Annotated in this window: 46 protein-coding genes and 1 pseudogene; 22 read left to right on the top strand and 25 right to left on the bottom strand. The window is 69.4% G+C overall.

Annotation, left to right across the window (positions count from 1 at the left end; translation table 11 throughout):
• The 3 genes and pseudogenes from CFP71_RS18700 to dnaB form a co-directional block, all read left to right on the top strand.
• Window positions 1-324 (top strand): annotated as a pseudogene (locus tag CFP71_RS18700) (hypothetical protein); the annotation flags it as partial.
• A gap of 97 nt (window positions 325-421) precedes the next feature.
• Complete coding sequence (locus CFP71_RS18695; protein ID WP_093935150.1) at window positions 422-1219, top strand: ESX secretion-associated protein EspG; 798 nt, start codon at window positions 422-424, stop codon at window positions 1217-1219.
• A 476-nt stretch (window positions 1220-1695) separates the two neighbouring features.
• Window positions 1696-3105 (top strand): replicative DNA helicase, encoded by a 1410-nt coding sequence (gene dnaB / locus CFP71_RS18690; protein WP_093935149.1) that lies wholly within the window; start codon window positions 1696-1698, stop codon window positions 3103-3105.
• Window positions 3106-3123: 18 nt separating this feature from the next.
• Here dnaB and CFP71_RS18685 read toward each other — a convergent pair whose 3' ends face one another.
• Window positions 3124-3957: an enoyl-CoA hydratase/isomerase family protein gene (locus CFP71_RS18685; protein WP_093935148.1), complete on the bottom strand. Its 834-nt coding sequence runs from the start codon at window positions 3955-3957 to the stop codon at window positions 3124-3126.
• A gap of 122 nt (window positions 3958-4079) precedes the next feature.
• Between CFP71_RS18685 and CFP71_RS18680 the strand changes: the two genes are divergently transcribed.
• Window positions 4080-4466: a winged helix-turn-helix transcriptional regulator gene (locus tag CFP71_RS18680; RefSeq protein ID WP_093935147.1), complete on the top strand. Its 387-nt coding sequence runs from the start codon at window positions 4080-4082 to the stop codon at window positions 4464-4466.
• A 7-nt stretch (window positions 4467-4473) separates the two neighbouring features.
• Here CFP71_RS18680 and CFP71_RS18675 read toward each other — a convergent pair whose 3' ends face one another.
• From CFP71_RS18675 to CFP71_RS45345, 5 genes are read right to left on the bottom strand one after another with little or no spacing between them, the layout of a single operon-like run.
• A complete protein-coding gene (locus tag CFP71_RS18675; RefSeq protein WP_093935146.1) occupies window positions 4474-4824 on the bottom strand; it encodes a hypothetical protein in 351 nt (116 codons plus the stop codon).
• A gap of 14 nt (window positions 4825-4838) precedes the next feature.
• Entirely contained in the window at window positions 4839-5339 is a 501-nt protein-coding gene (locus tag CFP71_RS18670; protein ID WP_167406176.1) for a TetR/AcrR family transcriptional regulator, read from the bottom strand.
• 49 nt (window positions 5340-5388) lie between these two features.
• On the bottom strand, window positions 5389-6174 hold the full coding sequence (locus CFP71_RS18665; RefSeq protein WP_093935144.1) for an alpha/beta fold hydrolase: 786 nt from the start codon (window positions 6172-6174) through the stop codon (window positions 5389-5391).
• Window positions 6175-6176: 2 nt separating this feature from the next.
• A complete protein-coding gene (locus CFP71_RS18660) occupies window positions 6177-6773 on the bottom strand; it encodes a TetR/AcrR family transcriptional regulator (protein ID WP_093935143.1) in 597 nt (198 codons plus the stop codon).
• Window positions 6774-6819: 46 nt separating this feature from the next.
• Entirely contained in the window at window positions 6820-6954 is a 135-nt protein-coding gene (locus CFP71_RS45345; protein ID WP_279629229.1) for a hypothetical protein, read from the bottom strand.
• A 78-nt stretch (window positions 6955-7032) separates the two neighbouring features.
• Between CFP71_RS45345 and CFP71_RS18650 the strand changes: the two genes are divergently transcribed.
• Window positions 7033-7467, top strand: coding sequence for a TetR/AcrR family transcriptional regulator (locus CFP71_RS18650; RefSeq protein WP_093935142.1), 435 nt, complete (start codon window positions 7033-7035; stop codon window positions 7465-7467).
• 6 nt (window positions 7468-7473) lie between these two features.
• Here CFP71_RS18650 and CFP71_RS18645 read toward each other — a convergent pair whose 3' ends face one another.
• The gene (locus CFP71_RS18645) at window positions 7474-8583 is read right to left on the bottom strand and encodes an FAD-dependent oxidoreductase (protein WP_093935141.1); all 1110 of its coding nucleotides are present in this window, start codon (window positions 8581-8583) and stop codon (window positions 7474-7476) included.
• 70 nt (window positions 8584-8653) lie between these two features.
• Here CFP71_RS18645 and CFP71_RS18640 point away from each other — a divergent pair, with 70 nt between their 5' ends.
• Both CFP71_RS18640 and CFP71_RS18635 read left to right on the top strand, forming a co-directional pair.
• Window positions 8654-9334 (top strand): TetR/AcrR family transcriptional regulator, encoded by a 681-nt coding sequence (locus tag CFP71_RS18640; protein ID WP_093935140.1) that lies wholly within the window; start codon window positions 8654-8656, stop codon window positions 9332-9334.
• A 66-nt stretch (window positions 9335-9400) separates the two neighbouring features.
• Entirely contained in the window at window positions 9401-10588 is a 1188-nt protein-coding gene (locus CFP71_RS18635; RefSeq protein WP_093935139.1) for a serine hydrolase domain-containing protein, read from the top strand.
• 2 nt (window positions 10589-10590) lie between these two features.
• Here the strand turns inward: CFP71_RS18635 and CFP71_RS18630 are convergent, their stop codons facing one another.
• Entirely contained in the window at window positions 10591-11550 is a 960-nt protein-coding gene (locus tag CFP71_RS18630; protein WP_093935138.1) for a helix-turn-helix transcriptional regulator, read from the bottom strand.
• 85 nt (window positions 11551-11635) lie between these two features.
• Between CFP71_RS18630 and CFP71_RS18625 the strand changes: the two genes are divergently transcribed.
• Window positions 11636-12007: a VOC family protein gene (locus CFP71_RS18625; RefSeq protein WP_093935137.1), complete on the top strand. Its 372-nt coding sequence runs from the start codon at window positions 11636-11638 to the stop codon at window positions 12005-12007.
• Here the strand turns inward: CFP71_RS18625 and CFP71_RS18620 are convergent.
• On the bottom strand, window positions 11983-12444 hold the full coding sequence (locus CFP71_RS18620) for a MarR family winged helix-turn-helix transcriptional regulator (protein ID WP_093935136.1): 462 nt from the start codon (window positions 12442-12444) through the stop codon (window positions 11983-11985). The genes CFP71_RS18625 and CFP71_RS18620 overlap by 25 nt on opposite strands.
• 63 nt (window positions 12445-12507) lie before the next feature.
• Here CFP71_RS18620 and CFP71_RS18615 point away from each other — a divergent pair, with 63 nt between their 5' ends.
• Window positions 12508-12858, top strand: coding sequence for a hypothetical protein (locus CFP71_RS18615; protein ID WP_093935135.1), 351 nt, complete (start codon window positions 12508-12510; stop codon window positions 12856-12858).
• Between the two features lie 60 nt (window positions 12859-12918).
• Window positions 12919-13689, top strand: coding sequence for a dioxygenase family protein (locus CFP71_RS18610; RefSeq protein WP_093935134.1), 771 nt, complete (start codon window positions 12919-12921; stop codon window positions 13687-13689).
• Here CFP71_RS18610 and CFP71_RS18605 read toward each other — a convergent pair.
• Window positions 13686-14852 (bottom strand): MFS transporter, encoded by a 1167-nt coding sequence (locus CFP71_RS18605; RefSeq protein WP_093935133.1) that lies wholly within the window; start codon window positions 14850-14852, stop codon window positions 13686-13688. The two genes, CFP71_RS18610 and CFP71_RS18605, sit on opposite strands and share 4 nt — an antisense overlap.
• Window positions 14853-14942: 90 nt before the next feature.
• On the opposite strand from CFP71_RS18605, the gene CFP71_RS18600 reads away from it, so the two are divergent.
• A complete protein-coding gene (locus CFP71_RS18600) occupies window positions 14943-16136 on the top strand; it encodes an ROK family transcriptional regulator (RefSeq protein WP_208635984.1) in 1194 nt (397 codons plus the stop codon).
• A 176-nt stretch (window positions 16137-16312) separates the two neighbouring features.
• On the opposite strand, the gene CFP71_RS18595 is transcribed toward CFP71_RS18600, so the two are convergent.
• Both CFP71_RS18595 and CFP71_RS18590 read right to left on the bottom strand, forming a co-directional pair.
• Window positions 16313-19531 carry a beta strand repeat-containing protein gene (locus CFP71_RS18595; protein WP_167406175.1) on the bottom strand — a complete coding sequence of 1073 codons (3219 nt, stop codon included), beginning with the start codon at window positions 19529-19531 and terminating at the stop codon, window positions 16313-16315.
• Window positions 19532-19724: 193 nt separating this feature from the next.
• On the bottom strand, window positions 19725-20738 hold the full coding sequence (locus tag CFP71_RS18590; protein WP_093935131.1) for a hypothetical protein: 1014 nt from the start codon (window positions 20736-20738) through the stop codon (window positions 19725-19727).
• Window positions 20739-21015: 277 nt separating this feature from the next.
• Between CFP71_RS18590 and CFP71_RS18585 the strand changes: the two genes are divergently transcribed.
• Genes CFP71_RS18585 through CFP71_RS18575 form a run of 3 tightly spaced genes read left to right on the top strand, consistent with a single transcriptional unit; the run spans window position 21016 to window position 24037 of the window.
• A complete protein-coding gene (locus CFP71_RS18585) occupies window positions 21016-22218 on the top strand; it encodes an AI-2E family transporter (protein ID WP_093935154.1) in 1203 nt (400 codons plus the stop codon).
• Window positions 22215-23381, top strand: coding sequence for a MacS family sensor histidine kinase (gene macS, locus CFP71_RS18580; RefSeq protein ID WP_093935130.1), 1167 nt, complete (start codon window positions 22215-22217; stop codon window positions 23379-23381). The genes CFP71_RS18585 and macS overlap by 4 nt, the downstream gene beginning before the upstream one ends.
• Entirely contained in the window at window positions 23378-24037 is a 660-nt protein-coding gene (locus CFP71_RS18575; RefSeq protein ID WP_093935129.1) for a response regulator, read from the top strand. Before macS ends, CFP71_RS18575 begins: the two co-directional genes overlap by 4 nt.
• A 1-nt stretch (window position 24038) precedes the next feature.
• Here CFP71_RS18575 and CFP71_RS18570 read toward each other — a convergent pair whose 3' ends face one another.
• Entirely contained in the window at window positions 24039-24965 is a 927-nt protein-coding gene (locus tag CFP71_RS18570; protein ID WP_093935128.1) for a hypothetical protein, read from the bottom strand.
• Window positions 24966-25154: 189 nt separating this feature from the next.
• Between CFP71_RS18570 and CFP71_RS18565 the strand changes: the two genes are divergently transcribed.
• Window positions 25155-25817 carry a DUF1707 SHOCT-like domain-containing protein gene (locus tag CFP71_RS18565; protein WP_093935127.1) on the top strand — a complete coding sequence of 221 codons (663 nt, stop codon included), beginning with the start codon at window positions 25155-25157 and terminating at the stop codon, window positions 25815-25817.
• 8 nt (window positions 25818-25825) lie between these two features.
• Here the strand turns inward: CFP71_RS18565 and CFP71_RS18560 are convergent, their stop codons facing one another.
• The 8 genes from CFP71_RS18560 to CFP71_RS18525 form a co-directional block, all read right to left on the bottom strand.
• A complete protein-coding gene (locus CFP71_RS18560; protein ID WP_093935126.1) occupies window positions 25826-27244 on the bottom strand; it encodes an MFS transporter in 1419 nt (472 codons plus the stop codon).
• Between the two features lie 66 nt (window positions 27245-27310).
• Window positions 27311-27877 carry a cadmium resistance transporter gene (locus tag CFP71_RS18555; RefSeq protein WP_167406177.1) on the bottom strand — a complete coding sequence of 189 codons (567 nt, stop codon included), beginning with the start codon at window positions 27875-27877 and terminating at the stop codon, window positions 27311-27313.
• Window positions 27878-27901: 24 nt separating this feature from the next.
• Window positions 27902-29536, bottom strand: a complete 1635-nt coding sequence (gene ptsP, locus CFP71_RS18550) for a phosphoenolpyruvate--protein phosphotransferase (RefSeq protein WP_093935124.1) — start codon at window positions 29534-29536, stop codon at window positions 27902-27904.
• A gap of 68 nt (window positions 29537-29604) precedes the next feature.
• Window positions 29605-30465 (bottom strand): ribokinase, encoded by an 861-nt coding sequence (locus CFP71_RS18545; RefSeq protein ID WP_093935153.1) that lies wholly within the window; start codon window positions 30463-30465, stop codon window positions 29605-29607.
• A gap of 323 nt (window positions 30466-30788) precedes the next feature.
• On the bottom strand, window positions 30789-31943 hold the full coding sequence (locus CFP71_RS18540; RefSeq protein ID WP_143267112.1) for a DUF6346 domain-containing protein: 1155 nt from the start codon (window positions 31941-31943) through the stop codon (window positions 30789-30791).
• Window positions 31944-31957: 14 nt separating this feature from the next.
• Window positions 31958-32971, bottom strand: coding sequence for a hypothetical protein (locus tag CFP71_RS18535; RefSeq protein WP_093935122.1), 1014 nt, complete (start codon window positions 32969-32971; stop codon window positions 31958-31960).
• A complete protein-coding gene (locus tag CFP71_RS18530) occupies window positions 32964-33302 on the bottom strand; it encodes a hypothetical protein (RefSeq protein ID WP_093935121.1) in 339 nt (112 codons plus the stop codon). The genes CFP71_RS18535 and CFP71_RS18530 overlap by 8 nt, the downstream gene beginning before the upstream one ends.
• A 24-nt stretch (window positions 33303-33326) precedes the next feature.
• On the bottom strand, window positions 33327-33884 hold the full coding sequence (locus tag CFP71_RS18525) for a YbaB/EbfC family nucleoid-associated protein (protein WP_093935120.1): 558 nt from the start codon (window positions 33882-33884) through the stop codon (window positions 33327-33329).
• Window positions 33885-34074: 190 nt separating this feature from the next.
• Here CFP71_RS18525 and CFP71_RS18520 point away from each other — a divergent pair, with 190 nt between their 5' ends.
• On the top strand, window positions 34075-34467 hold the full coding sequence (locus tag CFP71_RS18520; RefSeq protein ID WP_093935152.1) for a hypothetical protein: 393 nt from the start codon (window positions 34075-34077) through the stop codon (window positions 34465-34467).
• Between the two features lie 17 nt (window positions 34468-34484).
• A complete protein-coding gene (locus tag CFP71_RS18515) occupies window positions 34485-35204 on the top strand; it encodes a TetR/AcrR family transcriptional regulator (RefSeq protein WP_093935119.1) in 720 nt (239 codons plus the stop codon).
• On the opposite strand, the gene CFP71_RS18510 is transcribed toward CFP71_RS18515, so the two are convergent.
• The 3 genes from CFP71_RS18510 to CFP71_RS18500 all read right to left on the bottom strand — a co-directional run bounded on the left by CFP71_RS18510 (window position 35201) and on the right by CFP71_RS18500 (window position 40196).
• Window positions 35201-35938 (bottom strand): 3-oxoacyl-ACP reductase family protein, encoded by a 738-nt coding sequence (locus CFP71_RS18510; protein WP_093935118.1) that lies wholly within the window; start codon window positions 35936-35938, stop codon window positions 35201-35203. The two genes, CFP71_RS18515 and CFP71_RS18510, sit on opposite strands and share 4 nt — an antisense overlap.
• 89 nt (window positions 35939-36027) lie before the next feature.
• Complete coding sequence (leuS, locus tag CFP71_RS18505; protein ID WP_093935117.1) at window positions 36028-38874, bottom strand: leucine--tRNA ligase; 2847 nt, start codon at window positions 38872-38874, stop codon at window positions 36028-36030.
• Window positions 38875-39044: 170 nt separating this feature from the next.
• On the bottom strand, window positions 39045-40196 hold the full coding sequence (locus CFP71_RS18500; RefSeq protein WP_093935116.1) for an esterase-like activity of phytase family protein: 1152 nt from the start codon (window positions 40194-40196) through the stop codon (window positions 39045-39047).
• Between the two features lie 65 nt (window positions 40197-40261).
• Here CFP71_RS18500 and CFP71_RS18495 point away from each other — a divergent pair, with 65 nt between their 5' ends.
• The gene (locus tag CFP71_RS18495) at window positions 40262-40684 is read left to right on the top strand and encodes an SdpI family protein (RefSeq protein WP_093935115.1); all 423 of its coding nucleotides are present in this window, start codon (window positions 40262-40264) and stop codon (window positions 40682-40684) included.
• Here CFP71_RS18495 and CFP71_RS18490 read toward each other — a convergent pair.
• A complete protein-coding gene (locus tag CFP71_RS18490; protein WP_167406174.1) occupies window positions 40681-41262 on the bottom strand; it encodes a YqgE/AlgH family protein in 582 nt (193 codons plus the stop codon). The genes CFP71_RS18495 and CFP71_RS18490 overlap by 4 nt on opposite strands.
• Window positions 41263-41471: 209 nt before the next feature.
• Here CFP71_RS18490 and CFP71_RS18485 point away from each other — a divergent pair, with 209 nt between their 5' ends.
• The 4 genes from CFP71_RS18485 to CFP71_RS18470 all read left to right on the top strand — a co-directional run.
• Complete coding sequence (locus CFP71_RS18485; RefSeq protein WP_093935114.1) at window positions 41472-42761, top strand: MFS transporter; 1290 nt, start codon at window positions 41472-41474, stop codon at window positions 42759-42761.
• A gap of 55 nt (window positions 42762-42816) precedes the next feature.
• Window positions 42817-43431 (top strand): YbaB/EbfC family nucleoid-associated protein, encoded by a 615-nt coding sequence (locus CFP71_RS18480; RefSeq protein WP_244199727.1) that lies wholly within the window; start codon window positions 42817-42819, stop codon window positions 43429-43431.
• Window positions 43431-43760, top strand: a complete 330-nt coding sequence (locus CFP71_RS18475; RefSeq protein ID WP_093935112.1) for a WXG100 family type VII secretion target — start codon at window positions 43431-43433, stop codon at window positions 43758-43760. Before CFP71_RS18480 ends, CFP71_RS18475 begins: the two co-directional genes overlap by 1 nt.
• 10 nt (window positions 43761-43770) lie before the next feature.
• Window positions 43771-45438: WXG100 family type VII secretion target (locus tag CFP71_RS18470; protein ID WP_425266624.1), on the top strand; the 1668-nt coding region annotated here is incomplete at its 3' end.

Below are 45438 nucleotides of genomic sequence, written 5' to 3'. Positions count from 1 at the left end.
GCGGGCGGCTTCGGCCCGGACGGCGGCTTCGGTCCCGGTGGCGGCGGGTTCGGCCCCGGCGGCGGCAGCGGCGCGGCCCTGCCCGGCAACGCGGGGGCGATGGGCGGCGCCGGCATGGGCGGCGGTGGCGCGGGTGGTTCCGGCGCCGGAGCCGGTCGCGGCGCGGGCGGAATGATGGGTGGCATGGGCGGTATGGGAGCCGGTGGCGCCAAGGGGAAGGGCGGCGAGGACGAGGAGCGCAGCTCCAAATTCCTGGTCGGCGACGACCCCAACGAGATCTTCGGAACCGACGAACTCACCGCACCGCCGGTGATCGGGGAGTAATACGAACAACCAGGCCGGGCGCGTGCCAAGATTGGGGCCGCGCCCGGCTTGTCTCGTTCCGGGCTGGACGAACATGAACGACTAGGGGGCAGTTCCGGTGCTGGACAAGCAGGTCACGATCACGACCGGCACCCTCATCACGCTGATCCGCCGCCGTGGCGGCGAGCCGCACACGATCCTGTCGGAGACGCCGACCTGGTACGACGAGGGCGCGCAGCGGGCCGAGGACGAGCGGACCAACGAAGAGCTGGCGAGCCAGGGGCTCTTCGGCGCGCGGGGCCTGCACCCCGGGTTCAAGGCGACACTCGAAGCGATCGCCAGGCCGTCGCTGGAGTACTACGGCTGGGTCGACGGCGGTTTCGAAGGCAAGGCGCTGAGCTTCACCCTGCTCGCGGGGAGCGCGGGTGGCGAGGGCTTCGTCCTCGCCCGCCACAGCGAGCACGACGGCGTCGCGCTCGCCTCGGTGCGGCCCGAAGAACTGCTCACCGAGTTCCTCGACCAGATCCCGAAGCTCGCGCCGGGGCGTGGCCGTCCGGTCGCCGTCCCGAAGAGTCAGGTCGAAGCCCCGCGCTCGTCGTCGACAGCGCAGGACGAGGGTTTCGAGGTGCTTCGCAGCGGTCGCCAGAGCGCCGGGAGCCAGGAGGCGGACGAGCTTCGCCGCATTCTCGCGTTACGCCGTTTGGGTAGCGGCAGCCTGTATGTCGCCGCTCGCGGCCGGAGCGGCGCGCGGCAGCGGATCGAACGCCCGGTGAACTACATCGATACGACCGAGGGCCGGTGGCTGACCGAAGAGATACCGGGGAGTGGCGAGCCGAGGATCGCCTTCACGCCCGCCGACCAGCAGGTTCTCGGAGAACGACTACGGAGCGCACAGGGCAGGTTGTTCGCGTCCTGAATTCCGTGCCGTTCAGTCCACCGGGTCATCCCTCTACTCTGCGTGGCATTCATCCACAGGGCACCCCTGTGCGCCCTCGTGCGACACGCCGAACGACGTGTTTCGCCCGACACGCCGGATAGACTTGAATGAAGTTCTCCACAGTGTCTCCACAGGCCTTGAGCAGCACTTTTGTCAGACCATCCCACCGTTGCCCACAAGTTGTACACAGGCTACGGGTCACCTGTGAAGGGATGCCCGTAGTCATCCCCAGGTTATCCACAGGGCGGTCCCCAGGCGAAATTGCGCTGGTCCTTTCGGGGGGCCTACCGTGCCCGTCGGGCCGGTACGCACCGTGGTGGTCGTCCGGTCCCGAGGTGGACGCAGGGGAGCGCCGGGAGCCAGGGGAGGGCAGCCGGCGAGCGCAGGCGGAGTGACCGGGGAAAATCTGGCATAATCGAACGCGTGTTCGATGTCTTGAGGAGGTGGCAGCAGCGGTGGCGCTGACCGACGACCGCAATCCGATGTACTCGGAGTCCGACCCGGGTCCCAGCGACCCCGGTCCGCGTGGCGGCGAATACGACCGCCAGCCTCCGCAGGACATCGCCGCCGAGCAGTCCGTGCTCGGCGGCATGCTGCTGTCGAAGGACGCCGTCGCCGACGTCATCGAAGCCCTCGGACCCGACGATTTCTACCGCCCCGCGCACCAGGCGATCTACGACGTCGTGCTCGATCTCTACGGGCGCGGCGAGCCCGCCGACCCGATCACCGTCTCCGCCGAACTGGAACGCCGAGGCGAACTCGGCCGCGTCGGTGGCGCCCCGTACCTGCACACCCTGATCGCGACGGTGCCGACGGCGGCGAACGCCGGGTACTACGCGGAGATCGTCTCCGAGAAGGCGGTGCTGCGGCGCCTGGTCGAGGCGGGCACGCGGATCGTGCAGTACGGCTACGGCGCGGCCGCGGCCGACGGCGCGAACATCGACGAGGTCGTCGACCGCGCGCAGGCCGCGATCTACGACGTCACCGAGCGGCGCACCAGCGAGGACTACGTCGCGCTGGAAGAGCTGCTCCAGCCGACCATGGACGAGATCGACGCGATCGCGTCGCGCGGCGGGCAGTCGCAGGGCATCCCGACCGGGTTCGCCGACTTCGACGATCTGACCAACGGTCTGCACCCCGGCCAGATGATCATCGTCGCCGCGCGGCCCGGGGTAGGGAAATCGACCCTAGGACTGGATTTCGCGCGTTCGGCGTCCATCAAACACGGTCTGACCAGCGTGATCTTCTCGCTGGAAATGAGCAGGACCGAGATCGTCATGCGCATGCTCTCGGCCGAAGCGCGGATCCGCCTGGCGGACATGCGCGGTGGAAAGATGTCCGACGACGACTGGACGCGGCTCGCGCGCCGAATGAGCGAGGTCTCCGAGGCGCCGCTGTTCGTCGACGATTCGCCGAACATGACGATGATGGAGATCCGCGCGAAGGCCCGGCGGCTGAAGCAGCGCAACGACCTCAAACTCGTCGTCCTCGACTACCTCCAGCTGATGACCTCGGGAAAGCGCGTCGAGTCCCGGCAGCAGGAAGTCTCGGAGTTCTCGCGGCAGATGAAGCTGCTGGCCAAGGAGATCGAGGTCCCGGTGATCGCGATCAGCCAGCTGAACCGTGGTCCCGAGCAGCGGACCGACAAACGCCCGATGCTTTCCGACCTCCGTGAGTCCGGCTCGCTGGAGCAGGACGCCGACCTCGTCATCCTGGTCAACCGGCCCGACGCCTGGGAGCGGGACGACCCGCGCGCCGGTGAGGCGGACCTGATCATCGCGAAGCACCGTGCCGGGCCGACGGCGACGATCACCGTCGCGCACCAGCTGCACTACAGCCGCTTCGTCGACCTCTCGCACGACTAGCCGGGGCTGGCGCGCTGATCAGCCTGCCAGCCTGCGGAGCAAGCCCTCCAGATCGCGTTCGCCGTCACGGGTCTGGGCGCCGTGGGCCAGACCGGCCCGGATCAGCCGTTCGGCCGCGGGCCGGACGAACTGGCCCGCCCAGGCGTCGTGTTCCCGCCGGTAGCCCTCGGCCAGATCGTCGGGGGCGATGGCGTGTTTAGCGGCGGCGATCACGCCGTCGGGCAGTGCGGCGATGTCGCGGGCCAGCCGGTCGACGACGTCGTCGAGCTCGTCGGCGGGCAGAGCCCGGTTGACCCAGCCGTAGCGTTCGGCCGTCTGCGCGTCGTACAGGTCGGCGCTGAGCACCGCTTCCAAAGCGCGATTGCGGCCGATCCGGCCGGCGAGGTACTGGGTGCCTCCGCCTCCGGGGACGATTCCCATGAGGGCCTCGATCTGGCCGATTCCGCCCGTGCCGATCGCCGCGAACGTCATGTCCGCGGCCGTGACGAATTCCGCCCCTCCGCCGCGGGCGAGGCCGGCGAGCTTGACGATCGTCACCTGAGGCTGGTGCCGCAACAGTTCCCCCAGCGCCTGGAAGACGTTGATCCCTTCGGGCACCTCGGCCGCGAGTCCGTCGAAGGCGTCCGGCGCGTCGACCAGGGACATGTCGACGTGGGCGATGAAGAACTCCGGGTCGGCGCTGTCGAACACGATCACCCGGGCCGAGTCGTCGTCCCGCAACGTGGTCAGCAGCCGCCGGAGGTCCGTCATGAGCGTGACGTCGAGGACGTTGACGGGTGGGTTGTCGAGGGTGACGCGGACGATGCCGGCCTCGCGGCTCACTCGCAGGGCCGTGTAGGCGTCGTGGTGCATTCAGCTCTCCGATCCGTACCTGGCAGGCATCTAGGTTCCTGATGTATACCTAGATTCCGGTGGGGATCGATCACCGTCAAGAACGCACTTTGGGCATCTCAAGGATCGCGGAGGATACCGGTATGGCCGCTTCTGGCACCGACGCCGATACCGGCACCGTGTACCGCGCCGACTGCCCGAGCCGTCCGATTCTCGACCAGATCGCCGACAAGTGGTCGATGATGACGATGGCCGTCCTCGAAAAGCCTCGCCGCTTCAACGACATCAAACGCCGCCTCGAAGGCGTGACCCAGCGGGTCCTGACCCAGACCCTGCGCCGGCTGGAACGCAACGGGATGATCGAGCGGCGGGTGCTGCCGACGTCCCCTGTCGGGGTGGAGTACTCCCTCACCCCGCTCGGCGAATCCCTTCGGGAGCCGTTCGGGCGGCTGTACGACTGGACGGTCGCCCACACCGACGAGATCCAGAAGTGCCAGCAAGGCTACGACCAGCGGACCCGCCCGAGCTGAAACCCTTTCACCGCAGTGCCTTCTCGACCAGCGCGACGGTCGCGCGCGGATCGTCGACCTGGAGGACCAGCCGGGTGTAGCGCTCGTCGGCGAGTTCGATCACGACGGCCTTCGACGGGTTCTTGACGTCCCAGAACACCTTTTCGCCGTCGAGATGGAACGTGCCCGCGGTGATCACCCCGGGCAGGTGGGCACCGGGCGCCCGGATTCCCTTGGGGTCGGCGGCGACGCCGGGGTCCGCGGTCGCGCCGCGGACGTTGGCCAGCGGGATGGTCAGGCTGCTCTTCAGGGCCCAGAGCTTGTCGAGACCTTCGATCACGACGACGAGGTCTTCGCCGTCGATGGTGACCAGTGCCATGTCTGTTTCCCTTTTCAGTCGAGCGGATCGAGGCGTTGGGTGAGCGCGGTGCCGACACCGTCGGGGTCGCCGCGCAGGAGGAGGCCCAGTGCGGCGGCCGTGAGCGCGGCGGCCAGGGCGGTGGGGATGCCGAGCGCGTCGGCGATCGCCTGGTCGACGGCGGCCAGCCCCGCGGCGACCTCGGCGGCCACCTCCTCGTCGGCCGGCGCCCGTTCGACAGCCGCGAGCAGCAGCAGTCCGAGGTCGGCCGACGTGACGAGCCGCAGCGCGGTCGTTGCGTCCGTCGCCGCGGCGAGCGCCTCGGCCAAGGGGCGGACGTCGTCGGCGAGGTGGCGGCGCAGGGCGACCAGGTAGAGGCCGCGCTTGCTGCCGAACGTCTTGTACAGGCTGTTGCGGTGCACACCGAGGTGGGTGACGAGATCGTCGACGGACACCCCGTCGTACGCGCGGCCGCCGAACAACCCGACGGCGGCGCGCACCACCTCGTCCTCGTCGAACGCCCTTCGCCTGCCCATGCCACGACGATAGACTTTTGAGGAACGATCAGTCAAGAACGAACGTTCCTTAAAAGCGGCCGAGGAAGTCGACGACGTCCCTGGCGAAGCGGCGGTCGGTCATCACGGTGTGGTGCCGCCGTCCTTCGTAGATCTCGAGTTCGCCGTGGCGCACTCCGCTCGCGACCCGTTCGGCGAGTTCCGGCGGGTAGAGGACGTCCCGCGAGCCCGCGATCACCAAGGTGGGGGCGGTGATCTCGCCAAGACGGTCTTCGATGTCGAAGGTGTCCTCGGCGCGCAGCATGGCCACCATTCCGCTCGGGTCCGCCGGGCGACCGCCGGTCAGCCCCAGCAAACCGGCCATCAAGACGCGTCCGAGCCGGGAATCCGCGACCGTGGGTGCCAGCGCCTTGGCCGCGGCGCGGTATCGCCCGGCGGCCAGCAGGTCCGCGTACTCGCGCTGGACGCGACGGCCGTCCGGTCCGAGACGGACGCCCGCGGCCCCGACCACCAGCCTTCGCACCAGGCGGGGATGGTCGGCGGCGAATTGCAGCGCCAGACACCCGGCCGTGGACAGGCCGAGCACGTCCACCGGGCGATCGAACCGGGCCCGCAGCTCCTCGGCGTGGTGAGCGGCGAGATCGGCCATGGTGACGCCGGGTTCGAGTCCGGGACGGCGGCCGACCGCCAGCACGGTGAAGCGCGCGGCCAGCGGCTTGAGCGAGCGCGCCTCCGCCCACCGGGCGGCCCCCGTGGGGTTGGCCGAGTCCGGCAGCACCGTGCGGAAGACCACGAGCGGCCTTCCCGTTCCGAACTCCAGGTAGGCGGCGCCGCCTGCCAGTACCCCTTCGCGCACGCTCACTCCTTGGTCAGCCCTGTGGCCACGATGTCGATGAGCCTGTCGAGCACGGCGGGGTAGCGCTGTTCGCCGAGGTCCTGGCGATGCATGGGCAGCAGCAGTACGGCCTGGAGCACCCCGAGCAGTTCGTCGTCGTCGACCTCGACGAGCTGCCCCTTGCCCCTGGCCGCTTCCAGGAACCCGGGCAGCGGCAGCAGCCGCTCCGCCCTGGCCATCTCCTCCGGGCCCATGCGCCGGGTCACCGCCCGCATCTCCTCGGGATGGGTGACGAGCCGCCGGTAGAGCGGGTTTTCGTCCAGCATCCGCACGGTGGCGCGCAGGAAACCGCCGAGGGCGGCGCGCGCGTTTTCGGCCTCGTCCAGCACCTCCGCCAAGCGTTCGTGCAGCTGCGGGGCCTGCCGCAGCATCAGCTCCAGATAGAGCGCTTCCTTGGAATCGAAGAAGGCGTAGAAGCTGCTTTTGGCGATTCCGGCGGGGTCGACGAGATCGTCCAGGGAGGTCTTGCGCAGACCTTGGACCGCGAACAGCCGACGTCCGGTGTCCAGGAGCAGCTCGGTGATCCGGGCGCGGTCCTCAGCGCTGAACGGGGTCGGCATCCTTGCTCCTGTGCACGTATGAACAGATTGGTTTTATGTTCATAGCTTACGCCACCGTTCGCTCGCGCAGGATCCGCCAGCACAGGTAGACGCAGACGCCCGCCGCGGGCGCCCCGCCCAGCAGCGTCGCGACGATGCCGAGCGGGACCACCGCTTCGGCCAGGTACAGCGGCACCAGCACCGCCGCGGCGATGGCGAACTTCGCCAGGAAAACCGCCGTGCACAGGTAATAACGCCGACGACGGGGGTCGACCCGGCGATGGTCTTCTACTTCTTCGGCACCAAACAGGGTCTGTTCGGCGCGGTGATCGAACTGTCCGAGGACGTCCCGCCCGCCATCGAGTCGCTGTTCGACGGCGAACTCGGCACCCTCGGCGAGCGCGTCGTCCGGACGCTGCTGGAGAACCTCGACAAGTCCGACCGCACGCCGCTGGTCATGCTGACCAGGTCGGCGCCCACCGACCCGAAGTCGGAAGCGCTGCTGCGCGAATTCATCGACCGGGAGATCACCGGGCGGATCGCGGCGCTGCTCGGCACGCCGGACGCCCTGCGGCGAGCGAGCATGGTCAACGTCCAGATCCTGGGGCTCGCGGTGGCCCGGTACATCGTGCGCGTCGAGCCGATCGCCTCGGCGTCCGTCGACGAACTGGTCGCCTCGTTCGGTCCGCTCGTGCAGCACTGCCTGACCGGGTGAACGAGCTCAGTCCGGCTGGAAGAACGCGAGCATCCGCCGAGCGGCGTTCGGCGACATCAGCATTTCTTGCACCCGCGCGGACATGCGGGCGGCGTCGCCGGTGCGCTCGAACATCTCGCGTTCGTATTCCTTGACGGCGGCGGGGAAGTCGTCCGGGTGCGCGGCCAGCGCCAGCCCGAGCCGGGCGCCGTCGAGCAGGGCCATGTTGGCACCCTCGCCCACCGGCGGCATCAGGTGCGCGGCGTCGCCGAGCAGGGTGACGTCCGGCGCCGGCGCCCAGGTAAGGCCGAGCGGCAGGGTGGTGAGCGACCGCGGCACGACCACGTCGTCGCAGGCCTCGATCAGCGCGATGAACCTCGCGTCCCAGCCCGGGAGCAGCTCGATCAGCCGCGCTTTGGCGGCGGCCGGGTCGTCGAACGGGATCCCGCTGGTCGCGAGCCAGTCCTCGCCGGTGTTGTAGAAGCTGAGGCCGATGCGGACGCGGCCGTCGCCGTTGCGCTGCGCCCCCAAGGACACCCCGTCGCCGAACACCCAGTAGTTGCCGCGGCCGACCATCGCCGCGAGACCGGGGTGCGTGCGGTCGATGTCGGGAATCCCGACCTCGACGATGTTCTGCCCGAGATGCGACGGACGGGCGTCGGTGAGCAGCGCGCGGACGCGGGAGTTCGCGCCGTCGGCGCCGACCAGCAGGCCGTACGCCGCACTGGTGCCATCGGCGAAGCGCACGACGCCGTTTTCCGCGGACTCGTAGGCGTGCCCCCAGCGCACCGTGTCGTCCGGGAGGGAGTCCAGCAGCAGGTCACGCAGGTCGGCGCGGTCGACTTCGGGCCGGGCGAGCGGGGCGTCGTCGGGAGTGTCCTCCTGCAACAGCAGCGTGCCGTCCGACTCGAGAAGCTTCATGTCCTGGCCCTCGCCGCGGGCGATCGCGAAAAACCCGTCGATCAGCCCGGCTTCGCGCAACGCCGGCTGACCGGAATGGATGTCGAGCATGCCGCCCTGGCCGCGCGCCTCGCGCGACGCTTCGCGCTCGTAGACGACTGACTCGATGCCGTTGACGTGCAGAACCCGGGCGAGAGCCAGGCCGCCGAGGCCCGCTCCGACGATGGCGATGGTCATGGTTCCCCTCCGGCGATACAGTGTATTGCTCAATACACTGTATCGCTCGATGCGTTGTATTGTCACCGGCATGTTGGTGTGGGAGAGGCCGGAGCCACCGAGCAGGCCGGCGCTGGCCCCGTTGAGCCGGGACCGGATCGTGCGGACGGCGATCGAGCTGGCCGACGCGGACGGCCTGGACGCGGTGTCGCTGCGCAAGATCGCGACCGCGCTGGACGTCGGCCCGATGCGGCTTTACGGCTACATCGACAGCAAGGAGGAGCTGCTCGACCTGATGGTCGACGCCGCCCACGCCGAGATCCGGCCCGCCGGGGAGGGCTGGCGGGAAACACTGCGATCCTTCGCCGAAGCCATGCGGCGCACCGTGCAGGAGCACGAATGGCTCGCCGAACTCCTGGGCGGCAGGCCGCGGCTCGGGCCGCAGACGATGGCGAGCGCGGAGGCCGTGATGGCCGAGCTGAACGACCTCGGCGTGGACGCGATCATGCCGGTGGTCGCCGCGGTCAACGCTTACACGATCGGCGCGGTGCGGCGGGAGATCGCCGAACGGCGGGCGGAGCGGGCCACCGGAATGGACGAGAAGCGCTGGCAGGCCGAATTCGGTCCTTATCTGACGCGGGCCTTCGCCTCCGGCAAGCTCCCGACACTGGCCACGGTGGTGCGCGACGCCGCCCACCTCGACGCCGACGAAACCTTCCGGATCGGGCTCGACTGCCTGCTCGACGGCATCGAGGCCCGCGTCTCACGCTGACGCGTGACCGTCCCATGTCAGCGGCGTGACTGCCTCGTGTCAGCGGGGTCCGCGAACGTAGTCGACATGAGGACATCACTGAGGGGTACCAAGAACATCGTCCGCCGGGTCGGCGCCGCGGCGCTGGCCGCCGCGCTGCTGACGGGCCTGACCGTGCCGACGGCGTCCGCCGCATCGGCCCGCCCGGACCTGCAGCGGACCATGCAAGAGTTCGTGGACGCCGGATTCGGCGGGATGCAGGTGCGCGTCCGTGACGAGCGGGGCGAATGGACCGGCAGCGCCGGTTCGCGCGAGCTGGGCGGCACCGCGAAACCGCCGACCAACGGTCACTTCCGCGTCGGCAGCACCACGAAGAACTTCACCGCGACCTTGGTGCTGCAGCTGGTGGCCGAGGGCAGGATCGGGCTCGACACCCCGGTGGCGGGGTTCCTTCCCCAGTTCGGGCTGGACTCGCGGATCACCGTTCGGATGCTGCTGCAGCACACGAGCGGGCTGTTCAACCACACCGGCCAGTACAACCCGGACGGGACGGTCACGCCGGGAATCCCGTGGGCCGGCAAGGAATGGGTGGACCTGCGTTTCCACACCTACCGGCCCGAGGAGCTGGTCCGGCTGGCGGTGTCGAAGTCCCCGGTCTTCGAACCGGGCGCGCGCTGGGACTACTCCAACACCAACTACGTGGTGGCCAGGCTGCTCGTCGAGAAACTCACCGGCCGCCCCTTCGCCGAGGAGCTGGACCGGCGGATCCTGCGACCGCTCAAGCTGCGTGACACGCTGTCGCCGGGCGCCTGGCCGGGGATGCCCCAGCCGTACGCCCACGCCTACTACCAGTACGACGACGGCGGTCAGCGGAAGACGATCGACGTCACCCACCAGAACCCGTCCTGGATCTCCAGCGCCGGGGACATGATCTCGACGACCAAGGATCTCCAGACGTACTTTTCCGCTCTGCAAAGCGGAAAGCTCCTCCCGGCCTGGCTGATGACCGAGATGCGCAAAACCCACCCCGGAAGCGCGAGCCTCTACGGCTTCTACGGTCTCGGACAGTTCTCGCAGGACTTGGGCCCCGGTTGCGGCATCGTGCTCAATCACAACGGCAGCAACAACGGCTATGGGGCGTTGATGTACAGCACGCCCGACGGCAGCAAGACGCTGACCGGGTCGATCACCGCGGGCGACCCCGAGAACGACCCGGTGCCGTCGTACCCGGCGGCTCTGGACAAGCTCGTCAAGAAGGTGTTCTGCGGCAAGTGAGCTCACCTTTCCCTGGCACGCTCCGCGAGCCGGTCCGCCAGCGCGCCGACCAGGTCGCGGAGCTCGGCGGGCCGCTCGATCACGAACGGCCGGTCGAGCGCGGCGAGCAGCGGCGGGATCCAGTCGAGCCGCTGGGCCCGGATCCGGGCACGCACCCCGTCGCCGTCCGCTTCCAGGACGGCCACGGACGGCGGGAAGACGGCGCGGACCTGGTCGGGCGTCGCCTGGATCCGCACGGAGACGTCGTGCCGGTGCGGCGTCTCGGCCAGCGCGGTCAGCACTCGTTCGGCCGGGTCGAAGCCGTCGGGCGGGTCGAAGGTCCCGGCCCGCGCCTCGGCCGAGGAGATCCGGTCGACGCGGAAGGTGCGCACCTCGCCGCTGGCCGAGTCGAAGCCGGTCAGGTACCACCGGCCGGAGTGCGCGACGACGCCATACGGATGGACGACGCGTTCGCTGGCACCGCCGTGTCCGGCCAGGTACGCGAGCTCGACCGGGTGGCGGCCCCGCGCCGCCTCCGCGACGGTGAGCAGCACCTCGGCTTCGGCCGAAAGGGCCTTCCTGGCCGGTGCGGTGAAGTCGGCGGTCTCCAGCAGCGCGTCCAGCCGTCGGCCGAGCGCTTCGGGCAGCACGCGGCGGACTTTCGCGACCGCGCTTTCGGCGGCCGCGACCGAAGTGGTGATCAGCCCGGCCCGCTGTCCCGCGACCAGGCCGAGCAAGACCGCCAGTGCCTCCTCGTCGGTGAGCATCAGCGGCGGCATCCGATAACCGGGGGCGAGGCGGTAGCCGCCGTACCGGCCACGCACCGAACGGACCGGGATGTCCAGGTCGAGGAGGTGCTCGGCGTAGCGGCGGACGGTGCGTTCGTCGACGTCGAGCCGCCGCGCGAGTTCGGCGACGGTGCGCGTGCCGCCGCTCTGGAGGATCTCCAGCAACGCGAGCACGCGGGAGATGGGCCGGGTCACAGCCCCGAGAATACCGGGCGGATCCTGCCCGGTATTGCTCCTAGCGTGGCCGGTGTTCCGCTTTCCGGCCTCGAAAGGACCAGCCATGCAGTTCGTTTCCGTCCGCGTGATCACCCACGACGTCGCCCGGCTCGCCGGGTTCTACGAGAAGGCGACCGGCCTCGACGCGCGGTGGCGGGCCGAGCAGTTCGCCGAGCTCGTCGGCCCGTCGTGCACCTTGGCGATCGGCAGCGCCGAGACGATGACCCTGTTCGGCGGCGCCGCCGCGGTGCCGGAGTCGAACCGGACCGCGATCCTCGAATTCCGGGTCGAGGACGTCGACAGGGAGTACGCGCGGCTGGCGGACCTGGCCGAGATCGTCCAGGAGCCGACCACGATGCCGTGGGGGAACCGGTCCCTGCTGTTCCGCGACCCCGACGGCAACCTGGTCAACTACTTCACGCCGAGCGCGCCGTAGTTCCGGACGAACGAGGTGAGCAGCCGGGCGAACTCGGCACGGTCCGCGTCCGGCCAGTCCGCCATCGCCTCGGCGAACACCGAACGGCGGAATTCGTGCATACGCGTCACCGCGGCGCGCCCGGTCTCGGTGAGCACGAGAACGGCCCGGCGGCCGTCGCGCTGATCGGCTTCGCGCCGGAGGAAACCGTCCTCGACCGCCCGCGCGACCAGACGGCTCGCGCGCGGCTGGTCGATGGTCAGCGCCGCCGCGAGGCTGGTGACGGTGCCGGGTTCGCCGTTCTCCTCGGCCGCTTCCACGGCGTCGAGGAGGCCCTGAACCGCCTGGTCCGGCATCGCTTCGGCGCGATCGCGGGCGAGTTTCGACAGCGACCGCCTCGCCTGACTCCGCCGGATGGCGATCATCGCGCGTTCCACGTCGGCCACGGCGTCCGTCATTGCCCATCCTCACCAGTTGCATGTACTTTTACATGTAGTTGCCGTCTACATGAAGGAGTATCCATGAAACCCATCGGCTTCTGGTTCGCCCACCTTCACCAGGCCCTCGAATCTTCCATGGAAAAGGTCTTCGCCGACGAGGGACTGACCCGTCGCCACTGGCAGGTGCTGAACACGATCGACATCGAGGACTTGTCACCCTTCGGGGACGTGCGGGCGGTCGCCACGGATCTGCGGACTCGCGGCTGGATCGACGAGGGCGGCCTGACCGAAGCCGGCCGGGAGGCACATCTCCGGCTGAAGACCAAGGTCGGCGAGTTCCGTTCCCGCGCGACCGAAGGCATCAGCGACGAGGAATACCGGACGACGGTCGGCGTACTGGAGCGGATGGCGGCGAACCTCGCGCGGGAATAACGCGGAACCCGGCGACGTCGTCTATCCTGGTAGTTGAAAGTTCAAACACTTGGAGCAGACATGACGCCGGTGCTCTACCTCAGCCACGGCGCGCCGCCGCTCGCCGACGACGCCACTTGGACCCGCCAGCTCGCCGGCTGGTCGGCGGACCTCGAAAAGCCGAAGGCGATCCTCGTCGTCTCCGCGCACTGGGAAGAGGCACCGCTGACCCTCGGCGCCACCACCACGGTGCCGCTGGTCTACGACTTCTGGGGCTTCCCCGAGCACTACTACCAGGTGAAATACGCCGCGCCCGGCGCTCCCCAGCTGGCGGACAAGGTGCGGAAACTCCTCCGCTCGCCGGAGACCCCGGTCCACGACGCGCCCGACCGCGGTCTCGACCACGGCGCGTACGTCCCGCTCGTGGAGATGTACCCGGACGCCGACGTCCCGGTGCTCCAGGTGTCCATGCCGTCGCTGGACCCGCGGGAGCTGTTCGACCTCGGCCGGAAGCTCGCGCCGCTGCGCGACGAGGGCGTGCTGATCATCGGCAGCGGCTTCTTCACGCACAACCTGAGCGCGCTGAGCCAGACCGACGGCACCGACGGGGCGCCGCCGTCGTGGTCGAGCGAATTCGACCACTGGGGTGCGGAAACCCTGCGCGACGGCGACCTCGACGCGTTGCTGGACTTCCAGCACAAGGCCCCCGCCGCGGCGCTCGCGCACCCCAGGATCGAACACTTCGCGCCGTTGTTCGTCTCGCTCGGCGCGAGCTCGTCGGAGGGGAAGGGCGAAACCGTCATCGACGGCTACTGGCACGGCCTCGCCAAGCGCTCCCTCCAGTTCGACTAACGGGAGCGAAGGACGCCGGCGCCCGCCACCAAGCCGAGCGCCAGCAGCGTGACCACCGCGAAGGACACCGTCAGCGACGTCAGGTCGGCGATCCCGCCGATCAGCGACGGCGCGACGAGCCCCGAGGAGTAGGTGATGGTCGCGACGCCCGCGATCGACTGGCTCGGCGTCGGCCCGCTGCGCCCGGCCGCCGCGAAGGCGAGCGGCACCACGACGGAGACGCCGAGCCCGATCAGCCCAAACCCGGCCATCGCCATCACCGGATGGGCGGCGAAGACGACCATCAGCCCGCCGGCCGTCGCGAAAGCGCCACCCGTGCGGACGGTCTTGACCGAACCGAAGCGCCGCACCAGCGCGTCACCGGAGAGGCGGGCGACCGCCATCGTGCAGGTGAACGCGGTGGTCGAAGCGGCCGCGATGCCCGGCGAAGTGCCGAGGACGTCGCGCAGGTAGACGGCGGACCAGTCGAGGCTCGCCCCCTCGGCGAAGACGGCGCAGAACGCGACGGCACCGATGATCACGGCCGACTTCGGCGGCAGCGCGAACCGCGGCGGCGGGTTCTCGTCGGGCGCGCTGCGGACGTCGAACACGCCCTGACAGATGAGCGCCCCGGCGATGGTGAGCACCGCGGACGCGATCGCGAAGTGGATACGGGCGTCCAACGCGGCATGCGCGGCGAGCGTGCCCGCCGCGGAGCCGACGAGCGCGCCGGTGGTCCACATCCCGTGCAGCCCCGACATGACCGACTTGCCCATCTTCGCCTCGACGTCGACGCCGAGGGCGTTCATCAGCACGTCCGAGGTGCCGGCCGCGGTGCCCATGACGAACAGCGCGAGGCACAGGGTGAAGAGGTTTCCCGCCAGGGACGGGAGGATCAGCGCCAGCGTCCAGTACGCCAGCAGCACCCGAAGCCCCAGCCTGCCGCCGAGCCGGTGCCCGATCCGCGCGGCGAGCGGCATGGTCAGCGAGGCACCGATGGCGGGGAAGGCGAGCGCGAGGCCGAGCTGGCCCGCACTGATCCCCGCGTGTTCCTGGATCCACGGGATCCGGGTGGCGAAACTGCCGGTCACCGCGCCGTGCACGGCGAAGACGGCGGCGATGGCGACCCGCGCCTGCCGCACCCGCCGCGTCGGCGCACCGACGGTTTCCACTGTGTTGGTCACTGGGCCCCCAAGGTCCATGAGACGACTCGACGACGACAGCGTAAACTATCAGGAAGGGAACCTGATAATTAATTCTGGGAGGATCCAACGGTGAGTGCCATCCGGATGCCGTCCGCCTCCCCGAGTACCGCGCGGGCCATCAACGACCGCCTTGCCCTCGACCTGCTCCAACGCGAGGGCTCGCTGACGGCCGCCCAGCTCAAGACGTTGACCGGGCTCTCCCGGCCGACCGTCGCCGACCTGGTCGAGCGGCTTCAGGACGCTGGGCTGATCGAGATCGTCGGCGAAGCGGGCGCGGAACGCCGCGGGCCGAACGCGAAGCTGTACGGCATCGTCGCCGACCGCGCGTACCTCGCCGGTCTCGACGTCCGCACCCACGGGATGGCCGTTTCGGTCGCGGACCTGCTCGGACAGACCCGGGCGGAGGCTTCGTTGCCGTTCGCGCTGGACGTCGACACCGACGTGGCCGTCGAGCGGGCGATCGCCCTGCTGGAGGCCACCACCGCCGAAGCGGGCGCGACCGCGCTGCACACGATCGCCGTCGGCGCTCCCGGCCTGGTCGACCCGGCGACCGGCGGTCTGCGACCGGCCGGCGGACTGCCCGCGTGGCACGGGAAACTCGTCGACGAACTCCGGCGGCGGCAGGGTGTCCCGGTACTGCTGGAGAACGAGGTCAACCTCGCGGCCGCCGCCGAACAGCGGCTCGGCGCCGCCCGCGGCCGCGACACTTTCGTCCTGCTGTGGCTCGGTTTCGGCGTCGGCGCGGCCGTCGTCCTCGACGGTTCGCTGCGGCGGGGCGCGTCGGGCGGCGCGGGCGAGATCGGGTTCCTGCCGATGCTGGGCCCCGGACGGCTCCCGACGGCGACCGACTGCGACGGCGGCTTCCACACCTTGGCGGGCAGTGCCGCGTTCTGCGAACTCGCCCGCGAGCACGGCATCCCCGCTTCGCCGGCCGACAACGCCGAAGCGGCCGCCGCGGCCGTCGGCTACGCGATCGACGCGGGCGCCGAGGAGTTCCTGAAGATCGTCGCGGAGCGGATCGCGATCGGCGCGGCCGCGGTCACCGCGGTGCTGGACCCGGGCTGCGTCGTGCTCGGCGGCGAGATCGGCCGCGCGGGTGGCGACGCGCTGGCGGCCCGGGTCAGCGGCAGGCTCGCGGAGATCTCACCGCTGCGGACCGAGGTGCGGGCGGGGACCGTCGGCGGGAGCGGGGTGCTGGAAGGCGCGGTGCTGACCGCGATGGGCGCGGCCCAGGACGCGCTGTTCACTCCCGGGTCCGACTGAGCGGCCGTGGGCTGAAGGGGACTTTCCCCGCTTCTGACGAGGCGAAGGGCGCTTTCGTCGCATCGCATGCGGGGAAAGCGCCCTTCAGCCCGTCCTTGGACAGGACACAAAGCGGGCCCGGGAGTGACTCCCGGGCCCGCTTCGGTTCATTCAGTGGCGCTAGCCGACTGGCAGGTTCACATGGTGTGGAACTTCTTGCCGGTCAGGGTGCCGATGAAACGCTGGAACATGCTCAGCGGCGACGAGTCGACGTTCGCCAGAGCCGGGACCTGCGCGGTCGGCATCGCCGGGGTGTTGTTCACGACCGGCAGCGTGCCCGCGGTGGGCAGCTGCACCGGCAGCGCGCCGGCGGTCGGGAGCGCACCCGCGGTGGGCAGAGCGCCCGCGGTCGGCAGGGCGCCGGCCGTGGGGAGCTGCACCGGCAGCTTGCCGACGGTGGGCAGGCCGTTCAGCGCCGGGAGGGCCGGCAGCTGCGCGACCTTGGGGGCGTCCGCACGAGCGGCGTCACCGGGCAGGGCCGGGGTCTTCGGCAGGGCCGGGACACCGGGCAGCGCCGGGGTGCCGGGCAGCTCGGGCAGGTCCGCCTTCGGCATCTGCGTCGGGAGAGCCGTCAGCCCCTTCAGGGCGGACAGACCGGCCTGCAGGCCACCCAGCTGGGGACCGTCGGCGCGGGCGCCACCGATCGCCGGGGTGGACGGCATGGCACCGGCACCGTTCAGCGCGGGGGCGCCGAAGGGCAGGGTGGGCAGCGCGTCGATCGGCATCTCCGAGCCCACCGTGTCGGTGAAGGCGCGGGTGTACTCCTCGTCGTTGATCTCGGTGTTGTCGGTCGAGTTCTCGTCCGCGATGGCCAGCACCGGGATCTCGAGCTCGTTCAGCGGAACCGAGAACACCAGCGGGTGGTGGAAGTTGAAGCCCGACAGGGCCTCTCCACTGCCGTCGGTGATGCTGTCGCCGCCGGCCTGGCCGTCGATCATGCTGTCCGCGTCGGTCTCGGAGACGCCGCCGGCCGCCGCGATGGCGTCGCCGAACACCTCCGGAACGGCCGCGACCGGGATGTCGAGGATGTTGCCCGAGAGCGATCCTTCGGTGCCCGAGGTCTCGACGTCGCCACCCGAGGTGGCGTCGACGGTGTCGGAGCCGACGGCGTCGGCGATACCGGCGGCCGCGACCGCGTCGTGCGTGACGGGCACGATCGGCAGCGCCTGCGCGCCGATGATGTTGCCCGAGACCGCGCCTTCGTCACCGGTGGTGGTGGCGTCGCCACCGGCCGCCGACATGACGTCGTTCACGCTGTTGCCCTTGGCGATGCCCGCCGCGGCGGCGCCGAGGCCGGTCACCGGGACGGTGCCGCCGACCGGCGTCTGGACGATGTTGCCCGCCAGGGCGCCTTCGTCACCGTTGGCGGTGGCGTCGCCGCCGGCCGCCGAGTCGGTCAGGTTCGAGCCCTCGCCCGAGGCGATTCCGCCGAGCACCGCGGCGAAGTTGTGCGCCTGGACCGGCAGGGAGACCGGGCCGTAGACCAGGTTGCCCGAGCCCGCGCCGTTGTCACCGGTCGCGTGGACGTCGCCGCCCGCGTTCGAGGTGGTGTCGCCGTCCGCGCCGCCGTGGCCCTGACCGATGAACGCGCCACCGATCCCGAAGGCCTGCACCGGCAGCGAAACCGGCACGGTGCCCAGGTTGGAGCTGAGGAAGCCGTTGTCGTCGGCGGTGTTCCCGCCGCCACCACCGGAGACGACCTTGGTCTCGTCGGCCGAGCCGGAGCCCTGACCGATGAACGAGCCGCCCACACCGAAGACCTCGGCCGGAACCGCGGCCGGGACCTGGACGATGTTGCCCGAGCCGGACGAGTCGTTGCCCGTGGTGCCGTCGTACCCGCCGGCGGTCACGGTCTTGGTCTCGGTCGCCTCGGCGACGGCCTGGCCGATGTGCGAGCCACCGACGCCGTAGACCTCGGGGGCCAGCGCGGCCTGGGTGTTGACGACGTTGCCCGCGAGGGTGGAGTCGTCACCCGTGGTGTGGCTGCCGTTGCCGGCGTTCGCGTCGACGGTGTTCTCGCACGAGGTGGAGGACACGTTGCCGATGTAGGTGCCCGCGATGCAGGTCACCTCGACCGGGGCCGCCACGGCCGGGTCGACGATGTTGCCGCCGCCCGCGGAGCCTTCGCCCTCGGAGCTGACGAAGCCACCGGCATCGACGACGCTGGAGTGGCTGGTGCCGCCGTCCTTGCCGGTGTTGGCCAGGCCGACCCAGCTGGCGGCCACGCCGCCGACGTTCGCGACGTCCGCGGTCTGCGGCACGATCGCGTTGCCCGCGACGGCCGAGTCCTCGCCGGAGGTCTGCACGTAGCTGGGGACGTTGCTCCAGCCGGGCGTGGTGTCGCCGGCCTGCGCGTCCGCCGCGGAGCTGCTGTTCGAGTTCGCGAGCGAGCCGTGCGCGGCCGCCGCGTTGTCGTTCACCTTCACCGGGAGGGCGATCGGCACCGCGCCGACGTTGCCGCCCAGCGCGCTGTCGTCACCGTCGGTCTCGACCCAGCCGCCGGAGGTGGCGTCGGTCTCGGCCTCGTAGCCGGAGCTGTTGGCGTTGCCGATGATCCAGGACGCGGCGTTGCCGGTGACCTGGACCGGGGTGGCGAACTGACCGGCCACCACGTTGCCGGAAAGGGCGGAGCCCTCGCCGTCGGTGGTGATGTTGCCGGTCTCGGTGGTGCTCTGGCTCGCGGAACCGCCGACCACGCGCCCGGTGCCACCGGCGAGCCCACCGGCGTTGCCGGCGATCTGCACGGGCAGCGCCCAGTCCAGGGACACGACGTTCCCGGCGAGGCTGGAGTCCTCACCGGTGGTCTCGATGTCCTGGTTGTGCGACCACGTCTGGTCGTGGCTGCCGCCCTCGACCTCGGCGTCGCCGATCACGCCGATGGCGTTGTCGACGATCTGGATCGGGACGACGACGTCGCCGACGACCTTGTTGCCCTTGAGGATGTCGTCCGTGGTGGTGAACCCACCACCGGTCAGCCCACCGCTGACCTGACGGGCCGAGTCCTTCGCGGCCAGCGGCGCGGGGACGGCGTTCTTGCCGGAGAGGCTGGGGAGCCCTCCGCCGATGCCGTCGGTGCTGCTGCCGGGCGAGGTGACGCCGTCGATCGCGTCGGAAACCGGCTTGGTGACGGCCTTGGTGCTGACCTCACCCTTGTAGCCGGGGATGTCGGCCTGGCCCAGCGGCGTGCCGACGGCGTTGTTGTCGATCTCGATGGGAACGGTGACGTTCGCGTCGAGCGGGGAGGCCGGGGTGTCCGGGTTGACCTGTTCGTCAGCGGAAGCGATGCCGGTGCCCAGCATCAACAGCCCACCCGTGACCAACGCGGTCTGGAGTCCGCGCTTTGCCCAGGATTGCATGGGGTTGTTCTCCTTCATTTCGGGTTCCCTTTCGGGTTTGAGGAGGTGCTCTCGAACGAGCACCAGAGGGGGGTGGAACTGGCTGCGGGCGCACAAAAGCGCACCGCCGTTTCGCGGGGATCAGGAGCGGACGCGAAAGCGACCCGGAATCGGGAGGCTCAGGGCGCGTCGGCTACCCCGCGGAGGGAGGTGTTCAGTCAGGAGTGACGCCGGGCTGCGAGCCCGGGGTGAGCGGCATGTACCGCGTGCCTGCCAGCGTGTAGCCGGTCAGGGAACGCTCGACGGCGGCGACGAGCCAGGCGGGAACGCCGTGGGTCAGGCCGTCGAGGTGACCACCGGGAGCGTTGCCGCTACCGGGGACAGTCGGGATGGACGGCGCGACGGGAAGCGGCGCCGGGGTGAGCGGACGCGGGAAGTCGCCGCGGTGTCCGTCACGGGAAGGAGAGTCCTGGTCCTGGTCGAACACGCCGTGCTGCTGCACGAGGGCCGGCATGGGAAGGACGGTCTCGGAAGAAGCGGGGAACTGCGTCGTCGCCAGTGCGGCGAAGTCGGTGACCTGGTCGCCGGCGCCGATGGTGTCCAGCGGGGACTTCGGGTCGACCGGAGCGCCGCCGACCGGAAGGTCCGGGACGAGGTCGCCGTGGCCGTGCTGGTCGAGGAGGTCCCAGACCTTGCCGCCGAAGTCGGGTGCCGGGGCGAAGGTCTCGTCCAGCACCTGGCGGGTGTCCTGCGGCTTGCGGACGATGTGCTCGACGGCGCCGAGTGTCCGCTTGACCGGGGTGACGACCGAGTTGTCGGCGAAGTCGGTGACAGCGTCGCTGACCCGGGTGGAGACCTCGTGCTCGTCGGCGCGGATCTCGCCGCCGCAGTGACGCTTCGCCGGGGAGGTCTTGGACCCTTCCGGCATCGACCACGTGGTGGCGTCCTGGTGGTTCTCGCCGCACACCGCGCCGGCGACGTCGCCGGTGAACTTCGAAGCGCCACGGGAAACGTCGGAAAGACCTGCCGTGGTGGCGTCGGTGACCGGGGTGACGCTCGTGTCGGGAGCGGAGACCACCGGGGCGATGTCCGCGGCGGCGGTGGCGCCGGAAACGGCCCACGCGGCGGCGGAACCGGCGACGGCGCCGCCGAGGACGAACAGCGCACGCGAAGCGAGACGGCCGAAGCGCGCCGCGCCCCGCCCCTCGTTCTTCGCCGCGTTCGTCACTCGGTCTCCTGTCGCTTCGGTGTTCCGTTCATCGGTTGCGTGACCGAGGTAAGCAAAGGGCGGAAGGCCAAAGCGAGCCAGGAGCGCCTTGATGGCACGATCGTGTGAAGAACACACGGTGTAGCCCGAAATCACGATCAGTGATCACGCCAGGCGAGACCTGGTTACTCCAGGGTCGATCGCCGGCAGATGTGTCAAGCGTCGCATCGGGCGAATTCGACCGTGCGCGTCGCCCGGAATGTTCAAGAACGTCGTCTCGGACCGATACGGTGAGCGCGTGAGCGAGCCCCAGCGCAAGCAGAAGGAATTCGACCCGTCGAACCCGTTCCTCTCCGAGTCCACCGAAGACGTCACCAGCCTGGTGCCGCGCGGCTTGCGGATCGGCGCGGCGTTGTCATGGCGCTTCATCGTGGTGATCGCCGCGCTCTACGTGATCGTGTTCCTGATCGGCTACCTGTCGGTGGTCGTGATCCCGCTGTCGATCGCGCTGCTGCTCGCGGCGCTGCTCGCGCCCGCGGTCTCCAAGCTGACGGCGATCAAGTTCCCGCGCGGGCTCGCGGCCGGGATAGTGCTGATCGCCGGGCTCGCGGTGCTGGGCGGGCTGCTGACGTTCGTCGTCGCGCAGTTCTCCTCCGGCCTGCCGGAACTGCAGAAGCAGCTGACGGAGAGCCTCAACCAGATCAAGAGCTGGCTCATCGACGGGCCGCTGCACCTGCGTCAGGAACAGATCCAGGAGTTCATCAACCAGGCGATCAGCTTCCTGCAGAACAACCAGGCGTCGATCACCACCACCGCGCTCACCACGGCGGGCACGGTCGGCGAGATCGTCACCGGCTTCATCCTGACGCTGTTCATCCTCATCTTCTTCCTCTCCGGCGGCGACCAGATCTGGTCGTTCCTCGTCCGCGGTGTGCCGGGGCGGGTGCGCAACCGGGTCGACGTCGCCGGGCGGCGAGGGTTCGCTTCGCTGGTCAGCTATGTGCGCGCGACGGCGGCGGTGGCCGTCGTCGACGCGGTCGGCATCGGCATCGGGCTGGCGATCGTCGGGGTGCCGCTGGTGATCCCGCTGGCGACGCTGGTCTTCCTCGGCGCCTTCATCCCGATCATCGGCGCCGTGATCGCGGGCGCGGTCGCGGTGCTGATCGCCCTGGTGACGAAGGGCGTCGTCGGCGCGCTGATCGTGCTGGCCATCGTCATCGGCGTCATGCAGCTGGAGAGCCACGTGCTGCAGCCGATCCTGCTGGGCCGCGCGGTGAAGCTGCACCCGCTCGCCGTGGTGCTCGCGATCACCGCCGGTCTCGTCGCCGCCGGGATCGCCGGCGCGCTGCTGTCGGTGCCACTGCTCGCCGTGCTCAACGCCGGCATCCGGTCGCTGCTGCACGAACACGATCCCGACCCGGCGGAGATCGACGTCCTGCGGGATCAGGCGGCGACACCGAACGATCCCGGTGAAGAGGAAGAGTCCGAAGCCAAGTCATGACGGACACCCCGCTCTGGCGAGCGGTTTCGGCGCTCGGCACCCGGGACCCCGCCACTCCGCTGTGGCGCGGCGTGATCGTGCTTCGCGTGACGACGCTGCTCTTCGCGCTGGGCTCGTTCGTCGTCCACTACGACGGCTATACGAACAAGTGGCTCGCGTGGACGTCGTTCGGCGTGATGACGGTGTGGACGGTGCTCAGCAGCTTGTTCTACGCGCGGCCGTCGACCCGCTGGCCGTGGCTGGTCGGCGTCGATCTCGTGCTGACCGTCGTCCTCATGTTCACCTCGGCGTGGATCCTGACCGCCACGCAGTTCGACGCCAACACCCCGCTCATCACGACGGTGTGGGCGGCGGTCCCGCCCGCGGCGGCCGGGACGCGGTTCGGCGCTGTCGGCGGGGTGCTCGCCGGGCTGGTGGTCTCGGTGGTCACCGGGCTGGTGCGCTGGCGGTTCGACGTCGACGTCGCGCGGGACGGTTTCCTGCTGACCGCGAGCGGGTTCGTGATCGGGCTGGCCGCGACCATGGCCCGGCGGTCCGCGGACGCGCTGACCAGGGCGTTGCGCATGGAGGCCGCGACGGCCGAACGGGAGCGGCTCGCCCGCTCGATCCACGACAGCGTCCTCCAGGTGCTCGCGCGGGTGCGCAAACGCGGCGCCGAATTCGGCGGGGAGGCCGCCGAACTGGCGAAACTGGCCGGTGAGCAGGAGATCGCGCTGCGGGCGCTGGTCACCACCGAGCCCACGCATCCGAGCGAGAACGGGACCACCGACCTGCGGTCCGCGCTGCAACTGCTCGCGACGCCTTCGGTGCAGGTCTCGACGCCCGCCGGCGAGGTGCAGCTGCCCGAGCACGTGACCGCGGAGCTGGTCGCGGTGGCGCGCGAGGCACTGCTGAACGTCGAGAAGCACGCGGGCGAAGAGGCGCGTGCCTGGGTGCTGCTGGAGGACCTCGGCACCGAGGTCGTGGTCAGCGTCCGCGACGACGGCCCGGGAATCGAGCGGGGTGTGCTGGAACGAGCGGCGGCCGAGGGACATCTAGGTATCGCGGAGTCCATCAAGGGGCGCGTGCGGGATCTGGGCGGAAGCGTCGCCCTGGACACCGCGCCCGGCCAGGGCACCGAATGGGAAGTCAAGGTTCCAGTGGCGGCGAGGGGAAAGCGATGACCGACGCGCCCGGTGTTTCGGTGATGGTGGTCGACGACCACCCGATGTGGCGGGACGGGGTCGCCCGTGACCTGGCCGAACACGGTTTCGACGTGCGGGCCACCGCGCCGGACGCGCCCGCCGCGGTGCGGATCGCGCGCACGGTCAAACCGGACGTCGTGCTGATGGACCTCAACCTCGGCGAGACGTCCGGCGTCGACGCCACCCGCGAGATCACTTCGGAGCTGCCGTCGACCAAGGTGCTGGTGCTGTCCGCGAGCGGCGAGCACAGCGACGTCCTGGAGGCGGTCAAGGCCGGGGCGTCCGGTTATCTGGTCAAGTCGGCTTCGGCGAGCGAGCTGGTGGACGCGGTCAAGCGGACGGCGGCGGGGGATCCGGTGTTCACCGCCGGACTCGCCGGGCTCGTCCTCGGCGAATACCGCCGCATGGCCGACGCGCCGGACGACGGCCCCGCGCCGCCGCGGCTGACCGAACGCGAGACCGACGTCCTGCGCCTGGTCGCCAAGGGGATGACGGCACGGCAGATCGCCGAAAAACTCGTGCTCTCGCACCGGACGGTGGAGAACCACGTCCAGTCGACGCTGCGGAAACTCCAGCTGCACAACCGGGTCGAGCTCGCCCGCTACGCCATCGAGCACGGGCTCGACGCCGAGTAGTTCAGCCCTGGGCGACGGTGACCGCCGCCGGGTTCCGCTCGGCGGGCAGCGGCGTTTTGACGATCGTCCACTGTGGCTGGTCGAGCCGCCAGCTCGCGACCACGTCGGTGACGAGCACCAGTTCGCCGTCCTCGCTCCACTCGACAGCGACCTGTTTGAGCGGGGTCGCGATCGGCATCGACGGCGCGCGCGTCCAGGTCAGGGTGTCGAGCGCGAGCACCCAGAGGTCGGCTGTCTGCGTGCTCGTCCCCGCCCAGGCGGGGTCGCCGAACAGAACGGCCACCTTGTACCCGTCACGGCTCGGCACCACCTGCCCCGGCTTGCCGTTGGCCACCGGCCACCGGACCGGTGTGCGCTGGTTGTTCCGGAGGTCGAACACGGAGAACTCGGTCAGTTCGGCGAGCAGCATCCGCTCCTTGGTGATCGCGAGGATGCGGGGGAACTGGTGCACGGCGCGGCCGGTGGCGGGGTCGATCAGCACGTCCTCGGCGGTCGCCGTCCCGGCGTTCACCGTGATCAGCAAGCCTTGCGGCACCTCCTGGCGCACCGCCGTCGTGCAGCTCGCCGGACGGCCGCGGTCACGTTCGGCGCCGAGCAGCGAGACGAACTGAAGGCGGCAGAGGTCGTTGCCGTCGTCGCGGATCAGCCACACGCCGGTCTCGTCGGCCGACGGGGCCACACTGCGGGCCTTGCCCAGCTTCCACGGCTGGTTCTTCGGGTCCCCGTAGGCGAGCACCTCGGACGGCTCCACGCACGACGGCCCGCAGCGGGCGGCCGACAGCACGACCGGGAACTTGCCGACGCGGACGACGTCGTTGACGCGGTCACCGGCCGGGGCACCCGGAAGCGGCGTCGTGGCTCCGGTGGCCGGATCGAGCATCGACGGCGGTGACGTCGCCATGACCAGGCGGAATCCGATGTAGTCCACCGGTATGCCTTCGAGTTTCGACGGTGGCGGCGGTGTCGGCACCGGAGCGGGCGCGGGTTGCGGGGTCGCGTCGGAGCATCCGGCCAGCAGGAGGACAGCCGCCAGTACGGCGGCACAGGGGAGAAATGCGGGTCTGTTCAGGGTATTTCCCCGATCTCGCGCGTGAGATCCGGTTCTACCATTCCAGGCATGGGCGAGGAAGAGCAGCCGACGACCGAAACCAAGCCGTTGACCGGACGGGACATCCGGGTCTCCGACGCGGAACGCGAACACGTCGTCGAAGTGCTGCAGAAGGCGATCGGCCTCGGGATGCTGAACCTCGACGAGTTCACCGAGCGGACCGACCGCGCCCTCGCTTCGAAAACCCGCGGTGAGCTGAACGCGGTGCTCACGGACCTGCCGGGCCTGGTGCATCCCGAAGCGGGAATGGTGCCGCGGCAGCAGCAGAACCCGTGGGCGCCGCCGGGGCCGCAGGCCTACGCCCGGTCGTCCGGGCAGGTCATGGAGCTCAACGGCAAGTACTCGGCGTTGCAGCGCAACGGGAACTGGCTGGTCCCGGAGTCGATGGTGGTCCGCAACAAGTACGGCGCCACGAAACTGGACTTCTCCCAGGCCGAGATCAGGTACCCGGTGGTGCACATCGACCTCCAGGCCAAATGGGGCCCGGTGGAGATCACCATCCCCGAGAACGCCGCCGTCGACACCAACTCGATCACCGACATCAAGTTCGGCAACCTCGACGACCGGACCCAGTCGAACGGCCGCCCCGGCACACCCCGGTTCGTCATCACCGGGCGCGTGCACGGGGGAGCGCTGATCATCAAGTATCCGCGGCGGGGCTTCTTCGGCTAGGCCCTGTCCTAGGCGCCCACTGGGCGCACGTGCCGGAGGTGCCTGAGCACGAAGTACGCGATCCCGGCCAGCACCAGCGCGGCCAGCCCGGACACCGCGTGCATGCCGGTGGCGAAGGCCTCGTGCGCGGGAACCGCGTCGGCGAGCTGAGCGCGGGTGACGGCGTTGCCCAGCGTCCCGACGGTCGCGATGCCCAGCGCGTAGCCGAACTCGTTGCCGGTCTGCGAAAGCGAGGCCGCCGAACCGGCCTTCTCCGGCGGCACGGAGCCGACGACCAGATCCGTGCCCAGGGTGACCAGTGGCCCACCGCACAGGCAGGTGACGGCGAACGCGATCGACGGGAGCACCGGACCGGCTCCGGGCTCGACCTGCGTCAGCAGCAGGAATCCGGCGATCGCGCCCGCCAGCCCGGTGGCGATGAGCGAGGCGGGCCGGAAACGGCGGGCGAGGATCGGGGCGACCAGGAAGCTGACGGTCGCCGCGAGCATGCCCGGCAGCAACGCCAGCGCGGCGCCGACCGGTGAGAGCTCCAGGACGATCTGGAAGAACTGCGCGACGAAGAGCATGGTCGTCCCGCCCAGCATGGAGAACGCGCACATCCCGCCCAGTGCCGTCGAGAACGCGGGGACACGGAACAGCTTCAAGTCGATCAGCGGGTCCTCGAGGATTCGCTGGCGCCGCACGAAAACCGCGCCGAAGCCGAGACCGATCAGGAGCGAGGCCACCGGGATCGGGTGGACGCCCTCACGGGCGAGTTCCTTGATGCCGTAGACCGCGGGCAGGATCGTGACCAGCGAAAGCGCGACACTCGTCAGGTCGAGGCGACCGGCGTTCTCGTTGCGGTACTCGGGCAGGAGCTTCGGGCCGACGACGAGCAGCAGGACCATCGCGGGGACGCCGAGCAGGAACACCGAACCCCACCAGAAGTGCTCCAGCAGCACACCGCCGACCATCGGGCCCACGATCGCGCCGACGGTGAAGCAACCGGCCCAGATGCCGATCGCGAGGGAACGCTGACGGCTGTCGAGGAACAGGTTGCTGATCAGGGCGAGCGTCGACGGCGCCAGTGTCGCACCGGCGATCCCGAGGATCGCGCGGGCGGCGATGAGCATCGGCGCACTGGTCGAAAACGCCGCCAGCACGGAGGCCGCGCCGAACGCCGTGGCGCCGATGAGCAGCAGTTTCCGGCGACCGACGCGGTCGCCGAGGGTGCCCATGGTGACCATGAACCCGGCGATCATGAAGCCGTAGACGTCCATGATCCACAGCTGCTGGGTGCTGTCGGCACCGAGGCTCTGGCTCAGTTTCGGCAGCGCGAGGATGAGGACGAACACGTCGAGGGAGACCAGGAAAGTGGGGAGGGCCAGCACGGCCAGCCCGACCCATTCCCGGCGTCCAGCCCGTGTCGGGGTCTCGGTGGTCGTCATGGTCTGGTCCTTTCGTCGCTTCGGTGTCTTCACCAAGGCGTCGAAGTGGCGGACCGGATTTCGACATCAAGCGCTGAGGAGAATCAGCACACCTATTCCGACGAGCACGACCGGAAGCAGCAGATGCCCCCAGCGCGCCAGGGCACGGGCGATCACCGGGCGGGTCGCGAAGTACCGGCCCGCCGCGCACCACACCGCGACGAGCGCGAGGAACACGACCGCGTACACGACCAGCCCACTGGTGCCGGTGTTGGCGAACACCGGGACGTAGACGCCGATGTTGTCGCCGCCGTTGGCGAAGGTCACCCCAGCCACGGCGAGAACGCCGGGACCGACTTCAGGCTCGTCGCCTTCGTCGTCCTTACGCCATACGCGCCACGCGGCCCGGAGGCCGAGCAGGAGCGGCACCAGCCCGAGCCAGGGGAGGACGGAGTCCGGCAGCAGGCCTGCGCCGAACGCCCCGACGATCGAGAGGGCGAGGATCCCGGCGAACCCGAGGTACTGCCCGGCCACCACCCTCGCGGCACCCCCGCGACCGCTCGCGCGGCCGAAAAACAGCGCGAGCAGCACGATGTCGTCGACGTTGGTCACCGCGAACATCGCCGCGGCCTGGCCGATCAGCCCGAAGTTCACCACCGGGGGAGCAAGGGACCTTTGCTATCGCTTGGCGGCCGCGGCACGGGCCTCGACCGGGTCCGACGTGGCCAAAGCCGCCTCGGCGAGTGCCTCGCATTCGGCCAGCGTCGTGGCGGCCAGGCTCGCGCCGACCGCGCGCACCGCGGGCGCGTTCATCGAGAGACTGGTCAGGCCGAGCCCGGCCAGGACCAGCGCGAGCCTCGGGTCGGCGGCGGCTTCACCGCAGACACCGGCGGGCTTGCCGGTGTCCTTCGCGGCCTGGCCGATGACCTTCAGCAGGCGCAGCAGCCCGGGCTGCCACGGGTCGTTGAGCTTGGCGACCGCGCCGAGCTGGCGATCCGCGGCGAAGGTGTACTGCGCGAGGTCGTTGGTGCCGACGGAGACGAAGTCGACCGCGTCGAGGATCTCGCGGGCGGTCAGCGCGGCGGCCGGGATCTCGATCATCACGCCCGCGCGGGCGATTCCGGCGGCGCGGGCGCGCTCGGCGAACCAGGCGGCCTCGGCGGCGGTGGCGACCATCGGCGCCATCACCGAAACCTCGGCGCCGGAGTCCTGCGCGGCACCCGCGATGGCCTCCAGCTGGCGGTCGAGGATCTCGGGCCGGTCGAAGGCGACCCGCAGGCCGCGAACGCCGAGCGCCGGGTTGGGCTCGTCGTCGGGCTCCAGGAAGGCGAGGGGCTTGTCGGCGCCCGCGTCGAGGGTGCGGACGATGACCGGTTTGCCGCGGAACGGCGTGAGCACGGCGGTGTAGGCCTTGCGCTGCTCTTCGACGCTCGGCTCGGCGGAGGCGTCGAGGTAGCAGAACTCGGTGCGGAAGAGGCCCACCCCTTCGGCACCGGCTTCGGCGGCCGCCTGGGCGTCCGTGGCGGAACCGACGTTGCCGAGCACCTTCACGCGGTGGCCGTCGGCGGTCGCGCCGGTGCCGTCCCACTCGATCGCGCCGGTCTTGGCGGCCGTGACGACCTCGGCGTTCGGGTCCGCGACCTCGATGACGCCGGTGTCACCGTCCACCGCAAGCGCTTGCGCGTCGAGCGCGAGGATCCCGCGGACCGCGACGACGGCGGGAATGCCGAGCGCGCGGGCGAGGATCGCGGTGTGACTGGTGGGTCCGCCCTCTTCGGTGACGAGCGCGAGGACCTTGTCCGGGTCGAGCCCGGCGGTGTCGGCGGGCGCGAGGTCGCGCGCGACGAGCACGCTCTGAGACTCGAGGGCGGGAACGCCCGGAGGCGCGATGCCGAGCAGTTCGGCGACCAGCCTGTCGCGCACGTCGAGGACGTCGCGGGCCCGCTCGGCCATGTAGCCACCGGCGGCCGCGAGCGCGTCGGCGAACTTTCCCGCCGCCTGGTACACCGCACGCGGCGCGGGCAGGTTCTGGTCCTTGACCAGTTTCTCGGCCGAGGACACGAGAGCCGGGTCGGCGGCCATCGCCGCGGTGGTGATGAGGATCGTCGTGGCCTCGCCGGTGGCGGTCTCGGCCAGCTTCTCGAGCCGGGCCGCCACGATCTGCGCGGCCGGCTCGATGCGGGCGGCCTCGGCGGCCGGATCTGCCGGTGCCGGCGTGCTCGCGGGTTCGCCGAGAGGTTCGGCGACCCGGACGACAGGACCGCTCGCGCGGCCGGGACTGACGGCGACCCCGGACAGTGACTCAGACGGCATGGTCTAGACCATATCTCATAGGGGGCGTGACCTGGCTCATAGCCAACAGCACAACACAGAAGGAGACATCATTCCAGTTCGGATGCCGTGGGATACGACGGCTGGGCGCCCTGCCGGGTCACGGTGATCGCCGCCACCTTCACCGCCTTTCGCGCCGCGTCGGCCAACTCCTCGCCCTTCGCGAGCGCCGTGGCGAGCGCCCCCGCGAAAGCGTCACCGGCGCCCGTGGTGTCGACGGCCTCGACCTTCGGCGACGGCACCTCCGTCATGCCGTCCGCGGTAACCACGGCGGCGCCCTTCGCGCCGAGCGTCACGACAGCGGCCTTCGGACCGAGGTCGAGCAACTTCGGGAAGTCGGCCTCGCCGCCGAGAAGGAACGCGGCCTCGTGCTCGTTGACCAACAGGACGTCGAGCCCCTGGAGCGTCTTCGCGGAGAGCTCGGCCGCAGGCGAAAGGTTCAGCAGCGTCTTCACACCTTTTTCGACGGCTTCCGCGACGGCCCGCTCGACGGTTTCGAGCGGAATCTCCAGCGACAACACCACGATCTCGGCGCCGTCGAGATCGACGTCCTCGGGCCGCAAAGCGGAGTTCGCGCCGGGCGAGACGAGAATCGAATTCTCGCCGTCGGGCGTGACCGTGATGTACGCGATCCCTGTCGGACGGTCGCTCGTCCGCACCGAAGCAGTGTTCACCCCGGACTCGGCCAGCGAACGTTTCAGCAGCTCGCCGTACGGATCGTCGCCGACCGCGCCGAGCAACGCGACGTCGGCGCCGAGCCTGGCCGCGGCGACCGCGGTGTTGGCGCCCTTGCCACCCGGCGACAAGATCGTGTCGCCACCGAGTACGGTTTCGCCACCACCAGGTCGCCGGTCGACCGGTACGACGAGATCGGCATTGGCGGACCCGATGACCAGCACCTGAGAAGTCATGGAAGAGACCATGCCATGACCAGGAGTTGTCCGGTCATGACCCTTCTCCGGGCGAAGATGTGAAGAACTTTGTAACTTTCTCGGCGTGTAGTGCGACAATCAGGCGAGCAGCGGAACGCCGTCACTCTTTCGGGGGATAACATTCCCCCGGGCGTCACTTCGGCGATCACGCCCGCTCTTGAGATGCGTTGCCGCGGAGAAGCGGTGACGTTGCCCCGGTCCCGATCTGAGTTCGGGAGCAGGGCATCGGGTCGCCGGCGTCGATCACGTAGCCCCCCGAGTGATCGGCGCCGGCGGCGCCCCGTTTCGACGGGGTGCCGTACTCAGGACGCGACCGTGTTCTGCGGGATTCCCCGATACTCGCCCAGCTTGTCAGGCCGGATCATGGTCATCGCTGCCCGGATTTCCGCGAACGCGGCGTCGCTGAACGCCTCGGGAACCCGGTAGCCGTTCACGACGGGCGGAAGTGAGCGGCCGTCGAGGTTCGCCCCGATTTCCCAAAGTCCCTTCAGCGTTCGATGACGCTTCGCGAAATTCTCGTCGAGAGGGAAGAAGTCGATCATCCGCAAGACGTGTTTGCCATCGGTGACGGTGGTCAGCCGAAGCTCGCGGATCTCGTCCCAGCCCACCTCGAAGGTCGCCTTGTCGCGGCGGAACCAGCGAATTCCTTCGACCGACACAGTGAACGTGGTGCACCAGGTCGCCTTTTTCCATCGCGCGGGGGTGCAGAACCAAAGCCATCCGGGAGAGAGGAGCCCGATCGCCGCTATCGTCAGGGTCGCTTCGCGGAGCTCCGTTCCGCGGCCCGCTGCGAAACCCACGATCCCGGAGATGACGGCGACGACGAGGATCACCCCGCAAATGCGCCAGAACTTCGCTGACGACCAGTCGTTGGGCGTGACCGTCCTCGACGCCGTCGCGGGAAGGCCAGCAGGAGCCGCCACGCCACCCAGCGGACGAACCGACGAGAGGGAAAGCGAGCTGGTCACGGGTGTTTCGGCGTCAGGTTTGCGGAAACGCTTGTTCCGTCGCCAGTAGGCGAACAGACCCAGCCCCACGAACCCACCGACGCCAGGTGCGATGCTCCACCACGGAACATCGCTTTTGAAGTCCCGGGCGTAGTACCTGCCGATCTCTTTGACTCGGACGGGTTTACCTATGTCGGCCGGAGTCAACTCGTCCGGGTACGAGCGCGCCGTCACGACCTCTTGCCTGGAACTCGACGAATAGGGGCGAACCTCGATGTCGCAAACCCAGTAATAGCCGATCCCGGCGATGCTCAGTGGCCCTATCTCCTCGCAAGACTTCGCCGTCGCCATGTCGACGAGGTTGCTCGTTCCCTCCTCGCCGTGGGACACCATCCCGCGGCCGAGCAGAGTCCAGCAGAGCAGCGCATAGAGGAACACGCCGACTGCGACGCCAGCCACCTTCCAGGGAGGTCTACGCGTGACTGTGGGAACTGCTTCGTACCCGGTCATCAGAAGACCGTTGCTCACTGGATCGACCCGGATATCCGTTGCGTTCCAGGTTGCTCGAAAATCGGCTCCTGCTCGACAGGGCGTCTGGAGCCGACCGCTCCGTTCGCCTTCTCGGGCTGCTTCGGTTCGCCAGTGGCGTCGATGGTCGTCTCTCGCCGGTCACGCGCCTTGTCTTCCGACGCACTCTTGACCACCTCTTTGACGGCCGTCTTTCCTGCTTCCTTCGCCACCTCCCAGAAAGCACCCATGCCCGCGCCCTCGAACACGTCGCCCTTCTTGAGGAGGTCGCCGACGTTCTTGTAGAAGTCCGTCAACATGGACTTCGCGCGCATGAGGACGCGCATCAGCTTCTCGGCCCATGTCATGGCCTCAGTGCTTTTTTCGATCGCGAAGGGAACGCCCTCCGCGGCCAGAGCGGCCGGATAGGCAGGCGGTGGATACCTGGCGATGATCATGACGATCTTCGCCAAGGTGTCGGTGATCAGATCCCGAATGATCGTTCGAACCACCGAGAGCACGGTCTTGCAGATGTTGATGATGTTCCCGGCGCGCTCGGCGAGCCGGACTATCTCTCGGTACCCGTTGAGCTGTTTTTGCACGTAGGCGCGATACGCGTCAGCCCCGGCGCCCGACCACTCCATGCAGTTCTTCTGGACCTCGTCGGTCAACTCCTCGGCCGTCGTCTTGACATACTTGCCGACCTCCAGCCATTTCTGCACCTCGAGGTCAAGTGCGTCTTGGTCGCCGGAAACCCAGTTGAGAGGTTCCTTCAAGAAGTCGACGTGCTCGATGATCCAACCGAAACCCCAGCTCATCAGGGTTTCCAGAGGGTTCTTGATGACCTCGACGATGTCAGGCACGGCTCCCGCCAGGCTGAGAAGTCCTTCCGTCCAGTCACCGTTCAGAAGCTTTTCCGCGCCGCCGACCACATCCTGGATGGCGCCCGCACCTTCCAGAGCGTTGTCCACCTTGTATTTCTCGGCGTCCGTTTCGCTCTTGGCGCTCTTGAGGACGTCGTTCTCAGCCACGTTCCACCTGCTCTGCCCGCTTCAGAAGGTCCACCGCGTCCTGGTCGGTCACCCGGCGCACCTCGGCCCACTTCCGCACTGCGGCGACATGGTGCTCGCCCGCCGAGATCGCGGATTGCAGGGCCTCGCGCACGTTCTCCGAAAGGTTGTTGCAGATCAACGACATCCCGCACATATTTCCGATCAGCCCGAAGGCCAGTATGTCCACACGGTCCTTGTCCGCGTCGAGCGCGGTCCGCAAATGCTCGTGCGTCCGTTCCACCTGTTTGGCGTGTTCGTCGATCTGGTCCGGATTTACGTCGAAACCCTGGCCTGCCTGCGGCTGCCCCATGATTTCCCTCCCTCAAGAACCCGCTCAGCGCAGGAAGTCGCCGCCGGTGAAGTAGTCGTCCTCGTGGTCGGCTTGCTGCCTGCGCGCGGCACGCGGCGGCGCGGGCGAGGCCGGAGGTGCCGGAGGGGCGGGCGGCTTCGGAGCGGGCGGAGGCGGCGGCGCGTCGAGTTCGTCGGCGGCGACGAAGCGGTCGTCCTCGTCGACGTCCTGGTGGCCACCCTCGACGTAGCCCGTCGGTTCGGGTTCCGGGTACTCGTTGTGCAGCTGGTTGACCAGTTCGTTCATGGTCTCGGTGCCCGCGATGGACGGAACGCCGGTCTGCATCGCGCTCGCCAGCTTGCTCTGGGCGCTCTGGACGACGCGGAGAATCTCCTGCGCGAGCGCCGGGTTGTCCCGCACCGACGGGCCGATCTCCAGGCCCACCAGGTTCCCCGCGTGGTTGACCTTGACCGAGATCTGGCCGTCCTTGCTGCGTTCGGACACCGAGACGCCTTCGATCTCGGTGCGCATCTGATTCGCTTTTCGCTGGGCGTCGGCCAGCTTGGCCTCGAAATCAGCGAAGAGCTGCTCAGGGTTCGACACGCGAACCTCCCCTGTTCACGTCGTAGCCATTCGGCGACCGAGTGTGGCATACCCGTCTGACATCGGGGAACGTTTCGCGCGCATCCACACCCCGGTCGTGTGGATCACCACAACGACCTCCGGTTTCCCCTACCCGATGTTGCGGATTACCCGATGTTCACGCTGGTCAGCGCGCCATAGCGTGCTGAACATGACTATTTCGGACTGGAAACGCGCGGTCTACGCGCTTCTCGTACTTCCGGGGTATCTCGGTGGTGCGAAGGTCCAGCGCGGGCTCGCGCGGCGGTGGCTCGGCAGGGAGGGCGGGGGCCGTCCGCGGTTCGCGGCGGCGTTCGGGCCGAGTGTGGTCGCGTTCCTGCTCGCGCTGCTGCTCCTCTATCTCGCCGGGCGCATCGCGACCTACGGCTTCTTCTGGACCGGAAGCGACCCTGAAGGCACGTGGGGCGGACCGACGCTGGCGGGGGCGTGGGTCGTGCATTTCCTCGTCGCGATCGGGATGGCTGTGCCGATTTTCCTGGCGCTCCGGGCGCTGACCGCGCTCCAGGCCCGCCTGCTGGGCTGTTCCGCGATAAGGGCGTACTGACCACCTAGAATGCCCGGATGAACAACACCGGCCGCAGGGGTCGCGAGCGGGCCGCGACCGATCAGGACATCCGGCGGACGGCGCGGGCGCTCCTGGTCGAGCAGGGGCCGGAGGCCGTGACCCTGCGGGCGATCGCGCGCGAGCTCGGCATCACGGCGCCGGCGTTGTACCGCTACTACGGCTCACGCGACGATCTGATCGAGCACCTTCGCGCGGACGTCGTCGCGGATCTCGCGGCCGGGCTGGCCGAGGACATCGCGCAGCTGCCGGACGAGGGCGCGCTTCAGCTTTTCGCCATCTGCAAGGGATTCCGGCGCTGGGCGCTGACCCACACGAAGGAGTTCACCCTGGTCTTCGCGTCGCCGGCGGGCGACGACACGTTGAGCAGGCTGGGTGAGCCGTTCGGGCGGATCTTCCTCGCGGCGGCGGGCCGGGTGCTCGCGATGCACGATCTGGTGACGCCGTCGAACGACGTGGTGCCCGCCGAACTGCGCGACGATCTCACGTCCTTCCAAGGGGAACTGCTGGCCGTACTCGAAGAATCCGGCGAGACGTTCCCGCTCGACAAGCTCGACCTCGGCGTGACGTACCTGATGATCCAGTTCTGGGCCCGGCTCTACGGGCACGTCACGCTCGAGGTCTTCGGCAACTATCCGATCCCGTTCTCGAAACCGGACGTCCTCTTCGACGCGATGCTGGCCGACCTCGCACGCGAGATCGGCCTGTCGATCGACTAGGCCGCGTGCCCGCCGTCGACCGAAACGGTCGTCGCGGTCACGTAGGCGCTTTCCGGCCGTGCCAGGAACGACACGGTGGCGGCGACCTCCGAGGGCGAGCCGTAGCGATCGGACACCGTCAGGCTCCGCTGGTCGGCGGCGTACGGGCCGTCGGCCGGGTTCATGTCGGTGTCGGTCGGGCCGGGGTGGACGATGTTCACGGTGATGCCGCGCGGGCCGAGTTCCCTGGCCAGGCCCTTGGTCAGGCCCAGCAGCGCGGTCTTGCTCACCGCGTACAACGACATCCCCGGGCCGGGCACGCGGTCCGAAACGCAGCTGCCGATGCTGATCACGCGGCCGCCTTCGCCGAGGTGCCGGGCCGCGGCCTGCGTGGCCACGTAGACACCGCGGACGTTGACCGCGAGGACGCGATCGATGTCTTCCAGGCTCGTCTGGTCGAGCGGGCCGACGAAGCCGACGCCCGCGTTGTTGACCAGCACGTCGAGCCTGCCGAACTCGGCGACCGCCGTGTCGACGGCGGACACCAGAGCGGCAGCGTCGGCGCTGTCGGCCCGGATCGCCAGCGCGCGACGGCCGAGCGCCTTGATCTTGTCCACGACACCGGCCGCGAGTGCGTCGTTGTTCTGGTACGTGAGCGCGACGTCGGCGCCGTCCTCGGCGAGCCGGATCGCCGTGGCGGCACCGATCCCGCGGCTGCCGCCGGTCACCAAAGCCACCTTGCCGTCGAGGGTCATGCGGTGTTCTCCGTTCGATTTCGTTGTCCTTGAACAACTCCATCGAATCGCCTCATGACCCTCGACGCTGGCGTCTTTCCGTCACGGCACTACAGCACGATGTTGACCAAACGTCCCGGCACGACGATCACCTTGCGCGGGGTGCCGTCGCCGACCAGGGCGGCGACCTTCTCGTCGGCCAGCGCGGCCGCCTGCACGGCGTCCTTGCCCGCGTCGGCGGGCACGGTGATCCGCGAGCGCACCTTGCCGTTGACCTGGATCGGGTACTCCACGGAGTCCTCGACCAGGTACTTCTCGTCGACGACCGGGAACGGCCCGTGCACCAGCGAATCCGCGTGGCCCAGGCGCTTCCACAGCTCCTCGGTCAGGTGCGGGGCCAGCGGCGCCAGCATCAGCACCAGCCCTTCCACCAGTTCACGCGGCGTCGCCTCGGTCGCGCCGTAGGTCTTGGTGACGTAGTTGTTCAGCTCGATCAGCTTCGCGCCGGCCGTGTTGAACCGCAGTTCCGCGTAGTCCTCGCGGACCCCGGCGATCGCCTTGTGCAGCTGCTTGCGGTCCGCGTCCGTGGCGTCCACAGTGGACACCCGCAGTTCGCCGGTCTCCTCGTCGACGACCAGGCGCCACAGCCGCTGCAGGAACCGCTGCGCGCCGACGACGTCCTTGGTCGCCCACGGCCGCGAAACGTCCAGCGGGCCCATCGACATCTCGTAGAAGCGGAAGGTGTCGGCGCCGTAGTCGGCGGCCATCTGGTCCGGCGTCACGACATTCTTCAGGCTCTTGCCCATCTTGCCGTATTCCTGCTTGACCTCTTCGTCGCCGAAGAAGAACTTGCCGTCACGTTCCTCGACCTGATCGGCCTGGACGTAGACGCCGCGGGAATCGGTGTAGGCGTAAGCCTGGACGTAGCCCTGGTTGAACAGCTTCCGGTACGGCTCCTTGGACGACACGTGTCCCAGGTCGAACAGCACCTTGTGCCAGAAGCGCGAGTACAGCAGGTGCAGCACCGCGTGCTCGACGCCGCCGACGTACAGATCCGTGCCGCCCGGGTCTTCGACGCCGTGCTCGGCCGGACGCGGGCCGACCCAGTACGCCTCGTTCTCGGGCGCGACGAACACGTCCGGGTTGGTGGGGTCCAGGTACCGCAGCTGGTACCAGCAGGAACCCGCCCAGTTCGGCATCGTGTTGATGTCGCGGCGGTAGGTCTTCTTGCCCTGCCCCAGATCCAGTTCGACCTCGACCCAGTCGGTGGCGCGGGCCAGCGGCGAGGACGGGGTGCTGTCCCTGTCCTCCGGGTCGAAGGTCACCGGCGAGTAGTCGGCGACCTCGGGCAGTTCGATCGGCAGCATGCTGTCCGGCAGTGCGTGGACCTGGCCGTCCTCGTCGTAGACCACCGGGAACGGCTCGCCCCAGTAGCGCTGGCGCGAGAACAGCCAGTCGCGCAGCTTGTACTGGACGGTGCCGCGACCGTGGTCGTGCTCCTCCAGCCAGCCGATCATCGTCTTCTTGGCCTCGTCGACACCCATGCCGTCCAGGAAGCCCGAATTGATCGCGGGTCCGTCGCCGGTGAACGCCTTGCCGTCGAAACCTTCCGACGGCTGCACCGTGCGGATGATCTCCAGGCCGAACTTCTCGGCGAATTCCCAGTCGCGGGTGTCCTGGCCGGGGACGGCCATGATCGCGCCCGTGCCGTAGCCCATCAGGACGTAGTCGGCGACGAAGACCGGGATCTCCTTGCCGTCGGCCGGATTCACCGCGTAGGAGCCGGTGAAGACGCCTGTCTTCTCCTTGTTCTCCTGACGGTCCAATTCGGACTTCCGCGCCGCGGCGGCGCGATAGGCGGCGATGGCTTCGGCCGGGGTGGCCGCCTCACCGGTCCAACGCGCGTCGACACCTTCCGGCCAGGTGGCGGCGGTCAGTTCGTCGACCAGCGGATGCTCGGGCGCGACCACCAGATAGGTGGCGCCGAACAGCGTGTCCGGGCGGGTCGTGAAGACCTCGATCTTCTTGTCACCGGAATCGAACGACACCCGCGCGCCGTGCGAGCGGCCGATCCAGTTGCGCTGCATGGACTTGACCTTCTCCGGCCAGTCCAGCAGGTCCAGGTCGTCGACCAGGCGATCGGCGTAGGAGGTGATGCGCATCATCCACTGGCGCAGATTGCGCCGGAACACCGGGAAGTTGCCGCGTTCGCTGCGGCCTTCGGAGGTGACCTCTTCGTTCGACAGCACCGTGCCCAGCCCGGGGCACCAGTTCACCGGCGCCTCGGAGATGTAGACCAGCCGGTGCGAGTCGATGATCTCCAGCTGCTCGGCACGGGTCAGCTCGCACCAGTTGCGGCCGTCCGGCGTATGGCGTTTGTCCTGCGCGTACTCGGTCTCCAGCTCGACGATCGGGCGCGCCTTGCCCGCCTTCTCGTCGTACCAGGAGTTGAAGATCTGCAGGAAGATCCACTGGGTCCACTTGTAGTAGTCCGGATCGATCGTCGAAATCCGGCGACGCTCGTCGTGGCCCAGACCCAGGCGCCGGATCTGGCGCAGGTAGGTCTCCATGTTCTCTTCGGTCGTCTTGCGCGGGTGCTGCCCCGTCTGGACGGCGTACTGCTCGGCGGGCAGGCCGAAGGCGTCGAAGCCCATCGTGTGCAGCACGTTCCGGCCGATCATGCGGTGGTACCGCGCGAAGACGTCGGTCGCGATGAAGCCCAGCGGGTGCCCGACGTGCAGGCCGGCGCCCGACGGGTACGGGAACATGTCCTGGACGAACAGTTTGTCCGACGGGACCTCACCGCTCTCGTCCGCGAGCGGACCGACCGGGTTCGGCGCGTGGTAGGTGCCGTGATCGGACCAGTAGTCCTGCCAATGCCGCTCGATCCGGCCCGCCAGCTCCGCGGTGTAGCGGTGCTGAGGGGCCGTGTCGGCGCCTTCGCTCGCCTGGTTCATCGCCGAAATCCTCCGTGCTCATCCACGTCAAGCCACTCCAGAAACAACTCGACCCCTCAGCCCGGAGGGCATGAGGGGTCGCCGCGCTGGTCCCGGCCGATCGACCGAGTTCAGCGCGGCAGGCTAAGGAGCAGCCGAGCCGTGTTCATGAGTCCAGTTTAACGCCCTGGTCAAAGCCGTTCCGAGGGGACCGCCAGAGCGATGAACTGGGTCACCTGGGTCGCGGAGAAGTTGTTGTCGCTGACCAGCACCAGACTGCGCTCGCCGTTCGGCAGGCGCGGGCCCCAGGTCATCCCCTCGACGTTGTCCACAGTGGACAACTTGAAGTCCGCGAGGTCCGCGAGCATGCGCTTCTTGACCGGCTTGACCTTCTCGGCGCCGCCGAGCGAAGGGATGTTCGCGACGTTCGTGGCGCCCTTGGTGTCGATCTCGAAGATGCGGATCTTGTTGCCGACACCGGTGACGAACGAGCGCTCCATCACCAGGTAGCGCGTCGGATCGGCCTGGTCGACGGCCAGCAGCGACGAGATGCCGGTGGTCGCGAAACCGCCGGGCGGGTTCGGGGCCGCGAACACCTTCTCCTGCGGGTACGCGTACTGCGCGAGGACCGGCCCGAAGCGCGACTGCACGGTGATGCGCGAAAGGGCGCCCGACGTGGTGGTCGGCTCGGGGCCGTCCTGCAACAGCGGGCCCTCGACCGAACTGGCGATGAGCGAGCCGAATCCGGCGAAGGTGATGCCTTCGAGGGCGAGGTTCTGCCGCGGCCCCGTCGTCTCGGTCATCTTCTCGTTGGCCGGGATCGGCAGGTCGCGGACGTAGGAGCCGTCGCGCTTCGCCTCGCGGATGGACGGGTCGATCCGCGCCGCCGCCGACCGCTCGCCCTCCTGCGACCAGACGTACCGGCCGGTCCAGGGGTCGACCCGCAGCTCTTCGGGGTCGATGGTCTGCATGTTCGGCGGCTGCGCGGGGTCGTTCTTCGGCAGCGGCGGGTACGGCGTGCCGTCGGGCCGCAGGAGCGGCTTGGTGCCGGTGAAGGTGACCGGGCCGAGCCCCTTGGCGTCGAGGGAGAACTTCGCCGTGTAGAACCGCGCCGGGTTGATGGCGGACCGGTCGTCGCAGATCAGCGCGTACTCGCCGGTGCGGTGGTCGTAGTCGATACTGGACAGGCCGCCGACGATCGTGCCCTCGTAGGGCAGGAAGTTCGGGACGATCTGTTCCCCGATGAGGCGAAGCGGACGGTGGCCCGCTTCGGCGGCCGGTGCCGCCATCAGGGTGAGCGGAAGGGCCCCGATCAGGGCGGTTGCTATGACTCGGCGTGACATGGCCTGTAGCACAGTCGACCAGGGTATCCGGCAGGTTGCCGGGACGTCACGCTTATCCTCGTGGAGTGTTCGTCATAGCGCTGGTCCCGATCGTGCTGGGTGTCCTCGTCGGCTGGGGTGGTTTCCTCGGTCTGCGCGAGAAGCTGCCGCGTGACCGCGGCGCGGGCGTGCGCACCGCCGCCACCATGCGCAGCGAGGACGCCTTCCGCCTCGGCAACAAGGTCGCGGGGCTCCCGACGCTGGCAGGCGGCGTGATCGCCGTGCTCGCCGGGATCGCCGCGCTGGTCATGCCGACGACGTTCGGGCTGCTGCTCGCCTCGTTCGTGGGCGTGGTCGGGATGATCGCGCTGGTCGCGGGCGGGGGAGTGCTCGGCAACCGCGCCGCCGCGACGGTGCCCGAACCCGAACCGGAGCGGCCGGCCGGCTGCAGTGGCTGCGCCTGCGGGACCTGCGGCGTCTTCAAGAAGGCCGACACCGCCACCGCCTAGTTCCGCTGAAGGTCTCCTGGATGGGTGGCCAGCAGCGCCAGCGGGATGCCCTGACGGCGCAGCACCTGGCCCCAGAGGTCGTGGTGCGGCGAAGCGAGGACGTCGCTGGGCAGCGCCGGGACGATCACCCAGTCGTCGCGTTCGATCTCGTTCGCCAGCTGGCCGGAGTCCCAGCCCGCGTACCCGGCGAACACCCGCACCCCGCGGACCTTCGGGACCAGGATCTCGGGGTCGGTGTCGAGGTCGACCAGCGCGACCGGGCCGCGGACCGCGATCACGCCGGGCACGCTGGACGCCGTCTCGCCGGTCCGCAGCGCGGCCAGGCACAACGCGGTCTTCTTCTCGACCGGTCCGCCGACGAAAACCGACTGCGGTTCCGCGACATGGCCGCCCCAGTTCGGCAGCACGTCGTACACCGGGACGTCACTCGGACGGTTCAGCACGACGCCGAGCGTTCCCTCGTCCCGGTGATCGATGACGAACACGACGGTCCGCCGGAAGTTGGGATCGACCATCGTGGGGGCGGCGACCAGGAGCGTTCCCGGTTCGACCTCGGCGTCCGCTGGCACGTCCGCCATGATCCCACTTCGAGTGGAGACAAATCGTCCGGCCAGGGAACAACAGCATCACGAGCACCGTTGGACACATCAGGTCGGTGCGCTTTCCGTGTCCCCCGGGCTCACTGAAGAACCGCCTTTGTGGAATACCGTCCGGCTGGAGCCACACTGCGCATAGCCGCCGAGAGGCGACCCTAAAGCGCACCGGCCGCCTTCTTTAGGCTTCGCTCGTGACAACCACCGCCGCGGCGCCCACCAGGGCGTTCGTCCGCGACCGTGACTTCCGACGACTGCTGTACACGCGGTTCTCCGCGCACTGGGGCAACGGCATGTACCAGGCCGGGCTGGCCGGAGCCGTCCTCTTCAATCCCGAACGCGCCGCCGACGCGCTCGCCATGGCGGGCGGGTTCGCGGCGCTGCTGCTGCCCTATTCGGTCGTCGGACCGTTCGCGGGCGCGCTGCTCGACCGCTGGGACCGGCGGAAAGTCCTGATCTTCGCGAGTCTCCTGCGGTCCTTCACCATCCTCGCGACGGCCGTCGCCGTCGGCACGGGAGCGGCCGGGATCGGGCTGTTCTCCCTGGCACTGGCGTCCGAAGGCGTCTCCCGGTTCATCGGCTCCGGCCTGTCCGCGTCGCTGCCGCACGTCGTCGAGGAGAAATCCGTGGTCGCCGCGAACGCCTTCGCGGCGACGTGGGGTTCGGTGCTCGCGGTCGTCGGCGGCGGCTGCGCGATCGGCCTCCGGGAACTGACCGGCGCCGACGACTCCGGTTCCGCGTGGGTCACCGCCGTCGCCGCGCTGGGCGGGATCGGCGCCGCGGCCCTCGCCTCGGGATTCGGCCGCGGGCTGCTCGGCCCGTCGACGGTCGACGAGCCGTCGAACCCGGCGCTCGCCGTCGTCCGCGGCCTGTCCGACGGCGCGAAGGCGGCCTGGCGCACACCCAGTGTCACGGCCGGGTTCGTCGCGCTGTTCGCCCATCGCGCGTCGTACGGGATCTCGCTGCTGGTGACCGTGCTGCTGATGCGCAACCACTTCGCCGCCGGGATGCCGGGACTCGGCCGGATGGCGGCGTTCGCCGGCGCGGGCATCCTGGTCGCCGGACTGCTGACCGCCCGGCTGATCCGGCTGTTCGGCAGGCTCCGCGTCGTGCTGGGCGCGCTGGTGCTGGCGGCGGTCGCGCAATCCGCGCTCGGGCTGCCGATGCTGGTCCCGACGGCGCTGCTCGCGGCGTTCCTGGTGACCGGCGCCGGTCAGGTGCTGAAGCTCTGTGTCGATTCCTCGGTCCAGCTCGACGTCGCCGACGAGGCACGCGGACGCGTCTTCGCGCTCTACGACACGCTGTTCAACATCACCCAGGTCGCCGCCGTTTCGCTGGCCGCGACGGTGATCCCGGACGACGGCGTTTCGCCGGGACTGCTGATCGCGGCCACCGTCCTCTACCTGGTGGGAGCCGCCGGTCACCTGCTCGCGGTGCGAAAACGGAGAACGAGTGATACGACGCCTCCGTTGGCATTAGGGTGACGCCTACCGACACCGGGTGGCGTATGCCCGGGATCCAGCACTCGCGGGGGCTCAAGTGACGACGGCCGGCGACGACAGCGCACGCCTCGAAGCGCGCAATGCCGCCATGAAGGACCAGGTCGACACGCTGCTCGAACAGTTCGAGCGTCAGACGGCCCAGCTCCGGGAGGCGCAGGACGCGGCTTCGCAGACGTCGGCGACGGTGGTCTCGCAGGACGGTCTCGTCCGCGCCACCATCGACGCGACAGGCACGCTCGCGAAACTGGAGATCCAGCCGAACGCCTTCGAGCGCACCAATCCCGCGCAGCTGGCCAACACCGTGCTGACCCTGGTCCGCCAGGGATCGTTGCAGGTCAAGCAGCAGGTCGCCGATCTGATGGCCCCGATCACCGAGGGCCTGCCGGACCTCTCGGACCTGATCGAAGGCGCCCCTTCGCTGCAAGGGCTGATGCCGTCGATCCCGGACTTCCTCGCGGAGGAGGAAGAAGAGGCACCGGCGAAGTCCGACGAAGACTTCGACGCCCCGCTGATGCTCAAGGACGACGCCCCGCCGCCGCCTCCTCCGCCGTCGGCCCCGCCCGCGCCGAAACCGATTCCCAAACGGGTGCGTCAGACGCGGGACGATGACGAGGAAGAGCCGCCTTCGAGCTGGCTGACCAGGGGAGTCTGATGCCGAACGGTGGGGGCGGAGGCGGATTCACCGCCGATCCGGACGCGGTGAAGACGGCGGCGGCCAAACTGGGGCTCGCGGCGGATCAGCTGGACGACGCGGGCAAGGAACTGATGGCCGCGATCAACTCGCTCGGCCAGTGCTGGGGCGCCGACGACGCCGGCAAGGAGTTCGCGAAGGACTACGAGCCGGGCGCGAAGGGTTCGTCGGAAGGCTTCGCGAACATCGTCGAGGCGCTGCGCGGCATGCAGCACAACGTCGAACGGTCGATGACCGCGTTCACGAACGCCGAGGAAGAGATCAAGACGACGTTGGACAAGAAGGTCTGACGCCGTGGGTATGGAGATGCCCGACGCGGTCAAGTGGCTCTTGCCGATCGTCGTAGGGGAAAGCTGGCCGGAAGGCGACGAGGACAAGCTCCGCGACCTGCGTGACGCCTGGCACAACGCTTCCAAGGCCATCCAGCCGATCGCCGACACCGCGACCAAGGGCGCCACGGAGGTCCTCGGCGGCTGGAGCGGTCAGGGCGCGGAGAAGTTCGCCGAGGCCTGGAAGAAGTTCGTCGAAGGCGACGAGGCGTACTTCAAGTCGCTGGCCGATTCGTCGAAGGCGCTCGGTGACTCGTGCAACGCGACCGCGCTGGACGTCGAGTACACGAAGTACATGATCATCATCTCGCTGGTGATCCTGGCCGCGCAGATCGTCGCGATGATCGCGGCCGCCGCGGTGACGTTCGGTGGTTCGACGGCGGGCATCGCGCCGGCGCAGATCGCCACCCGCATGACCGTCCAGATGATCTTCCGCCAGCTGATGCAGAAGCTCGCGCAGGAAGGCTTCAAGAAGGTCGCGAAGGAACTCCTCGAGAAGCTTCTCAAGGAGGGCCTGAAGAAGATCGGCAAGGAAGTCCTCCAGAACACGGCGATGAACCTCGCCATGGACGCGGGCATCCAGGGCCTCCAGATGGCCAAGGGCGACCGCGACAGCTGGGACTTCAGCAAGACCAAGGATTCCGCGATCAGCGGCGCCGTCGACGGGGTGGTCGGCGCGGGCAGCAGCAGCATCGGCAAGGGCGCCACCAAGGGACTTTCCGACAGCGTGGGCGGCCAGATCGTCGACAGCGCCGCGCGGGGTGCCGTGCGCGGCGCGGCCGAAGGTGTCGCCAGCACGGTCGGACAGGCCGCCGTCACCGGTGACCTGGACAAGCTTTCGGCCAAGGACGTCCTGATGGGCGCTTCCGGCGGGGCCGTGGGCGGCGGCGTCGACGGGGCGAAGAGCCAGATCGGCGACATCCGCACCGCGAACACGCCGAGCGCCACACCGGACGCCGATGGCCCCTCGACACCGGATGTGGATTCCGGGGATTCCGGGACGCCTTCGCGTTCTTCGAGCTCGCCGGATTCTTCGAGCTCTTCTCCGGACTCCGGCTCTTCTGCCAGCCGCACTTCGTCCTCTGATGGCGATTCGGGGCGCAGTTCGTCCTCTGATGGCGATTCTTCGGCGCGGAGTTCGTCCGGACAGCCTGATTCGCAGGCGCAGTCGCAGGGACAGTCGCGTTCGGACGGCGGGAACCAGGCTCCGCAGCAGGCTCCGCAGGAGCACACGCCGAGTTCCGACAACGGACCGCAGCGGGCGGCGGACAGCGATCGGGTCAGCCAGTCGTCGGTGCAGGCTCCGGAACGTCCGGCGGACGCCCCGGCGAACACCGGCGACGGTCAGCGCGCGCCGCAGACCCACCAGAACGCTCCGGCGGCGGCCGCGGACAACGGCGCCGGGTCCGGTCAGCAACAGCAAGCCGCGGGGGCGAACCAGCAGCAGGCACCCGCGGCGAGCCCAGCCCAGTCACCGGCGGCGACACCCGCGGCGGCGCAGGCAGCCACGGCGAGCCCAGCACAGTCATCGGCGGCGAGTCCGTCACAGGGACCTTCGTCGGGCCCGGCTTCCGGTCCGTCACAGGGACCTTCGTCGGGTCCGGCCTCCGGTCCATCTCAGGGACCTTCGTCGGGTCCG

Origin of the sequence: Amycolatopsis thailandensis (genome assembly GCF_002234405.1) — a bacterium.
Taxonomy (GTDB): Bacteria; Actinomycetota; Actinomycetes; order Mycobacteriales; family Pseudonocardiaceae; genus Amycolatopsis; species Amycolatopsis thailandensis.
Note: the sequence above shows the minus strand (reverse complement) of the source record. Positions and strands in the feature narration are given on the sequence as shown.

What these genes read in the sequence shown, in the direction of transcription:
- CFP71_RS18540 (WP_143267112.1), bottom strand. Translation starts at nt 31,943, where the DNA reads ATGACCGGGTACGAAGCAGTTCCCACAGTCACGCGTAGACCTCCCTGG.
- ptsP (WP_093935124.1), bottom strand. Translation starts at nt 29,536, where the DNA reads ATGCCGTCTGAGTCACTGTCCGGGGTCGCCGTCAGTCCCGGCCGCGCG.
- CFP71_RS18640 (WP_093935140.1), top strand. Translation starts at nt 8,654, where the DNA reads ATGTTGGTGTGGGAGAGGCCGGAGCCACCGAGCAGGCCGGCGCTGGCC.
- CFP71_RS18650 (WP_093935142.1), top strand. Translation starts at nt 7,033, where the DNA reads ATGGTCTTCTACTTCTTCGGCACCAAACAGGGTCTGTTCGGCGCGGTG.
- CFP71_RS18490 (WP_167406174.1), bottom strand. Translation starts at nt 41,262, where the DNA reads ATGGCGGACGTGCCAGCGGACGCCGAGGTCGAACCGGGAACGCTCCTG.
- CFP71_RS18615 (WP_093935135.1), top strand. Translation starts at nt 12,508, where the DNA reads ATGAAACCCATCGGCTTCTGGTTCGCCCACCTTCACCAGGCCCTCGAA.
- CFP71_RS18595 (WP_167406175.1), bottom strand. Translation starts at nt 19,531, where the DNA reads ATGCAATCCTGGGCAAAGCGCGGACTCCAGACCGCGTTGGTCACGGGT.
- CFP71_RS18515 (WP_093935119.1), top strand. Translation starts at nt 34,485, where the DNA reads ATGAACAACACCGGCCGCAGGGGTCGCGAGCGGGCCGCGACCGATCAG.
- CFP71_RS18545 (WP_093935153.1), bottom strand. Translation starts at nt 30,465, where the DNA reads ATGACTTCTCAGGTGCTGGTCATCGGGTCCGCCAATGCCGATCTCGTC.
- CFP71_RS18560 (WP_093935126.1), bottom strand. Translation starts at nt 27,244, where the DNA reads ATGACGACCACCGAGACCCCGACACGGGCTGGACGCCGGGAATGGGTC.
- CFP71_RS18565 (WP_093935127.1), top strand. Translation starts at nt 25,155, where the DNA reads ATGGGCGAGGAAGAGCAGCCGACGACCGAAACCAAGCCGTTGACCGGA.
- macS (WP_093935130.1), top strand. Translation starts at nt 22,215, where the DNA reads ATGACGGACACCCCGCTCTGGCGAGCGGTTTCGGCGCTCGGCACCCGG.
- CFP71_RS18635 (WP_093935139.1), top strand. Translation starts at nt 9,401, where the DNA reads ATGAGGACATCACTGAGGGGTACCAAGAACATCGTCCGCCGGGTCGGC.
- CFP71_RS18660 (WP_093935143.1), bottom strand. Translation starts at nt 6,773, where the DNA reads ATGCCGACCCCGTTCAGCGCTGAGGACCGCGCCCGGATCACCGAGCTG.
- CFP71_RS18685 (WP_093935148.1), bottom strand. Translation starts at nt 3,957, where the DNA reads ATGCACCACGACGCCTACACGGCCCTGCGAGTGAGCCGCGAGGCCGGC.
- CFP71_RS18610 (WP_093935134.1), top strand. Translation starts at nt 12,919, where the DNA reads ATGACGCCGGTGCTCTACCTCAGCCACGGCGCGCCGCCGCTCGCCGAC.
- CFP71_RS18620 (WP_093935136.1), bottom strand. Translation starts at nt 12,444, where the DNA reads ATGACGGACGCCGTGGCCGACGTGGAACGCGCGATGATCGCCATCCGG.
- CFP71_RS18680 (WP_093935147.1), top strand. Translation starts at nt 4,080, where the DNA reads ATGGCCGCTTCTGGCACCGACGCCGATACCGGCACCGTGTACCGCGCC.
- CFP71_RS18670 (WP_167406176.1), bottom strand. Translation starts at nt 5,339, where the DNA reads ATGGGCAGGCGAAGGGCGTTCGACGAGGACGAGGTGGTGCGCGCCGCC.
- CFP71_RS18645 (WP_093935141.1), bottom strand. Translation starts at nt 8,583, where the DNA reads ATGACCATCGCCATCGTCGGAGCGGGCCTCGGCGGCCTGGCTCTCGCC.
- CFP71_RS18675 (WP_093935146.1), bottom strand. Translation starts at nt 4,824, where the DNA reads ATGGCACTGGTCACCATCGACGGCGAAGACCTCGTCGTCGTGATCGAA.
- CFP71_RS18475 (WP_093935112.1), top strand. Translation starts at nt 43,431, where the DNA reads ATGCCGAACGGTGGGGGCGGAGGCGGATTCACCGCCGATCCGGACGCG.
- CFP71_RS18575 (WP_093935129.1), top strand. Translation starts at nt 23,378, where the DNA reads ATGACCGACGCGCCCGGTGTTTCGGTGATGGTGGTCGACGACCACCCG.
- leuS (WP_093935117.1), bottom strand. Translation starts at nt 38,874, where the DNA reads ATGAACCAGGCGAGCGAAGGCGCCGACACGGCCCCTCAGCACCGCTAC.
- CFP71_RS18500 (WP_093935116.1), bottom strand. Translation starts at nt 40,196, where the DNA reads ATGTCACGCCGAGTCATAGCAACCGCCCTGATCGGGGCCCTTCCGCTC.
- CFP71_RS18625 (WP_093935137.1), top strand. Translation starts at nt 11,636, where the DNA reads ATGCAGTTCGTTTCCGTCCGCGTGATCACCCACGACGTCGCCCGGCTC.
- CFP71_RS18530 (WP_093935121.1), bottom strand. Translation starts at nt 33,302, where the DNA reads ATGGGGCAGCCGCAGGCAGGCCAGGGTTTCGACGTAAATCCGGACCAG.
- CFP71_RS18520 (WP_093935152.1), top strand. Translation starts at nt 34,075, where the DNA reads ATGACTATTTCGGACTGGAAACGCGCGGTCTACGCGCTTCTCGTACTT.
- CFP71_RS18510 (WP_093935118.1), bottom strand. Translation starts at nt 35,938, where the DNA reads ATGACCCTCGACGGCAAGGTGGCTTTGGTGACCGGCGGCAGCCGCGGG.